This is a genomic window from Herbiconiux gentiana, from assembly GCF_024978135.1.
GTDB lineage: Bacteria > Actinomycetota > Actinomycetes > Actinomycetales > Microbacteriaceae > Herbiconiux > Herbiconiux gentiana.
The window spans coordinates 684,684-738,300 of record NZ_JANTEZ010000001.1; the positions used below are offsets into that span (position 1 = coordinate 684,684).

General features: G+C 70.5%; 59 protein-coding genes (2 of these 59 only partly in view). 22 read left to right on the forward strand and 37 right to left on the reverse strand.

Features of this window, described 5'->3' with window-relative positions:
* From NVV95_RS03100 to NVV95_RS03110, 3 genes are all read right to left on the reverse strand, one after another.
* On the reverse strand, positions 1-17 hold the beginning of the coding sequence (locus NVV95_RS03100; protein ID WP_259485068.1) for a hypothetical protein. The gene continues 142 nt to the left of window position 1, outside the view; only the first 17 of its 159 coding nucleotides appear in the window; it begins with the start codon at positions 15-17; the stop codon falls past the left edge of the window.
* A gap of 25 nt (positions 18-42) precedes the next feature.
* Positions 43-1,005 (reverse strand): virulence RhuM family protein/type II toxin-antitoxin system death-on-curing family toxin, encoded by a 963-nt coding sequence (locus NVV95_RS03105; RefSeq protein ID WP_259485069.1) that lies wholly within the window; start codon positions 1,003-1,005, stop codon positions 43-45.
* Between the two features lie 200 nt (positions 1,006-1,205).
* The gene (locus NVV95_RS03110; protein WP_259485070.1) at positions 1,206-1,937 is read right to left on the reverse strand and encodes an SDR family oxidoreductase; all 732 of its coding nucleotides are present in this window, start codon (positions 1,935-1,937) and stop codon (positions 1,206-1,208) included.
* Between the two features lie 106 nt (positions 1,938-2,043).
* On the opposite strand from NVV95_RS03110, the gene NVV95_RS03115 reads away from it, so the two are divergent.
* On the forward strand, positions 2,044-2,472 hold the full coding sequence (locus NVV95_RS03115; protein WP_259485071.1) for a MerR family transcriptional regulator: 429 nt from the start codon (positions 2,044-2,046) through the stop codon (positions 2,470-2,472).
* 25 nt (positions 2,473-2,497) lie between these two features.
* Here NVV95_RS03115 and NVV95_RS03120 read toward each other — a convergent pair whose 3' ends face one another.
* The 6 genes from NVV95_RS03120 to NVV95_RS03145 are packed head-to-tail and all read right to left on the reverse strand — an operon-like array spanning position 2,498 to position 8,357.
* The gene (locus NVV95_RS03120; RefSeq protein WP_259485072.1) at positions 2,498-3,226 is read right to left on the reverse strand and encodes a GntR family transcriptional regulator; all 729 of its coding nucleotides are present in this window, start codon (positions 3,224-3,226) and stop codon (positions 2,498-2,500) included.
* Positions 3,227-3,249: 23 nt separating this feature from the next.
* Positions 3,250-4,281 (reverse strand): SIS domain-containing protein, encoded by a 1,032-nt coding sequence (locus NVV95_RS03125; RefSeq protein ID WP_259485073.1) that lies wholly within the window; start codon positions 4,279-4,281, stop codon positions 3,250-3,252.
* 50 nt (positions 4,282-4,331) lie between these two features.
* Entirely contained in the window at positions 4,332-5,258 is a 927-nt protein-coding gene (locus NVV95_RS03130) for an N-acetylglucosamine kinase (RefSeq protein WP_259485074.1), read from the reverse strand.
* Entirely contained in the window at positions 5,255-6,106 is an 852-nt protein-coding gene (locus NVV95_RS03135; protein WP_259485075.1) for a carbohydrate ABC transporter permease, read from the reverse strand. Before NVV95_RS03135 ends, NVV95_RS03130 begins: the two co-directional genes overlap by 4 nt.
* Positions 6,103-7,065: a carbohydrate ABC transporter permease gene (locus NVV95_RS03140; RefSeq protein ID WP_259485076.1), complete on the reverse strand. Its 963-nt coding sequence runs from the start codon at positions 7,063-7,065 to the stop codon at positions 6,103-6,105. The genes NVV95_RS03135 and NVV95_RS03140 overlap by 4 nt, the downstream gene beginning before the upstream one ends.
* Positions 7,062-8,357 (reverse strand): ABC transporter substrate-binding protein, encoded by a 1,296-nt coding sequence (locus tag NVV95_RS03145; protein ID WP_259485077.1) that lies wholly within the window; start codon positions 8,355-8,357, stop codon positions 7,062-7,064. The genes NVV95_RS03140 and NVV95_RS03145 overlap by 4 nt, the downstream gene beginning before the upstream one ends.
* Before the next feature lie 186 nt (positions 8,358-8,543).
* Between NVV95_RS03145 and NVV95_RS03150 the strand changes: the two genes are divergently transcribed.
* Together NVV95_RS03150 and NVV95_RS03155 are read left to right on the forward strand one after the other, a co-directional pair.
* Positions 8,544-9,557 (forward strand): SIS domain-containing protein, encoded by a 1,014-nt coding sequence (locus NVV95_RS03150; RefSeq protein ID WP_259485078.1) that lies wholly within the window; start codon positions 8,544-8,546, stop codon positions 9,555-9,557.
* Between the two features lie 38 nt (positions 9,558-9,595).
* The gene (locus tag NVV95_RS03155) at positions 9,596-10,432 is read left to right on the forward strand and encodes a PfkB family carbohydrate kinase (RefSeq protein WP_259485079.1); all 837 of its coding nucleotides are present in this window, start codon (positions 9,596-9,598) and stop codon (positions 10,430-10,432) included.
* 108 nt (positions 10,433-10,540) lie between these two features.
* On the opposite strand, the gene NVV95_RS03160 is transcribed toward NVV95_RS03155, so the two are convergent.
* The gene (locus tag NVV95_RS03160) at positions 10,541-11,122 is read right to left on the reverse strand and encodes a TetR/AcrR family transcriptional regulator (RefSeq protein WP_259485080.1); all 582 of its coding nucleotides are present in this window, start codon (positions 11,120-11,122) and stop codon (positions 10,541-10,543) included.
* A gap of 84 nt (positions 11,123-11,206) precedes the next feature.
* Between NVV95_RS03160 and NVV95_RS03165 the strand changes: the two genes are divergently transcribed.
* Both NVV95_RS03165 and NVV95_RS03170 read left to right on the forward strand, forming a co-directional pair.
* Positions 11,207-12,088 (forward strand): SDR family oxidoreductase, encoded by an 882-nt coding sequence (locus NVV95_RS03165; RefSeq protein WP_259485081.1) that lies wholly within the window; start codon positions 11,207-11,209, stop codon positions 12,086-12,088.
* Positions 12,089-12,188: 100 nt separating this feature from the next.
* Positions 12,189-12,458 carry a hypothetical protein gene (locus NVV95_RS03170; protein ID WP_259485082.1) on the forward strand — a complete coding sequence of 90 codons (270 nt, stop codon included), beginning with the start codon at positions 12,189-12,191 and terminating at the stop codon, positions 12,456-12,458.
* A gap of 58 nt (positions 12,459-12,516) precedes the next feature.
* Here the strand turns inward: NVV95_RS03170 and NVV95_RS03175 are convergent, their stop codons facing one another.
* Entirely contained in the window at positions 12,517-13,734 is a 1,218-nt protein-coding gene (locus tag NVV95_RS03175; protein ID WP_259485083.1) for an MFS transporter, read from the reverse strand.
* A 292-nt stretch (positions 13,735-14,026) separates the two neighbouring features.
* Here NVV95_RS03175 and NVV95_RS03180 point away from each other — a divergent pair, with 292 nt between their 5' ends.
* Positions 14,027-15,412 carry a hypothetical protein gene (locus NVV95_RS03180; RefSeq protein ID WP_259485084.1) on the forward strand — a complete coding sequence of 462 codons (1,386 nt, stop codon included), beginning with the start codon at positions 14,027-14,029 and terminating at the stop codon, positions 15,410-15,412.
* A 112-nt stretch (positions 15,413-15,524) separates the two neighbouring features.
* Here NVV95_RS03180 and NVV95_RS03185 read toward each other — a convergent pair whose 3' ends face one another.
* The 5 genes from NVV95_RS03185 to NVV95_RS03205 form a co-directional block, all read right to left on the reverse strand.
* Positions 15,525-15,950, reverse strand: coding sequence for a twin-arginine translocase TatA/TatE family subunit (locus NVV95_RS03185; protein WP_259485085.1), 426 nt, complete (start codon positions 15,948-15,950; stop codon positions 15,525-15,527).
* Between the two features lie 13 nt (positions 15,951-15,963).
* Positions 15,964-16,791 carry a twin-arginine translocase subunit TatC gene (tatC, locus tag NVV95_RS03190; RefSeq protein WP_259485086.1) on the reverse strand — a complete coding sequence of 276 codons (828 nt, stop codon included), beginning with the start codon at positions 16,789-16,791 and terminating at the stop codon, positions 15,964-15,966.
* Positions 16,792-16,795: 4 nt separating this feature from the next.
* Positions 16,796-17,107 (reverse strand): twin-arginine translocase TatA/TatE family subunit, encoded by a 312-nt coding sequence (locus NVV95_RS03195; protein ID WP_375163774.1) that lies wholly within the window; start codon positions 17,105-17,107, stop codon positions 16,796-16,798.
* 101 nt (positions 17,108-17,208) lie between these two features.
* A complete protein-coding gene (locus tag NVV95_RS03200) occupies positions 17,209-18,231 on the reverse strand; it encodes an intradiol ring-cleavage dioxygenase (protein ID WP_259485087.1) in 1,023 nt (340 codons plus the stop codon).
* Positions 18,232-18,326: 95 nt separating this feature from the next.
* Positions 18,327-18,599, reverse strand: a complete 273-nt coding sequence (locus NVV95_RS03205; RefSeq protein ID WP_310796046.1) for a PIN domain-containing protein — start codon at positions 18,597-18,599, stop codon at positions 18,327-18,329.
* Here NVV95_RS03205 and NVV95_RS03210 point away from each other — a divergent pair.
* On the forward strand, positions 18,528-18,698 hold the full coding sequence (locus tag NVV95_RS03210) for a hypothetical protein (RefSeq protein ID WP_259485088.1): 171 nt from the start codon (positions 18,528-18,530) through the stop codon (positions 18,696-18,698). The genes NVV95_RS03205 and NVV95_RS03210 overlap by 72 nt on opposite strands.
* 37 nt (positions 18,699-18,735) lie before the next feature.
* On the opposite strand, the gene NVV95_RS03215 is transcribed toward NVV95_RS03210, so the two are convergent.
* On the reverse strand, positions 18,736-18,963 hold the full coding sequence (locus NVV95_RS03215; RefSeq protein WP_259485089.1) for a FitA-like ribbon-helix-helix domain-containing protein: 228 nt from the start codon (positions 18,961-18,963) through the stop codon (positions 18,736-18,738).
* Between the two features lie 111 nt (positions 18,964-19,074).
* On the opposite strand from NVV95_RS03215, the gene NVV95_RS03220 reads away from it, so the two are divergent.
* A complete protein-coding gene (locus NVV95_RS03220) occupies positions 19,075-19,857 on the forward strand; it encodes a glucose 1-dehydrogenase (protein WP_259485090.1) in 783 nt (260 codons plus the stop codon).
* 23 nt (positions 19,858-19,880) lie between these two features.
* On the opposite strand, the gene NVV95_RS03225 is transcribed toward NVV95_RS03220, so the two are convergent.
* From NVV95_RS03225 to NVV95_RS03245, 5 genes are all read right to left on the reverse strand, one after another.
* Positions 19,881-20,678, reverse strand: a complete 798-nt coding sequence (locus tag NVV95_RS03225; RefSeq protein WP_259485091.1) for an IclR family transcriptional regulator — start codon at positions 20,676-20,678, stop codon at positions 19,881-19,883.
* A gap of 43 nt (positions 20,679-20,721) precedes the next feature.
* Positions 20,722-21,657, reverse strand: a complete 936-nt coding sequence (locus NVV95_RS03230) for an ABC transporter permease (protein ID WP_259485092.1) — start codon at positions 21,655-21,657, stop codon at positions 20,722-20,724.
* A complete protein-coding gene (locus NVV95_RS03235; protein WP_259485093.1) occupies positions 21,654-22,859 on the reverse strand; it encodes a putative B6 ABC transporter permease subunit 2 in 1,206 nt (401 codons plus the stop codon). The genes NVV95_RS03230 and NVV95_RS03235 overlap by 4 nt, the downstream gene beginning before the upstream one ends.
* Complete coding sequence (locus NVV95_RS03240) at positions 22,859-24,454, reverse strand: putative B6 ABC transporter ATP-binding protein (protein WP_259485094.1); 1,596 nt, start codon at positions 24,452-24,454, stop codon at positions 22,859-22,861. The genes NVV95_RS03235 and NVV95_RS03240 overlap by 1 nt, the downstream gene beginning before the upstream one ends.
* A gap of 101 nt (positions 24,455-24,555) precedes the next feature.
* Positions 24,556-25,662, reverse strand: coding sequence for a putative B6 ABC transporter substrate-binding protein (locus NVV95_RS03245; RefSeq protein WP_259485095.1), 1,107 nt, complete (start codon positions 25,660-25,662; stop codon positions 24,556-24,558).
* 183 nt (positions 25,663-25,845) lie between these two features.
* On the opposite strand from NVV95_RS03245, the gene NVV95_RS03250 reads away from it, so the two are divergent.
* The 4 genes from NVV95_RS03250 to NVV95_RS03265 all read left to right on the forward strand — a co-directional run bounded on the left by NVV95_RS03250 (position 25,846) and on the right by NVV95_RS03265 (position 29,403).
* A complete protein-coding gene (locus NVV95_RS03250; protein ID WP_259485096.1) occupies positions 25,846-26,238 on the forward strand; it encodes a hypothetical protein in 393 nt (130 codons plus the stop codon).
* Positions 26,239-26,366: 128 nt separating this feature from the next.
* Positions 26,367-27,125: a 4-pyridoxolactonase gene (pldA, locus tag NVV95_RS03255; RefSeq protein ID WP_259485097.1), complete on the forward strand. Its 759-nt coding sequence runs from the start codon at positions 26,367-26,369 to the stop codon at positions 27,123-27,125.
* Positions 27,126-27,127: 2 nt separating this feature from the next.
* Positions 27,128-27,862, forward strand: coding sequence for a pyridoxal 4-dehydrogenase, SDR-type (pldH, locus tag NVV95_RS03260; protein ID WP_259485098.1), 735 nt, complete (start codon positions 27,128-27,130; stop codon positions 27,860-27,862).
* 2 nt (positions 27,863-27,864) lie between these two features.
* A complete protein-coding gene (locus tag NVV95_RS03265; RefSeq protein WP_259485099.1) occupies positions 27,865-29,403 on the forward strand; it encodes a GMC family oxidoreductase in 1,539 nt (512 codons plus the stop codon).
* A 10-nt stretch (positions 29,404-29,413) separates the two neighbouring features.
* On the opposite strand, the gene NVV95_RS03270 is transcribed toward NVV95_RS03265, so the two are convergent.
* The 7 genes from NVV95_RS03270 to NVV95_RS03300 form a co-directional block, all read right to left on the reverse strand.
* Positions 29,414-29,872, reverse strand: a complete 459-nt coding sequence (locus NVV95_RS03270) for a YbhB/YbcL family Raf kinase inhibitor-like protein (RefSeq protein WP_259485100.1) — start codon at positions 29,870-29,872, stop codon at positions 29,414-29,416.
* A gap of 31 nt (positions 29,873-29,903) precedes the next feature.
* Complete coding sequence (locus NVV95_RS03275) at positions 29,904-30,743, reverse strand: alpha/beta fold hydrolase (protein ID WP_259485101.1); 840 nt, start codon at positions 30,741-30,743, stop codon at positions 29,904-29,906.
* On the reverse strand, positions 30,743-31,678 hold the full coding sequence (locus NVV95_RS03280) for a 3-hydroxyacyl-CoA dehydrogenase NAD-binding domain-containing protein (protein ID WP_259485102.1): 936 nt from the start codon (positions 31,676-31,678) through the stop codon (positions 30,743-30,745). Before NVV95_RS03280 ends, NVV95_RS03275 begins: the two co-directional genes overlap by 1 nt.
* 93 nt (positions 31,679-31,771) lie before the next feature.
* Positions 31,772-32,551, reverse strand: coding sequence for a class II aldolase/adducin family protein (locus tag NVV95_RS03285; RefSeq protein ID WP_259485103.1), 780 nt, complete (start codon positions 32,549-32,551; stop codon positions 31,772-31,774).
* 56 nt (positions 32,552-32,607) lie between these two features.
* Positions 32,608-33,189 (reverse strand): amino acid synthesis family protein, encoded by a 582-nt coding sequence (locus tag NVV95_RS03290; protein ID WP_259485104.1) that lies wholly within the window; start codon positions 33,187-33,189, stop codon positions 32,608-32,610.
* Entirely contained in the window at positions 33,186-34,328 is a 1,143-nt protein-coding gene (locus NVV95_RS03295; protein WP_259485105.1) for an FAD-dependent oxidoreductase, read from the reverse strand. The genes NVV95_RS03290 and NVV95_RS03295 overlap by 4 nt, the downstream gene beginning before the upstream one ends.
* Before the next feature lie 75 nt (positions 34,329-34,403).
* Positions 34,404-35,540 carry a M20/M25/M40 family metallo-hydrolase gene (locus NVV95_RS03300; protein WP_259485106.1) on the reverse strand — a complete coding sequence of 379 codons (1,137 nt, stop codon included), beginning with the start codon at positions 35,538-35,540 and terminating at the stop codon, positions 34,404-34,406.
* A 164-nt stretch (positions 35,541-35,704) separates the two neighbouring features.
* Here NVV95_RS03300 and NVV95_RS03305 point away from each other — a divergent pair, with 164 nt between their 5' ends.
* A complete protein-coding gene (locus NVV95_RS03305; RefSeq protein WP_259485206.1) occupies positions 35,705-37,408 on the forward strand; it encodes a glycoside hydrolase family 13 protein in 1,704 nt (567 codons plus the stop codon).
* On the opposite strand, the gene NVV95_RS03310 is transcribed toward NVV95_RS03305, so the two are convergent.
* On the reverse strand, positions 37,405-38,748 hold the full coding sequence (locus NVV95_RS03310) for a low temperature requirement protein A (RefSeq protein ID WP_259485107.1): 1,344 nt from the start codon (positions 38,746-38,748) through the stop codon (positions 37,405-37,407). The two genes, NVV95_RS03305 and NVV95_RS03310, sit on opposite strands and share 4 nt — an antisense overlap.
* Before the next feature lie 136 nt (positions 38,749-38,884).
* Between NVV95_RS03310 and NVV95_RS03315 the strand changes: the two genes are divergently transcribed.
* From NVV95_RS03315 to NVV95_RS03340, 6 genes are all read left to right on the forward strand, one after another.
* Positions 38,885-40,618, forward strand: a complete 1,734-nt coding sequence (locus NVV95_RS03315) for a long-chain-fatty-acid--CoA ligase (protein WP_259485108.1) — start codon at positions 38,885-38,887, stop codon at positions 40,616-40,618.
* A 14-nt stretch (positions 40,619-40,632) separates the two neighbouring features.
* Complete coding sequence (locus NVV95_RS03320) at positions 40,633-41,868, forward strand: sensor domain-containing phosphodiesterase (protein WP_259485109.1); 1,236 nt, start codon at positions 40,633-40,635, stop codon at positions 41,866-41,868.
* A gap of 76 nt (positions 41,869-41,944) precedes the next feature.
* Positions 41,945-44,632 (forward strand): ATP-dependent Clp protease ATP-binding subunit, encoded by a 2,688-nt coding sequence (locus tag NVV95_RS03325; RefSeq protein ID WP_259485110.1) that lies wholly within the window; start codon positions 41,945-41,947, stop codon positions 44,630-44,632.
* A gap of 135 nt (positions 44,633-44,767) precedes the next feature.
* Positions 44,768-46,084, forward strand: a complete 1,317-nt coding sequence (locus NVV95_RS03330; protein WP_259485111.1) for a cell wall-binding repeat-containing protein — start codon at positions 44,768-44,770, stop codon at positions 46,082-46,084.
* A gap of 163 nt (positions 46,085-46,247) precedes the next feature.
* Positions 46,248-46,523, forward strand: a complete 276-nt coding sequence (locus NVV95_RS03335; RefSeq protein ID WP_259485112.1) for a hypothetical protein — start codon at positions 46,248-46,250, stop codon at positions 46,521-46,523.
* A gap of 169 nt (positions 46,524-46,692) precedes the next feature.
* Positions 46,693-47,127, forward strand: coding sequence for a CBS domain-containing protein (locus tag NVV95_RS03340; RefSeq protein ID WP_259485113.1), 435 nt, complete (start codon positions 46,693-46,695; stop codon positions 47,125-47,127).
* Between the two features lie 54 nt (positions 47,128-47,181).
* On the opposite strand, the gene NVV95_RS03345 is transcribed toward NVV95_RS03340, so the two are convergent.
* The 3 genes from NVV95_RS03345 to NVV95_RS03355 all read right to left on the reverse strand — a co-directional run bounded on the left by NVV95_RS03345 (position 47,182) and on the right by NVV95_RS03355 (position 48,603).
* Positions 47,182-47,670, reverse strand: coding sequence for a hypothetical protein (locus tag NVV95_RS03345; protein ID WP_259485114.1), 489 nt, complete (start codon positions 47,668-47,670; stop codon positions 47,182-47,184).
* A gap of 181 nt (positions 47,671-47,851) precedes the next feature.
* Positions 47,852-48,391, reverse strand: a complete 540-nt coding sequence (locus NVV95_RS03350; protein ID WP_259485115.1) for a CDP-alcohol phosphatidyltransferase family protein — start codon at positions 48,389-48,391, stop codon at positions 47,852-47,854.
* The gene (locus NVV95_RS03355) at positions 48,388-48,603 is read right to left on the reverse strand and encodes a hypothetical protein (RefSeq protein ID WP_194680926.1); all 216 of its coding nucleotides are present in this window, start codon (positions 48,601-48,603) and stop codon (positions 48,388-48,390) included. The genes NVV95_RS03350 and NVV95_RS03355 overlap by 4 nt, the downstream gene beginning before the upstream one ends.
* A gap of 53 nt (positions 48,604-48,656) precedes the next feature.
* Between NVV95_RS03355 and NVV95_RS03360 the strand changes: the two genes are divergently transcribed.
* Both NVV95_RS03360 and NVV95_RS03365 read left to right on the forward strand, forming a co-directional pair.
* Positions 48,657-48,989, forward strand: coding sequence for an STAS domain-containing protein (locus NVV95_RS03360; RefSeq protein ID WP_259485116.1), 333 nt, complete (start codon positions 48,657-48,659; stop codon positions 48,987-48,989).
* The gene (locus NVV95_RS03365) at positions 48,982-49,419 is read left to right on the forward strand and encodes an ATP-binding protein (protein WP_259485117.1); all 438 of its coding nucleotides are present in this window, start codon (positions 48,982-48,984) and stop codon (positions 49,417-49,419) included. The genes NVV95_RS03360 and NVV95_RS03365 overlap by 8 nt, the downstream gene beginning before the upstream one ends.
* Before the next feature lie 2 nt (positions 49,420-49,421).
* Here the strand turns inward: NVV95_RS03365 and NVV95_RS03370 are convergent, their stop codons facing one another.
* Positions 49,422-50,675 carry a PP2C family protein-serine/threonine phosphatase gene (locus NVV95_RS03370; protein WP_259485118.1) on the reverse strand — a complete coding sequence of 418 codons (1,254 nt, stop codon included), beginning with the start codon at positions 50,673-50,675 and terminating at the stop codon, positions 49,422-49,424.
* A gap of 72 nt (positions 50,676-50,747) precedes the next feature.
* Between NVV95_RS03370 and NVV95_RS03375 the strand changes: the two genes are divergently transcribed.
* Positions 50,748-52,028, forward strand: coding sequence for a hypothetical protein (locus tag NVV95_RS03375; RefSeq protein ID WP_259485119.1), 1,281 nt, complete (start codon positions 50,748-50,750; stop codon positions 52,026-52,028).
* On the opposite strand, the gene NVV95_RS03380 is transcribed toward NVV95_RS03375, so the two are convergent.
* The 3 genes in view from NVV95_RS03380 to NVV95_RS03390 are tightly spaced (each overlapping or abutting the next) and all read right to left on the reverse strand, a layout consistent with a single transcriptional unit that may run on beyond the window.
* The gene (locus NVV95_RS03380) at positions 52,018-52,554 is read right to left on the reverse strand and encodes a hypothetical protein (RefSeq protein ID WP_259485120.1); all 537 of its coding nucleotides are present in this window, start codon (positions 52,552-52,554) and stop codon (positions 52,018-52,020) included. The genes NVV95_RS03375 and NVV95_RS03380 overlap by 11 nt on opposite strands.
* Complete coding sequence (locus NVV95_RS03385) at positions 52,554-53,207, reverse strand: hypothetical protein (protein ID WP_259485121.1); 654 nt, start codon at positions 53,205-53,207, stop codon at positions 52,554-52,556. Before NVV95_RS03385 ends, NVV95_RS03380 begins: the two co-directional genes overlap by 1 nt.
* On the reverse strand, positions 53,204-53,617 hold the 3' portion of the coding sequence (locus NVV95_RS03390; RefSeq protein ID WP_259485122.1) for a hypothetical protein. The gene runs 249 nt beyond the window's last position; the window shows 414 of its 663 coding nt (coding positions 250-663); its start codon lies off the right edge, out of view; its stop codon occupies positions 53,204-53,206. Before NVV95_RS03390 ends, NVV95_RS03385 begins: the two co-directional genes overlap by 4 nt.

The window sequence follows — 53,617 nt, forward strand, 5'->3', positions numbered from 1 at the left end:
GTAATGCGGGCCCCCATCGCGCACTGTCTGAGCGGAGACAGTTCAGGCCGCGCCCTCGACTATCATTCGGATGATCAGACCGATCATGAGTTCTTTTTCTCGGGGGTCACTCATAGCGACCATGAGGGTAATTGCTGCGAGAGCGTTGCTCGTGATGCTAGGTGCGGCCCCGATACCCGTGAGTAATTCGTTGCGTGCGAGGAAGGTGACGAACAACGCAGCCGCGCTGCGCTTGTTGCCGTCCGACAGCGGGTGATCCTTCACTACAAGGTAAAGCAGATTCGCCGCCTTCTCCTCAACCGTGAGGTAGAGATCCTGCCCAGCGAACCCTTGGTAAAGTGCCCCGATCACGCCCTTCAGCGCATCCCCGCGTTCGTTGCCGAAGAATGTGTCGTCGGGAAACTCGGAGGCTACCTGCGAGATTACCGCCCGGGCTTCATCGAGGGTGAGTGCCCATCCGGGAGTCGTGTCAGGCGTCGCATCGACCCGCCCTTGGTCGTAGTCGCGAAGCAGGATGAGCCCAGGAAGGTAGCCTGCCAGCACGTCAGCCACACCTGCGACGAGCTCGTCGGTGGAGCGAGTCAATATCTGCACGATCGACCCAAGTTGCTCCAGGCGTTCGTGGTTGATTGTGTAGCCTCGAACGAGGTACTCGCGGAGGCGCTCGGTGGCCCAGATTCGGAACTGTGTTGCGGTGCTGGTTCGCACCCTGTAACCGACGGAGATGATCAGGTCGAGGTTGTAGACCGGAACCTCGCGGGCGACCTGGCGGGAGCCTTCGGTGCGAACCTGTCGGAATTTCCGACAGGTTGCCGCCTCGTCGAGTTCGCCGTCTTGATAGATGTGTCGAATGTGCTCGACGATATTGGTGCGAGACGTCTCAAACAGCTCAGCGATCTGCTGCTGACTCAACCAGACCGTCTCCGCATCGAATCGCACCTCGATAGTGGGCGCACCATCAGCGCGCTGATAGAGGATGATCTCGCCGGATGGCTGCACAGTCACTCCGTATCTCCCTCCGAGTCAGCTCGACTCAACCGGCCGCGATCGAGAGACATCATCCTTTATCGAGAATTGACGAAACTTCTGCTATCGCCGTCTAGGTTCAGTATGCCCGCACTAACGAGACCTTGAGCTGCGAATGGCCCGCGGGTCGGTCAGCGGTTGTGCTCGGCGCCTGACGGGGCGCCGAGCATCCGCTCTTCTCAGGCGGTCGCGCGGAGGGCTCCGGCGTAGAAGTCGGACGGGTCGTTCGCGAGGGAGGCCTTGACCAGGCGGGACCAGTCGTCGACCAGGACCTCGATCGCGTCGGAGGCGACACCGTCGAGGGCGACGGCCGCGACCGCGCGCGGGGCCGTCATGGGGCCGTCGTAGCCGGCCATCATGTCGGTGTCGGCGGCTCCGAGGTGGACGCCCACGACGAGGGTGTTCTGGGCGGCGAGCTCGAGGCGCACGCCGTTCGTCATCGCCCATTCGGCGGCCTTCGCGACCGAGTAGGCGTTGGCGCCGTTGATCGAGAACCACGAGAGGGCCGAGTGGAGGTCGACGATCGCTCCCCCGCCGTTGGCCGCGAGCACGGGGGCGAAGGCGCGGATCACGTTGAGGGTGCCGAAGAGGTGGGTGTCGAGCTCGCGGCGGAGGCCGGCCAGGTCGTTCTCGCCGAGGAGGTTGGCGCCCGTGGTGATGCCGGCGTTGTTGATGAGGAGGGTGAGGTCGGTGGCGTGGGTGGCGGCGTCCGTGATGGAGGTGTCGTCGAGGAGGTCTAGGCGGATGACCTCGACCCGCGGGTCGGTGAACTCGGTGTCAGGGATGCCGGCGGGGTTGCGGACGGCTGCGTAGACCTTGGCGGCGCCTCGGGCGAGGAGTTCGTCGACGAAACGGCGGCCGATGCCGCGGTTGGCGCCGGTGACTAGGGCTACGGATCCGGAGATGTTCATGGGTGGTGGTGTCCTTTCGGGGCCGCTGGGGGTGCGGCGTCGTCTTGTAGGGTAAGACTTCACGTTGACGTCAAGGGCAAGTCCTCGGGAGGTACTGATGCCGGTTGTGGATGACGCGCTCGACGAGATGCGGATCGGGGAGCTGGCGGCTCGGGCCGGAGTCAGCACGAGGGCGCTGCGGTATTACGAGGAGCAGGGCATCCTGCAGTCGTCGCGCACGGCCAGCGGGCAGCGGGTCTATGGACTCGAGGCCGTGGATCGGGTGCGGCTGATTCAGCATCTGTTCTCGGCGGGGCTGGCCAGTCGGACGATCGCGGTGATTCTGCCGTGCGTGGATACGGGGCATGCGCCGCCGGTGATGCTCGAAAGCCTGCACCGGGAGCGGGATCGGATCTCGCAGCTCATGGTGGATCTCGAGGCGGCTCGGGGGCGGTTGGATGAGGTGATCTCGATGACGGAGAACCCCGACGAGGCGCGGTGTGAGGCTGTGCGGGATTCGGCGGGGAGGACTTCGGTGATTTTGGGGGCCGGCTAGCGCGCTCAGCGCTGCGCGGGCAGCCTCATCGCCGACGCACCACGTTGAACGCGACCTCCGAGCCGCGGTGGTAGTCCTCGGCGTAGAGCACCCGCTCCCCCGTCGACGTCAGGCACTGCTCCTCGGTCAGCAGCCACGGGCCGAGGCCCGCGAGGTTGTACCGCGATTCCGTGTCATCCGCCAGCTCGACCGCGCTGATGCGGGTGGCGGCCGAGACGATGCGGTGGCCGTGCTGCTCGAGCACGACGGTGATCGAGCGGCTCCAGTCGCGGTAGGCGATCGGCCCGGGCAGCACCTCGCGCGGGATGGTGTTGACGCTGAAGACGATGGGGATGTCATCCCCGAAACGCAGCCGCTCCAGCCGGATCACGGGCGCACCCGGCTCGATGCCCAGGGCCGCAGCCCGCTTGGCGTCGACCGCCTGCTCCTGCACGTCGAGCACCGCGCTCGTCACCCGCATGCCACGGCCCTCGAGCACCTCGGAGATGCTCTCGTAGCGCGTCACCGGGCGCTCCACCTGCAGGCTGCCCAGCGCCGAGATGAATCGGCCGTGGCCCTTGATCGCGTAGACCAGGCCCTCCTGCTCGAGCCGCTTCAAGGCCTCGCGGGTCGTCGACCGGCCCACTCCGAAGTGCTCCGACAGCTCGGCCTCGGTGGGCAGCCGATCGCCCGGCTGCATGCGCCGCTCGCGGATGAGCTGCTGGAGGTCGGCGTGGAGCTGATCGGGCATGCTCGCGCGCGTCTCGATCGTCATGGACTGCATCTCCTCGATCCGGCTCAGACTTCGGCGACTTTGGTGTCAGGTTGAGAGTAGTTGAACGTCTCGGTCGACGTCCCCATTCGAGCACCGGTCGCCTCCACGATGGCCTGCACCACGACGATCTCGGCGATGGCGCGCGCGAAACCGGGCAAATCGGCGGGCAGACGCACCACACGGGCTCCGGATGCTCGGACCTCCGCCAGCGCGGCGTCGCTGGCGCCCGACACCACGATCACCGGCGCTCCGGCCCGAGCCAGGTCGGCCGCGAGTACGAGTTCGCGCGAATCGCCGAACACGATGACCGCGGTGGTCTCCCCCGCCGGCTCCGCGGGACCGTGCAGGTACTGGTAGCCCTCGAAGGACGCGGCGGGGATCGCCAGCGCCTCGCGGAACATCAGCGAGGCCTCGACCGCCGTCGCGTACGAGAAGCCGCTGCCCACCACGTCGATCGACGAGACCCCCGAGAGGTGCGCCGCCAGGGCCGGTGCGGCCTCGAACGCCACCGCGAGCATCCGCTCGACCAGCGCCGGAACGGCGTCGGCATCGGCCGACTGCTCGCCCAGGCCGACTGCACCGAGCAGCTCGGAGTAGGCGAGCAGGGTGGAGATGTAGCCGATCGAGTAGACGGCCGAGTCGTCGAAGCCGCCGAGGTCGACGACGTGGTCGACCGCGCCCGAGACGGCCTGAGCCGGGTAGTTCGTGATACCCACCCGACGGCCGGGAGTGACGGCCGCGGCGGCCGCGATGGGCTCGGGGCTGCGGCCCGACTCCGTGACCACGACGTAGTGATCGCCGGGCTCGAAGTCGGCGGGCGCAGCCGCCAGGTCGGTGGGCGTGAGGTTGACGCTGCGCACACCGGCCCGGGTCAGGGCGGCGGTGAGGGTGAAGGCCGACGCGGTCGATGCCCCCATCGCAAGCACGGCGACGGTGTCTCCGGGGCGCCACGGGTCGATCGTCGCGCCCTGAAGCGAACTACGGATGCTCGTGAGCGCCGAGCGGAGCTCGGCGGGCTGGCGGCGGATGGCGACGGAGAAGGGCAGGTAGTCCATGGTGAGTCCTCGGTAGTGGGGTGAAGGGCGATCGTCGACGCGACGATCGGCTAGCTGGGGTGCAGCAGGCGGCGGGCGAGTTCGACCGCGCCGGCCACGGGCGGCTCTCGCAGCACCGTGAAGGAATGGTCGGGCAGGGTGCGGGCCAGGCGGCGGGAAAGGGCCCGCTCGAAGCCGGGCTGGTTCGTGACGACGCCTCCGGCGGCGACCACGGCAGAACCGACCGCGCCCCGCGCCACCGCGCGCTCGACGCCGAGCGCCAGGCGCTCCGCCTCGGCGATCACGATCGCGCCGGCGTCCGAGTCCTCGGCACCGGGGCGGGCGGCGACCTCGAAGACGAGCGGGGCCAGTTCGGCCCACATCGTGATGCCGGCGCCCTGGGTGACCGCGTCGGAGAGCTGGTGCGCATCCGTGACCCCGAAGCGCTCGAAGAGCGCCCGGCCGAGATCGCCGGGATCGCCGGTGCGGTCGACGCGGTCGAAGACCGTGCGCACGGCCTCCCGGGCGATCGACGCGGCAGAGCCGGGGTCGGCGAGCATCCATCCGTAGCCACCGGTCGAGACGACCGCACCCTGGGCATCGTGACCGACCACGATCGACCCGGTGCCCGCGATGACCGCGATGCCCTGCCGCTGACCGGCCGCCGGAACGAGGAGATCGGCGTCGTTCACGACAACCACCGGGCCCTGGTGCACGGAGCGGAGCGCCGAGGAGAGCTCGGCGATCTGCCGGGGGCTGTCGCACCCGTGGGCACCGACACCGAGCGGAGACCTGCTGTCCGCTCCCACCTCCCTCAACTCGAATTCCAGCACGTCCAGACCACTCAGATCGCCCGGATCTCTGGGGTCGCGCCAGGTGGCCGTCGGGAAGACCCGGTCGATCACCGCGTCACCGCGGACGGCGCGGAGGTGGGTCTTGGTGCCGCCGACGTCCAGTCCGATCAGCGTCGGGCCGCCGGTCGCGTCCTGGCCGCTCATCCTTTCAACGCCCCGTCGGTGAGACCGCCGATGACACGCTTCTGCAGGAAGACGAACGCGATGATCAGCGGAAGGCCCGAGAGCACCACGTGTGCGAACACGAGGTTCCACCGCAGACTCTGAGCCGAACTGTTCGCGAACGAATAGAGCGACAGCGGGAGGGTCTGACTCGCGGTGCCGGTGAGCAGGAACTGCGCGAAGAAGAAGTCGCCCCACACGTTGATCACCAGCATGATCGCGCCCACCACGAGGATCGGCGTGGCCAGCGGCAGCAGGACGCGGAAGAAGGTCTGCATCCGGCTCGCCCCGTCGATCGACGCGGCCTCCTCGAGATCGATCGGCATGCTGCGGATGAAGCCGGTGGTGAGGAACACCACGATCCCGAGCCGCGTACCGATCAGCACGAGCACGTAGCCAAGCGTCGTTCCGGTCAAGCCGATCTGGCGCAGCAGGAAGATGGTCGGGATGAGGGTGGGCGGCACCAGCATCGACAGGGCGATGACGTAGAACACCGCCTGCTGCCAGCGGGCCCGGCCGCGGGCGAACACCCACGACGCGGCGGCACCGACGAGCAGCACCACGAGGACCGTCGGCACCGTGACGAGCAGGCTGTTGCCGAGCGCCCGAAGGTAGTCGCCCTCGGTAAACACCGCGCCGTAGTTATCGAGCGCGGCGAGGTCGGTGGGCAGCGCGAGATCGAGTGACGCCGCTTCGCCCGCGGGCTTCAGGGAGTTCACCACGACCATCCACACCGGCACGAGCACCCACGGGATGGCGAAGAGCGACAGGCCCGCGATGCGCAGGGCGTTCCAGGTTCGGCGTCGCCGACCCATGCTTATGGCGGTCATGCGCGGAGCTCCCGTCGTCGGAGGTACCAGACGAGCGGCACGGCGACCACCACGACGAGCAGCGTCACGACGAGGCCGAGCGCGCTGCCGGTACCGAAGTTGCCCTGGGCCCATTGCATACGCAGCTCCACGTAGAGAGCCCGGGTCGAATCGCCCGGCCCGCCACCCGTGCTGGCCTGAATCACGTCGTAGGCGCTGAAGGCGCCGACGAGCGTCGAGACCACGTTGAAGGTGAAGGCCGGGGCGAGCAGGGGGAAGGTGATGCGCCAGAAGCTGGTCCAGGCGGATGCTCCGTCCAGCCGCGCCGCTTCCAGCACGTCGCCCGGCACCGCGTTGATGCCGGCGATGTAGACGACCGTCGTGAGGCCGATCCACTTCCAGGCGTCCATGAAGGCGACGGCCGCGAGTGCCGTCGAGGGCTCACCCAGCCATGCCCAGTCGAAGCCGGGCACCACGATGCCGATGAAGTCGTTGACCGGCCCATCCGGTTTCAGCAGGCCCCGCCAGATGTACCCGACGGCGAGCGGGGAGATCAGCACGGGGATGAAGAAGATCGAGCGGAAGAAGCCGTTGACGCGGTTCGAGTCGCGGAGCGCGTAGGCCAGGCTGAGGCCGATGACGTTCTGGAACGCCATGGCGATCAGCGCGTACAGCACCGTGACGACCACCGGGTGGAGGAGGCTGCCCTGCTCCATCAGCAGTGCGATGTTGTCCCACCCGTTGAAGGTGATGGCGCTGGAGTAGGTCGTCCAGTTCGTGAAGGCGAAGTAGAGGTTGAGCACCTGGGGCAGCAAGAAGAAGACACCGACCAGCACGTAGGCCGGCACGGCGAACTTCGCCAGACCGCGGAGGGTGCCCGACCCTCCCCGGGGCCCCGGGCGGGGAGGACCGGAGATGGTCCTCCCCGCCCGGAGCGAGGGCACGGCCGCACGCCGGCCGGTGCGATTCGAGACGGTCACCAGCCCTCGAGCCCCTGTGCCTTCGCCGCGGTGCCGAGCTCGGTCTGCAGCTGGTCGGCGACATCCTGCGGCGAGGTCTGGCCCGCGATGAGCTCGGACATGAGCGGCGTGATTCCGTTCATCGCGCCGGGGAGGTCGGTCTGCAGCAGGGCGCGGACGGGACCCTCGTCGTAGGCCGCCTTGATCTGCTTCATCAGCTCGCTCGTCTCGGGGTCATCGGTGCCCTCGATCAGGGGGAAGGTGCCCGACTGCTCGATGTACGAGGGGTAGTTCTCCCCCGTCGCGAACCGGATGAAGTCGAGCGCCGCGGCCTCTCGGGTGCTGTCGCCGGTCTTCGGTGCGAAGTAGCTGCCGAGGATGCCCGGCTGGATCAGCGCCTCCTTCGATGCCGCACCGACGGTACTGAAGCCGATCGTGGCATCGACCTTCGCCGAGTCGCCGTTGGCCGCGTCGACGTACACCGGCGCGATGTTCGAGTGGATCAGCTGGTAGGCGGCTTCACCCGAGAGCACGTCGGCGACGTTGTCCTCGAAGGTCGCGGTGGAGATGTCGGGGCTCATGCACCCGTCGGTGAGCAGGGTCTCGTACTCGTCGAGCCCCGCGAGCAGCGGAGAGTCGGAGTCGCCGAGCGACGCGGAACGGTCGATGATCGTGCCCGCCCAGTCGTCGTCCGACATGGAGGTGCCGTACAGGAGCGGAAGGGATGCGGTGGGCCACCCAGAGCCGCCGGCTTCGGCGAGCGTGGTGATTCCGGCACCCGACAGCGTCGCGCACTGGGCCTGGATCTCGTCGACCGTCGTGGCCGGCTCCAGACCGTTCGCCGCGAGCACGTCCTTGTTGTAGTAGACGCCCCACACCTCGGGGAAGTTCGTGATGGCCGAGTAGACCTTGCCGTCGAGGCCCCGGCCGCTGCCGTCGTAGAGCTCGCCCGACGCGTCGACGAAGTCCTCGTCGGAGAGGTCCTGGAGGTTCTCGGTGGGGTTGAGCATGGAGATGTAGGAGGAGGTCGGTGAGAACTCCATCAGGTCGGGACGGTCTCCCGCAGCCCACTTGGTGAGCAGCGAGTCCTCGTACCCGTCGGAGCTGATGGGCACCAGATCGACCTTGTTGCCGGAGGACTTCTCGTAGGCGCTGTAGACGTCGAGCAGAGCATCCGAGTCCTGGGTGTTGTACCAGACCGTGAGCGTCGTGCTGCCCGAGTCGCCCCCGGATGATCCGGAGCAGCCGGAGAGGGCGAGGCCGGCGACGCCGATGAGGGCGACCGCCGGGAGGACGTGGGGGCTGTGGCGCATGGGATCTCCTTGTAACGGTGCTTCGGATGGGATGTCGAAGTTATGACAACATCTTTGTATGTCAGACAAGTTACTTGCCGTGTCGGCCATGTTACAAGAAAAACTTCGCAACTCCGATTTGCTGGCCTCCTGACTGGACTGTTATAAACAGACAGAACCACCAGTTGTCTGACTTCCAGGAGAATCATGCTGAACTTCGACCCCGTCCACTACATCGACGTCGAGAGCGGCGCGGCTGCGCTCGCCGCCCCGATCCGCGCCGCGATCGGCGAGCGCCTCGCTGCCGGTGCCACGAACATCTTCTTCGCCGGCTCGGGTGGTGTCGCCTTCCTCGCGCTTCCCGCCGCTCGCCTGCTCCAGACGTCGTCGACCTTCCCGACCTTCACCGAGATGGGCGCCGAGTTGATCGTCCAGGGCAACGTGAACCTCGGCGCGGGTTCCATCGTGATCGCCCCCTCGGTCTCGGGCACGACGAAAGAGGCGATCGCCACGCTTGAGTACGCACAGTCCAAGGGCGCGACCGTCATCACCCTCACCGGCACCGCGGGTACGCCGCTCGCCGAGAAGGCCGACATCAACCTGCAGAACGACTGCGCCGACGACACCTCGAGCGAGAACTACCTGCTTCAGACCCTCCTGATCGCCCTGTCGATCATGGATGCCCGCGGTGAGATCGCCGACTACGACCGCATCGTGGCGGAGCTGTCGACGCTCCCCGAACTGCTGGTCGCCGCCAAGGAGCAGTTCGACCCGCGTGCGGCCGAGCTGGCGCAGGAGATGGCGGAGGAGCAGAACCACATCATCACCTCCGCCGGCGGATCCTGGTTCGAGGCGGCCTACTACGGCATGTGCATCCTCGAGGAGATGCAGTGGATCTGGACCCGACCCGTGCACGCCTCGGACTTCTTCCACGGAACCCTGGAACTCGTCGAGGAGGACACCAGCGTCATCCTGCTCAAGGGCGAGGGCGAGACCCGCGAGCTGACCGACCGCGTCGAGGCCTTCGTGCCCACCGTGTCGAAGAAGCTGCGGATCATCGACTCGAAGAACTTCGAGCTGGCCGGCATCTCCGACGACGTGCGCGCGCTGATCTCACCGATCGTGTTCGCCGCGGTGCTCGAGCGCCTCAGCGCCCACCTCGAGGTCGTGCGCGACCACCCGTTGACGACCCGCCGCTACTACCGCCGGGTGTCGTACTGATCGGTCTAGTGTCTGACTAGCCCCACGAGAATGAATGGATGCCCGTGATCGACGCTCCCTCCCCCGACAGCCCCTCGGCGACAGCACCCCGCTTCGCCGTGGTGGGCGACAACACCATCGATCGCTACCTCGACGGCGACGGCGGTGTGCTCGTCGGCGGGAACGCGTTGAACGTCGCCGTGCAGCTCGCGCTGCACGGCGACGCGGTGCGGTACTTCGGTGCCGTGGCCGACGATCGCGACGGCCGGATCATCCGCGCGGCGCTGGACAGCGCGGGCATCGGGGACGCCGACGTGTCGACACTGCCCGGCTTCTCGGCGGTGACCGAGATCCGCACCCTCGCGAACGGTGACCGCGTGTTCGAGCGGGAGGAGTTCGGCGTCACCGCCGACTACTACCCCTCGAACGCGGAGATCGAGTCCATCGCGCAGGCGGATCGGGTGCACATCGGCATGCTGCCGAGGGCCGGCGAGCTGCGCGCCGCCCTGCGTGCCTCGAATCCGCACTGCGTCATCAGCCAGGACCTCGGTGTCTCGGCCGGCACCGACTCTCTCGACATCGCGTTCTCGTCGGGTGCCATGCTCGAGGGCACCTCCCCCGAGGAGGAGCTGGAACAGCAGCTCGCCGCGGGGGTGCGGTTCGCCGTCGTGACGCTCGGCGAGGACGGAAGCATCGGGTCGTCGCAGGCCGGGTGGGTTGTGCACTGCGCTGCGGCACCGACCACCGTGGTCGATACGACCGGGGCGGGTGACAGCTTCATCGCAGGCTTCCTGCACGCTCACGCGCAAGGGGCGGAGCTGGAGTCCTGCCTCGCCTCGGGGGCGGATTGGGCCGCCGTCACCTGTGGGCACGTGGGCGGGTGGCCGCAGGACTAGCGCTCGAGCAGGACGAAAGGCAGGACGAGCAGCGCCTCCGCCGCGGGCCCCGGGAGAAAGACGGCATTCTCTCCCCCGGGCGTCGCGGCAGGACGACCGAGGTCCAACTCACCTGAGCTCGGCAGCCGCCGCTCGGAGTTCGGCGAAGGCGGCCGCCGTGTAGGTGGTCAGCTCGCCCGGTGTGTCGTCGTGCGACGGGTCGGACCAGCGGCGGTAGCCGAGACCGAAGGCGAGCACGCCGAGCTCGGCTGCGACCTGCGCCGCCGTGTCGCTGACGCCGCGGGCTCGCAGCGCATCCGCCATCGCCGCCGCCAGGCCGATGCTCTTCATCGCGTTGCGCGCGCGCAGCTCCTCGTTCGCGTCGATCGCCGCATGCAGGCGAGGGCCGAGGCCGCGGTTGAAGTCGGTCATCGCACCGGATGCGCGGTCGAGCCCCGCGGCCACCGCCTCGAGCGGGGTCGCCTCGGCCGGCGCGGCCAGGATGCCCTCGGCCAGCAGACCGCTCAGCATCTCCTGCCCGGCCGAGAGCAGCTCGCGCTTGTCGCTGAAGTGCCGGAAGAACGTGCTGCGCGTCAGCTCGGCGCGCTCGGCGATCTGCGCGACGGTCGTCTCGTCATAGCCCTGTTCGGTGAAGAGGTCGAGGGCCGCTTCGACGAGGCGATCGCGCGCATCCGGTTTCCATCTGGGCATAGTTCATCCTACGTGATGCGACAGGTGTCTCATCAAGGTGCTACGGTGATGGGACATCAGTCGCATCACCTGTGGAGGTCGCTCATGCGCGTCTTCATCACCGGGGCAACCGGACTCATCGGCTCGGCCGTCGTGGCCGAACTGCTCGCGAACGGGCACTCCGTCACCGCTCTCGCCCGCTCGGACGCGTCGGCGGCCGCGGCCACTGCAGCCGGCGCCACCGCCGTGCGCGGATCGCTCGTCGACCTCGACGTGCTGCAGTCGGCGGCAGCGTCCGCCGACGGGGTGATCCACCTCGCGTTCGGCAATGACTTCAGCTCGGCCGAGGCGCTCACCCAGAACATCGCCGAGGAGTCGGCCGCGCTCGCCACCCTGGGCGACGCCCTCGTCGGCACGGGCAAGCCGCTCGTCACGGTCTCGGGCACGCCGTGGATCCCGGGGCGCGCGTCGACCGAGAACGACCCGTTGCCCCTCGACGGGCCGGTCGGCGGGCGCGGCGTCTCAGTAGAGCGGATGCTCGGCCTCTCGTCGCGCGGAGTGCGCGGCTCGGCCATCCGGCTGCCCCGCACCGTGCACAACGAGGGGCAGGGCGGATTCGCCGGACTGCTGACACAGTTCGCGCGGCAGGCCGGGGTCGCGGGGTACCCGGGCGACGGGGCTCAGCGCTGGCCGGCCGTGCACGCGCTGGACGCGGCGGTGCTGTTCCGGCTCGCGCTCGAGGGCTCGCCTGCCGGGCGAGCGTGGCACGCCGTCCACGACGAGGGCGACACGGTGCTCGACATCGTCTCGGTGATCGGGCGGCGCCTCGGGCTGCCGGTCGAACCGCGTCCCTTGTCGGAGTTCGGCCCGATCGGTCCAGTCTTCGCGACCGATCAGCCGGCGTCGAGCGCCCTCACGCGCGCGGAGCTCGGCTGGCAGCCGACGCACCCCCGCCTGCTCGCCGACCTCGAGCAGCTGGAGGCCTAGCGCTGCGCGCCCATCTCGAGCCGGATGTCGGTGCCTCCGTCTATGGTTACCGCAATCCCTACGATCACGCCGTTACACCGATCACGAGAGTAGGAAACCCATGCCGAAAGACGCATCTCGCAACGCTCACAAAAGCCGTCCCGATGGAAGTCAGCGAGACCCTCATCCTCTGGCGAAATCTGAGGAGGGACTCCCGTTTCCGCTTTCTTTCGACATCAGCATCGGCGAGACGGAACGGTTCAGCAAGCTGGCGACTCGCTCCCGACTATCCGGTGCGGAACTGGCCCGCCATGCGTTCGTGGCGGGGTTGGAGCAGATGGAAGAGGACATCCGGCTCGTCGACGCATTGCGGGAGGCCGCTTCCGATTGAGCTAACCATGCTGACAGATCGTGGGTGGCGCTCGACCGTGACCGGAGTCGGCTTGGGTTCAGGCCGCCGCCGGGCGGGGCTTCAGGGAGACCAGGAGGCCGCCGATGACGGCGCCGAGCGCGATCGCCACCTGGAAGGTGGCCGACTGCAGGCCGCCGACGCTCTCGAGGCGGGAGGGTTCGGCGCGGGCCATCCACGTGGTGAGGGTCGTGGGCACCGCGCCGAAGCCGAGGCCCCAGACCGCGACGGCGGTGATGAGTCCGGCCGCGGTGCCGCCCGCGATCGCGAAGGTGATCATCGCCGCGCCCAGGGCGACGGGAAAGAGGAGCACGGCGACGCGCATCCGCTTGTCTGCCAGGGGGCCCGCCACCAGGTTGCCCGCCGTGACCGCGAGACCGTAGATGACGAGGAGCAGGGAGAGCTGCGAGGGGTCGAGACCGCCGATGTCGGTGGCCGCCGGGCGGATGTAGGTGAAGCCGGTGAAGTGGCCGGCCGCGATCAGGGCGGTGGCGAGGAGGCCTAGGAGGATGAGGCGTGAGCGGAGGGTGTCGAGCAGCGGGCGGAAGCCGGGGGCGCCGGTCGAGCGCACGCTCGGCAGCACCAGCAGCTGCGCGAGAATCGCGACCACACCCACGACGGCGGCCAGCACGAAGACGGCGCGCCAGCCCCAGAGCTCGCCGAGCCAGGTTCCGAGCGGGATGGCCGCGACCGTCGCCAGCGAGACGCCGACGTTCACGACGGTGAGGCCGCGGCCGAGGCGGTCGGCGGGCACGAGGCGGGCGGTGATGGAGATGGCGAGGGCCCAGAATCCGCCGAGGGAGATGCCGAGCAGCACGCGAGCGGCCAGGAGGACGGGGTAGCCGGGCGCGATGGCGACCAGGAGGTCGGAGACGACGGCCAGCGCCGAGAGGCCGAGCATGAGGTAGCGGCGGTCGACGCGCGGGAGGACCACGGGCAACGTGAGGCCGGCGATGGCGGCGACGATCGCGGTGACGGTGACCGACTGGCCGGCGACGCCCTCGGTCACCCCGAGGTCGGTGGCGACGCGGGTGAGGAGGCTCGCGGGGAGGAACTCGGCCATCACGATGGCGAAGACGCCGAGTGAGAGGGAGACGACGCCGAGCCAGGAGGTGGGGGTGGTCGGGGTGCCGGGCGCGGTGGGGGTGGTCGGGGTGCCCGGCATGGTGGGGGTGATCGGGGTGCCCGGTGCAGTGGCCGTGCTGGCCGTGCTGGCGGGGCTGGCGGGGCTGGGCGAGGCGAGCTCGTTCGAGGTCATGAGGAGATGCAACGGGATGCGCGGCGTGGCATTCCCGAGCGGAGCGCCCGAGATCCGGAGCTCCGGAGCTCCGAGTGCCAGTGAGGCAGGGCGTCAGTGCGGCCGCGCGGCAGAGTGTCAGTGCGCCAGAGCGTCAGTGCGGCAGAGCGTCAGTGCGGCGGAGCATCAGAGCGGTAGAGCGCCCGCGCGCCAAAGCACCAGAGCGCCAAAGCGGCAGAGCGGTAGAGCGCCAGAGCCACTGAAGCGGGCCGGCCGGCGGGCGACGCGGCCCGCGGCGTGAGACGGTGGAGGCATGACGACGTCGACACGGGGTGGAACGGTGCGCATCGGGGGCAGCCCGGGGCTCCGGAGCTGGAAGCTGGTGCTCGGCGTCACGGGGTTCGGCAGCCTGGCGCTCGCGGCGCTGCCGGCGGCGGGCTACGACGCACTCGGTCTCGGCGAGTGGAGCTGGCCGCTGGGGTTCCTATCGGTGCTTGTGGTGCTCGCGGGCGGGATCCTGCTCGGCCTGCACCTCGCCTACGGGGGCATCGTCTGGCACCCCGACGAACGGGTGGCCGTGCTGCGCGGCAGGCGGGTGCCGATCGACACGATCACCGAGGCCTGGCGCTCGCTCAGCTCGAACGGCACCGCGAGCTACCTCACCTACCGCTTCGTCTCCACCGACGGCCCGTCGGTGCGGGTGCTCGTCGCCGGTAACCCGATGAAGGGGCTCGACGACACCGGCCTTCAGCAGTTGGCGCGGTTCGTGGCCGCGCTGCCGCTGGTGGTTCCGGATGCTCGGCCGGCACCCGCGGGCGACGCCTCCGCCCTGTCGGACCGGCAGCGTGCCGCGGCGGTCACCCTCACGACGGGCGGGGGGAAGTCGCGGGTCGGGCGCGAGATGCTGCTCGACGAGCTGCGTGCTGCCGTCGCGCCGACCGAAGCCGGAGACCCTGCCACCGCCGCACCGGATGACGACTCGGCCGCGTATCTGCCGCCGGCATCCGCTCGTCGTCGCCGGCCGGAGGGTGAGACGCTCTCGGCGCGCGAGGTCGAGCGGCTGGTGCGCGACTGGGATGCCGACGACCGTGACGCCGCGCGGATGCTCGCCGAGGAGCCCACCCGCGCGCGACCCCTTCGGCGGCTGTTCTTCTGGCTGATGATCGCGTCGTTGGGGGTCGCGGTCGCGGTGATCATCCTGGCGATCGCCGACGAGCAGCTGAACGGGGTGCTGCTCGACGCGAACGGAGAGGATCTGATCGTCCTGTTCATCGTGGGGCCGGGGTTGCTCGGGCTGCTGTTCTACATCGCGTGGTGCGCGGCCGCGGATGCCCACCTCCGGTCCGTGCGTCGGCTCGGGGAGCGGTGGCTCGACGAGCGGGCGCAAGAGGATCCGGAGGTGCGGCAGCGCGGGCTGGCCACTCCCCTGCTCGCGGGCTGGGCCGTCTCGGTGCAGCGGCTGCGGACCGTGCTGGCCTTCCTGATCTGCCTGGTCGGGTTCTTCGTGATGATCGCGGCGATCTTCTTCTTCACCGAAGAGGCGGTGCTGGGCGGGGTCGTCGCGCTGGGTGTCGGGCTCGTGCTCGAGGTCGTCGCGGTGCTGATGTTCCTCCGGGTGCAGCGGCAGAAGCGGGCGGATGCGGAGCAGCTCGTGCTGCTGGGCGGGTGGCGGGTGCTCCCTCCCGCGATCGAGGACTGAGGGCCGCGCCCGCGGGTGGCGGGTGCTGCCTCCCGCGATCGAGGAGTGAGGGCGGCGCCTGCGGGTGGCGCGTGCTGTCTCCCACGACCGAGGACTGAGGGCGGCGCGTCGGTCACTGCGTCTGCGCGGCCTCCGTCGGGGCATCGAGGGTGGCCACCGGTGCCGGGCGGTTGACGCGGGTGAGCAGGGCCTCCTGCCAGCCGCCGGGGGCGACGGGACGCGGGCGAGCGCCGGGACCGGGGCCGGTCGGCGCGGGCGGTGTAAGGGGTGCGGGGGCGTCGGCGGGGGCATCCGTCAGCGCGTCGCGGACGATGCGGCGGGGGTCGTACTGGCGCGGGTCGAGGCGGCGCCACTCGTCGGCGTCGAAGTCGGGGCCGAGCTCTTCGGTGACGCGAGCCTTCGCCGTCTCGGTGAGGCCGCGGATGGTGCGCACGAACGAGGCGAGCTTCTCGGCGTAGAGCGGGAGGCGCTCCGGGCCGAGGAGGAAGGCCGCCAGGACGGCGATGAGGAGGAGCTTCTCGAGGGTGAGTCCGAACATGGGGGCCTCCGGGTCAGTGTGCGGCGACGAGGTCGTCGGATACGGCGGTCGGGATGGGAGCGGGTGGGTCGTTCACGAGGGCGGCTGCGGCGTTGCGGCGGGCCACGGCCCGGTCGTGCAGCACCGCGATCAGGGCGGCGGCCGCGAAGAGGGCGCACATTGGCACGGCCAGGAGGAACATCGACATCAGGTCGGCCGACGGGGTGGCCAGGGCGCTGAAGAGCACGATGCCGATCACGACGACGCGCCAGCTGCGCACCACGGATGCTCCGGGCAGGACGCCCGCGAAATTCAGCAGCACGACGAACACGGGCAGCACGAAGGCCACCCCGACGGCGAGGACGAGCTTCATCACGAAGTCGACGTAGTACGACGCGACCAGCACCGTGCTGTCGTCCGCCGGGGTGAAGCCTGCCAGCAACTCCACCACGTGGGGGAAGAGCGCGAGGCCGGTCAGGCAGCCGGCGATGAAGAGGGGCAGCGCCGCGGCGAGGAAGCCGAGCGTGAAGCGGCGCTCCCGGCGGGTGAGGCCCGGCAGGAAGAAGCCGAACAGCTGGTGCAGCCAGACGGGGCTGGCCAGCGCCAGTCCGGCGAAGAACGCGATGCGCATCTTCAGGTCGAAGGCGGCGCTGACGCTGTCGAAGTTCAGGCTGGCGTTGCGCGACTCGGCGAGGGCCTCGATCGGGGCTCTCAGCACGTCCAGGATCTGGTCGGAGACGAGGTAGCCGACGACCACGCCCACCAGCACGGCCAGCCCCGACCGGACGGCCCGCCGACGCACCTCGCGGAGGTGGTCGGCGAGCGTCATGGTGGAGGTGTTGCGCGGTTCTCGGCCGGGCATCTCGTCACCTCCGGTCGGCGAGCGAGACGGCCTCGCGCGGGGCGAGGGCCGCATCCGGGGCCGTGTCGGCGCTCGCCGCAGCGGCGTCGGCGGGCACCGTGACCGGGGCGGTGGTCACGACGGGCGCGGTCGCGACGGGCGAGGTGGGCGCGGCTGTCTCGGCGGGCTTCGAGTCCTGCACCTCCGTCTTCAGGATGCGCGCGGATTCGCCGAGGCTCTTGGCGAGCCGGGGCAGCTTGGCCGCTCCGAAGAACAGGAGCACGACCGCCAGCACGATGAGGGCGTGCCAGCCGGTGAGGTTCTGGAGGATTCCCATGATGTCGTCTGCTTTCTGTGGTGGATGGTCGGGTTCCGAGGTGGGTGGTGGGTGGTCGGGTTCCGAGGTGGGTGGTCGGGTTCGGGTGGGGGGTGGTCGGGTCAGGACTGGGCGGCGCCGCCGGGGGCGCCTGTGGGCGGGGTGCCGCCGGGCATCCCGCCGCCGGCACCCCCGCCACCACCGCCGCCCGACGGGGCCGAGCCGGCCGTGGGGGTCGTGCTCGTGTCGACGCGCACCGTGAGGGCGACCGAGTAGCCCGAGGTCACGTCGCCCGAGACCGTCGCGAGCTGCAGGGAGCCGCCGTCGTCACCGAAGACGTTGTCGGAGTCGAGGCTGACCTGCGCCAGGTTGGCGCTGGAGCCCGCGTAGCCGGAGGTGGCGTAGACGGTGTCGCAGGCATCCTGGGGCAGGGCCACCTGGGAGGTGGCGATCGCGTTGGCCGAGTCGCCGATGTCGTCGACGCTCGGGTAGACCTCGAAGTGGATGTGGGGCCAGCGTCCGCTGTAGCAGGCGGGGAAGATCGAGGTGTACGACACCGTGCCGGAGCTGTCGGCGACCTGCACCCCGCGGAGGTAGGTCTCGTTCTCGACGCCGGAGGAGTACATCGAGTAGTTGCCGTCGGCGTCGCAGTGCCAGACGTAGACGGCGACGTTCTCGAAGGCCTTGTCGCCGTTCGCCATGTCGAGCACGGTCAGCGACAGGGCCATCGGCACGCCGGCGGCGGTCGCTCCCCCACCGATGCTGGTGCGGATGTCGCTGCGCACGACGCCCGACTCCTCGAGCACGTCGGCGCCGTTCGAGCCGTCGCCCGGGTAGGGGCCGGCGGTCTCGTCGGGGATCTCGCCGGCGGGGAGGGTGCCGGTGCCGGTGCCGGCCGAGCCGGTCGCGGTGCCGGTGCCGGCTCCTGTCGAGCTCGACGACCCGGTGGCCGTCGTGGTGCAGGCGGCGAGCGCCACCGCACCGAGCCCGAAGCCGGCCACGCCGAGCACGGCCCGTCGGCTGATCAGCGTGCGGATGTCGAACGCGACTCCCTGGTCGACCACCTCCTCGTCGGCACGGTCGAGCAGTCGCCCTTCGTAGGCAGGGCCGTCGGGGGTGTGGGTGGGTTCGGGGATTCTCGTCATGATGGCCTCTCGGGTCTATCGCGGCTGGTCACCCCACTCTCGGTGGGTTCCCTACGCGTGCCCTATGGCGCCCCTATGACGTGGCTATGGATGCATCAGGTCAGCCACGGGTCGACGACATCGATGCCGAGACCCTCGAAATCGATCACGTTCCGGGTCGCCAGGGTGGCGCCGAAGGTGAGGCAGGTGGCCGCGATCATGCCGTCCTCGATCGAGAGGGGGCGCCCGCGCCGCGATCGTAGCTCGTTCAGTTCGGCGTACGCCCGCGCCGACCGCTCGTCGAACGGGAGCACGTCGTGGCGGAACGCCCGCACCGTCGCCTCGATGCCCGCGACCAGCTCGTCGCGCCGTCGACCCTCGGGCAGCAGCCGGGCGCCGCGGAGCAGCTCACGACGGAGACCGCCGAGATGGCGGCCGGCTCACGCAGTGCCGCCAGCCAGTTCAGCACCACGGGCGACGGCCGCTGACGCAGCGGCTCGCTCAGCACGTTCGTGTCGAGGACGATCACGACAGGTCGAGGTCGCGGGGCGCCGATCGGGGTGGCAGAACCAGGTCGTCACCTCGCTGAGCGTCGCCGAGCTCGAGCCACGCCCGCACCAGCTCCGATCCCGAGACGGCCGAGGTCAGGATCGCGCGAGCCTCCGCCTCCATCGAGCGATGATTCTGCGCGGCCCGCTCCTTGAGCCGGCGCTGCACGTCGTCGTCGAGGTTGCGCACCACGATCGCTGCCATGTCCACCTCCGAAGTGATAGCAGATGCTAGCACGGGCGGCGGGACGAGCATTCAGAAGGCAGGCGTAGGGTGGTAACCGACAAACGTTGGATATCACCAGGAGGTCGTACCGTGGACCGGTTCGCTGATCGTGTCGTGCTCATCACCGGAGGAGGGTCGGGACTCGGCCGCGCCGCCGCCGTTCGGCTGGCCAAGGAGGGGGCGAGACTCGCTCTCGTCGACGTGTCGGAGCAGGGGCTCGGCGCATCCGTCGACGCCGTGAAGGAGGCGAGCCCCGAGGCGGAGGTCGTGACGATCGTCGCCGACGTCTCGAAGGAGGAGGACGTCGACCGCTACGTGGCCGCCACCCTCGAGGCCTTCGGTCGCATCGACGGCTTCTTCAACAACGCCGGCATCGAGGGCAGGCAGAACCTCACCGAGGCGTTCACCGCCGCCGAGTTCGACCGCGTGGTGGCGATAAACCTGCGCGGGGTGTTCCTCGGGCTCGAGAAGGTGCTGAAGGTGATGCGCGAGCAGGGCTCGGGCATGGTGGTGAACACGGCGAGCGTGGGCGGCATCCGCGGCATCGGCAACCAGTCGGGCTACGCGGCCGCGAAGCACGGCGTCGTCGGGCTGACGCGCAACTCGGCCGTCGAGTACGGCGAGTACGGCATCCGCATCAACGCCATCGCCCCAGGCGCCATCTGGACGCCCATGGTCGAGAACTCGATGAAGCAGCTCGACCCGGAGAACCCGCGGGGTGCGGCCGAGCAGTTCATCCAGGCCAACCCCACCAAGCGCTACGGCGAGGCGCCCGAGATCGCCTCGGTGGTCGCCTTCCTGCTGAGCGACGACGCCTCGTACGTCAACGCCACGGTCGTGCCGATCGACGGCGGGCAGTCCTACAAGTACTGAGCGACGAACGAGGGCGACGAATCTCAGGCGCGGTGCGCGATGGCCTCGCGGAAGGCCTTCGCGCCCGCCCGGACGGTCTCGGCGATCTGCGTCTTGTGCTCGTCGGAGAGCCGGTAGTCGGGTGCCACGATCGTGAGCGCGCCGACCGAGACGCCACTCGTCTGCACGCTCGCCGCCGAGGCCCAGACCCCGCGGTCGACCTCGCCGGCGCTCTCGGCGTAGCCGGTGGAGCGCATGGCGTCGAGGTCGTCTTCCAGCTTCTTGCGCGATGACTTCGACAGGACCGGCCCGAGCCGGTTGAAGTACTGCGCCAGCTTTGCCGGGGGCAGCTCGCTCAGGAGCAGCTTCGCCGCGGCCCCGCCGTACAGCGGCATCAGCGCCCCGGGCTGGAACGAGATCGAGATCGGATGATCGGACTCCGCGATCGCGAGGCACACCGCCGAGTCGTTGACCCGCCGCAGGTACAGGGCGGTCTCGCCGGTCTCCTCGGCCATCCGGTTGAGGATGGGCTGCACCTGCGCGCGGAAGTCGATCACCGACTCCGCCGCCCGCGACAAGCGCAGGATCTGGGGCGAGAGCACGAACCGGCCCTTCTCCCGCTCCTCGATCAGGTCGAGCTCGCGCAGCAGCGAGATGTAGCGATAGGCGCTCGGCACCGAGATGTCGTGCTTCTCGAGCACGTTGTCGACCGTGAGCTCGGGGGTCGATTCGCTGAACTCGAGCAGGATCTGCAGGGCGCGTCGCGCGCTGTCGACACCCTTGGTGCGCTGCGGCTCGGCCGCTGCCGCGGCCGCGGGCTCGTTCTCGTCGTTGGCAATCATGATCGGCTCCCGATCCTACCGGCGGTCTCGGCGACGGATGTCGTCATCGGGCCCCACGCGAGTAGGCCGCGCCGAGCGCCGGCGGCACGACCGAGCTCCGGGCGAACACGATCAGCATCACGATGACGATGAGGAACGGCAGCATCTTGATGATGTCGGCCGGCACCGAGACACCGCTCACCTGCAGCGCCGGGCCGATGGCGACGGCGAGCCCGTAGACGAGCGAGGTGATCATGACGATCAGGATGCGCCCGCGGGACAGCATCGTGATCACGATCGCGATGAATCCGAGGCCGTTGGTGAGCATCGGGCTGAAGGTCGACGTGGTGAGGAGCGCGAGATAGGCGCCGCCCATTCCGGCCAGGGCACCGTTCAGCACCACCGCGATCGAGCGGGTGCGCATCACGCTGCCGCCGGCGGCGTCGAGCGACGAGGGCTTCTGCCCGGCCGAACGGGTCGACAGCCCCCAGTTCGTCCTGGCCATGGCGAACGCGAGACCGAGGGTGATCAGGATGACCACCCAGAAGATGCCCGACTGCGAGAACACCGCCTGGCCGACGACCGGGATCTCCGACAGGCCCGGGATGGGCATCGACGGCTGCGATCCGAGGCTCGCCGGGGACTTCGTGTAGTTCTGCAGGTAGAGCACGCTCGTGATGCCCTCGCCGATCAGCGTGACGGCGAGGCCGATGACGATCTGATTGAGCCCGAGCCAGACGTTGAGCACCAGCATGGCGAGGTTGGCCACGACTCCGCCGACAGCGCCGGCGAGCATCCCGAACCAGAAGTTGCCGGTGGTGAGGGTGGTGACGAACGCGACGTAGGCGCCGATCAGCATGACGCCCTCGAGACCGAGGTTCAGCACGCCGGCCTGCTCGCCGATCGTCTCACCCACGGAGGCGAGCATGAGGGGCAGGGCCTGGGCGATCACCGTGGCGACGAAGACGGTGACGAAGGCGGTGGAGAGCAGGTCGCTCATGCCCTGGTCCTCTCGGTAGCGGCGGGATCGGTGGGGCCGGGGTCGGCCGGATCGGCGGGGTCGACCGGGGCCGCGAGCGGCGCGAAGGCCGAGACACGACCGGGGCGCGAGGGGCGCACGAGGCTCGTGACCGTGCGGCGGAGCCCGGCCGGCAGATAGCTCTGCCCGAGGCGGCGCCGCTCGCCGATGTATTCCGTGATGGTCATGAACAGCAGGATGAGGCCGACGATCACGAGCAGGAAGTCGACGTTCACACCCGCCTGCTGCGCCGCCAGGGTGCCGCCCGTGGCGAGCACCGCGTAGAACGCCACGAACGGCAGCGACGCGATGGGCCGGAAACGCGCGAGGAAGACCAGGGGCATCACGGCGTCGCCGTAGCGCGGATCCCAGTCGGCGCGCTGGTAGCTGAACTGGCCGAGGATGTCGATCGATCCGGCGAAGGCGATCAGGCCGCTCGACAGGGCGAACAGGAGGATGACCATCCAGGTGGAGTTGAGACCGACGTGGCGGGCCGCCTTGGGGCTCGCACCGAAGATGTCGACCCGCAGGCCGAAGGAGGTGCGGCTCAGCACGAACTGCGCCACGACGGCCAGCACGATCGCGATCACGAAGCCGATGTGGATCTCGGTGCCGGGGATGTAGGGCAGCAGCTGGTCGTCGGGGATGACGACGGTCTGCGGCGTCGTGGTCGCCGGGTCCTTGAACACGCCCTTGATGAGGAGGTTCACCACGCCGACCGCGATGAACGACATCACGAGCGAGGTGATGATCTCGTTCGTGCCGTAGCGGGCCTTCAGGATGGCGGGCACGAGCGACCAGACGGCCCCCGCGAGCACCGCGACCACGAAGACGATGAGGGTGGCGAGCGCCGCCGGCATCACGCCGAAGAGCACCGGGCCGAGTCCCGAGGCCACGACCGCGCCGAGCAGGTACTGCCCGTTGTAGCCGAGGTTCCAGAGCTGACCGCGGAAGGCGACGATGAGCCCCACCGCGACGATGACGAGCGGTGCCATCAGCACGAGGCTGCGCTGCCAGTTGTCGCCGGTGACGCCGTACTTCCAGACGCCGGCGAAGAACTCGGTGGGGCTGGCGCCGATGGCCAGCATGATCAGCGCCGAGACGATCAGGGCGAGCAGCACCGGCACGACCGACCGCACGAAGCCCTGCAGGATGCGCTGGGCGGAACTGGTCCGGGTGTCCATCAGTCGGTGCCCTCGATCGCGCCGGTCATGTAGTGCCCCACCTTCTCGGCCGTTCCCGGCCCGTCGTTCGTCACGCCGCCCACGAGGCGGCCCCGGGAGATGACCTCGATGCGGTGCGACAGCTCGATCAGTTCGTCGAGGTCGGTCGACAGCAGCAGCACCGATCCGCCGTCCGCGGCGAAGTCGATGAGCAGCTCGCGCACGAGGTGCACGGTCTTGAGGTCGAGGCCGTAGGTCGGCTTGTTCACGACCACCAGCTTCGCTCCCCCGGTGAGCTCACGGGCGAGCAGGATCTTCTGGATGTTGCCACCCGAGAGCGTTCCGGCGCGGGTCGCCGGCGATGGGGTGCGGATGCCGTACTCCGCGATCAGGCGGTCGGCCTCGATGTCGACGGCCTTCGACTGGATGCGTCCCGACTTCCAGAACGGCGCCTGGCCGATGCGCTTGATCACGAGGTTCAGCGCGACCGACATGGAGCCGACCGTGCCCTCGTGCAGGCGGTCGTCGGTGACGTAGCGCACACCGAGCTGCTGGCGGCTGCGCACGCCGGTGCGGGTGATGTCCTCGCCGTCGAAGACGACGGTGCCGGAAGCGGCGGGGCGCTGACCGGCGACCACCTCGGACAGGGCCTGCTGCCCGTGTCCGTCGATGCCCGCGATGCCGAGGATCTCGCCGGCGCGGACGGTGAGCGTGACATCCTCGGTCTCGACGTCGTGGCCCGGGCCACGGCTGGTCACGCCCGAGAGCTGGAGGCGCACCGGGCGGCTCGAGAGGTCGAGGGCCGCGGTTTCGCGCTGCGCCTCACCCGCTCCGGCCAGGTCGACGGCGTCGGAGCCGGCTGCCGCCAGGTCGTCGCCGAACATGGCGGCGAGGATGGCGTCCTGCGCCTGCTCCTCACTGTAGGAGGCGAGCTCGTCGACGCCGATGTGGCCGACGTTGCGGCCGCCGCGGAGCACGGTGACGCAGTCGCCCATCGCGTAGGCCTCGCGCAGCTTGTGCGTGATCAGCACGACGGCGAGGCCCTGGGCCTTGACCCGGGCGATGCTCTCGCCGAGGTGCTCGATCGCCTGCGGCGTCAGCATCGACGTGGGCTCGTCGAGCACCAGCAGGCGGCTGCCCTTCCACATCGCCTTCGCGATCTCGACCTGCTGCTGCTGGCCGAGCCCGAGGTCGGAGGTGAGGGCGTGCGGGTCGATCTCGACGCCGAGCAGCTCGGCGAGCTCGCCGAGGCGCTGGGTGGCGCGCTTGGTGTCGCGCATCACGCCCGAGTCGCCGAGCATCAGGTTCTCGAGCACCGTGAACGCCGGCACGAGGGTGGAGTGCTGGTGCACGACGCCGATGCCGAGGTCGACGGCGACCTTGGGCGAGCTGATGTCGACCGGCTGCCCGCCGATCGAGACCGTTCCGGAGTCGGGCTGCTGCATGCCGGCGAGGATGCTGATGAGGGTCGACTTGCCGGCCCCGTTCTCACCGAGCAGGCAGTGCACCTGGCCGCTGACGATGTCGAGCGAGATGTCGTCGTTGGCGACGACCCCGGGGAACGCCTTGGTGATGCCCCGGAGGGAGATCACCTCGGAGGTGGTCGTTGTCGTCACTGCTGCTCCTTGGGTATCAGGGGCCGGGAGGCGGACTTCGGGGTGAGAAAGGGGGCCGGTGCCGGAGACTGCACGCTCCGGCACCGGCGGGGCGCCTCGGGTCAGGCGCCCTTCTTGGCCGCGATGACCGCGGCGACCTCGTCGGCCGAGGTGGCGATCGTCGGCGTGATGGAGCCGTCGATGATGCCCTGGGAGGCCTTCTCCACGGCGGCCGTGATCTCCGGCGTCATCGCGTCGGTCTCCTGCAGGTACATGCCGCCGTTCTCGACGTCGACCGGGTAGGTGACGGTGCCGAACGTCCCGGCCTCGACGTCCTTGATCGCGGCGACGTAGGCCGGCTCGTAGTTCCAGCGCACCGAGGTGAGCAGCTTGCTCGCGTCGCTGAGGCCGGGGGTGACGTCACCGATGTCGGCGATGTACTTGACGTTCGACGCGGCGTCGATGGCCTGCAGGTAACCCTGCGTCGCACCGTCGCCCATGCCGAACACGACGTCGGCGCCCGAGGCGATGATCTGCTCGGTGGCGGTCTTGCCGCCGGCGGCGTCGGCGTAGGCCGCCGGGCCGACCGAGGTGTAGAGCACCTGGATGCTCGGGTCGACGCTGTAGACGCCCTCCGCGAAGCCCGACGACATGGCGAACCAGTTCGCGTTGTCGGCCGAGAGCACGAGGCCCACCTTCTTCGAGGTGGTCGACATCGCCGCGGCGATACCGGCGAGGTAGCCGCCCTCCTGGCCCTCGGGCTTGGCCGAGGCGATCTGGTTCGGCACGTTCTGCTCGGAGCCGGCGTCCTGGATCAGGATCGGCACCTTGGTGGCGGCGGCGACGCTGGCCGCACCGACGCCGTAGCCCGAGGCGTGCGCGACGATGAACTGCGCTCCCCCGTCGGCCACCTGCGTGAGCACGGTCTCGATGTTGTCGTAGCCGGCGTCGGGGACGACGGTGACCTCGATGCCGAGCTCCTTGGCGGCCTCATTGGCCGCCTCGATGCCCGCCTGGTTGTAGCCGAAGTCGCTCTCGTTCTCGGGAGCGACCAGGGCGAACTGGGTGACCTCCGTGCCGCCGGCCGCGGCCGTCGAGGTGGAGTCGGAGTCGTCGCCGCCACGGCCGGACGAGCAGGCCGCCAGGCTCACGGCGAGGGCGCCGGTGACGGTCAGGACGGCGAGGCGGGTTGCTGTGCGGTGGCGGCCACCGCGAGTGAAACTGTTCATTGCCGAGATCTTCCTCTCAGGGTGATGGGCCCCTGGTCGTTGTGGTGTCGGTGCGGTGGATCCTCTTACATTGTGCAGGGGTAGCGATACGATATGAGAAGAATCCGTGAATGCCAAGCACGACTTCCAGTTGTTACACGTCCGAAACACGCTCCGTCGACGATGACAGGAGGAGGCTTCACCATGAACCGCAGAGCTCTGCCACTCGTTCTCGCCGTCGCTGCACTGACCCTCACCGCGTGCGCATCCACTCCGACCATCTCGGAGCAGGACGCATCGGCGCTGGCCGATCTCGCCGCGGTCGCGGGCCCGACGTCGAACGTCGATCCCGCCACGATCACGAGCACCGAGTGCTGGCTGCCCTCGGATCACCTGATCGACGACGACAGCGTCAGCAGCACGACCTTCAAGGTGCTCTGCCGAGCGCACTACACCGATGCGAGCGGAGATCGATACCAGGATGCCACCTGCGTGGGCGACCTGGCCGCGCATCCGGCCCTCGACCACTGCTACCGCTGGGCCCCCTACACGGGAGAGCCCGCGTTCGACGACTTCCCCGCCGTACCGGCAGGCTGAGGGCCGTGCACTGAGACCGGGTGTTTCGGGATTGTGAACTCCGGCCCGATTGCTTGACACCGGAGAAATCTCTCTCATAACGTGATCCTCACTTAGCGAGATATGAGAATCACGGAAGCGAGACGTCGATGACCGACCCGAAGGTGTATCTGCTCGACGGAGGGACGCTCGTCATCGACGAGTCGGATGTGCACTGGCACATCAACGCCGGCAACCCCGTGCGCTTCCCCGTGTACAGCGTGCTGATCGAGCATCCCGACGCCCTGATCCTCTACGACACGGGGTTCGACCTCGGCCACGTCAACGCCGTGCTGCCATTCGAGCTGCCGCTGCAGACGCCGGAGCAGACGATCCCGGCCCAGCTGGCGGCCTGCGGCTTCAGCCCCGACGACGTCGACATCGTCGTGAACTCGCACTTCCATTTCGACCACGTCGGCGGCAACAAGCACCTCAGGAAGGCCACCACCCTGGTGCACAAGGAGGAGCTGCGGCACGCGAAGGTGCCGGAGCCGTTCGAGCGTCTGGGCTACTCCGACCTGAGCTTCGACCACGCCGATGTGACCTACAAGCCCATCTCAGGCGACTACGAGATCGTGCCGGGCGTCTGGCTGTTCGAGACCCCGGGCCACACCATCGGCCACTACTCGCTGCTCGTCGAGCTCGAGAACGAGCGCAGCATGCTGTTCTGCGGCGACGCCGCGTACACCCGCACCACCCTCGAGAAGGAGTGGATCGCGGGCTTCCACCTCGACCCCACCAAGTCGGTCGAGGCCATCCGCCGGCTCAACTATCTCGCCCGCACCAAGGACGCCGACATCTACCCCTCGCACGAGCTCGCTCCGTTCGAGACCTGGAAGCTCGCACCCGAGTACTACGGAGGAAACTGACCATGCCCGAGACCACACAGCGCGTTGCCCTCGTCACCGGAGCGGCCCAGGGCATCGGGGCCGCGATCGCCGACGAGCTCGCCGCCGAGGGCCTGAAGGTCGTCGTCGCCGACGTGAACGAGGAGGGCGCCCGCGCGGTCGCCGCCCGCAACGACGGCGTCGCCAAGGTGCTCGACGTCAGCGACCCCGAGCGCGTGGCCGTCGTCATCGACGAGATCGTCGCCGAGTTCGGCCGCATCGATGTGCTCGTCAACAACGCCGCCCTCGTACCTCTTACTCCGTGGGCCGACATCACCTTCGAGGAGTGGCGCCGCGTGATGAGCGTCAACCTCGACGGCATCTACCTCGTCACCCACGCCGTGACCGAGGTGATGGGTCGCGGCGGTTACGGCCGCATCGTGAACATCGCCTCGAACACCTTCGTCGCGGGGACACCCGACTGCGCGCACTACGTCGCCACCAAGGGTGCGTCCATCGGTCTCGTGCGCGCGCTGGCCGGTGAGCTCGGCCGGCTCGGCATCACGATCAACGCGGTGGCGCCCGGCATCATCGCGAGCGAGGGTGTGCTGAACGGTCCGCACCAGGCGGGCTTCGACTACGTCGTGCCGATGCAGGCGTTCGACCGTCGGGGGCTCCCCCAGGACGTCGCGCCCGCCGTGGCCTTCCTCGCCTCGGAGAAGGCCGGCTGGATCACCGGGCAGACCCTCGTGGTCGACGCCGGCCACACGCGCAACTGACGATGGGCACGAGCAGCACCAACACCCGCACCGATGTCCTGATCATCGGCGCGGGGTCGGCGGGCAGCGTCGTCGCGAACCGGCTGAGCGCCGACCCGTCGCGGAGCGTGACCGTGCTCGAGGCCGGCACGCGCGTGACCGATCCCGAGATGCGACGGCCCGAGCTCTGGCCGTTCATCCACGGCCGCTCCTATGACTGGGCGTACCGCACCACCCCGCAGCCCGGTCTCGCCGGCCGTTCGCTCGACTGGGCGCGCGGCCGCGGCCCCGGCGGCTCGAGCCTCGTGCATGCCATGGCGCACATGCGCGGCTGCCGGGCCGACTTCGACCGCTGGGTCGAGGCCACCGGCGACGAGCGGTGGGGGTGGGATGCTCTGCTGCCCTACTTCGACCGCACCGAGTCGGTGCTTCCCGTGCTCCGGCCGGGCCCCGAGCTCTCGAGCCCGCTGGTGCAGGACTACCTCGCCGCGTGGGAGTCGCTGGGAGTGCCGAGCATTCCCGACCACAACCACAACGGCGGCGAGATGCTGGGCGCGACCCCGAACTCGGTGACCATCCGCGACGGCGAGCGGGTGACCGTCTCCGACGTCTACCTCGACCCCGTGCTGGAGCGGCCGAACCTCACCCTCCACACCGGCGTCACGGTGCACCGGCTGCTGATCGACGGCGGCCGGGTGACGGGCGTCACCGTGACGATCGACGGTCGCGACGGGGTGCTGACGGCCGACGAGGTGATCCTCTGCGGCGGCTCGATCGGTGACCCGCTGCTGCTCATGCGCTCGGGCATCGGCGACCCCGCCGTGCTCGAGGCCGCGGGTGTCGAGGTGCTGCTGCCGTCGGAGCAGGTCGGCAAGAACCTGCACGACCACCTCCTGGGGGCCGGCAACGTCTACACCTCGCGCCGCGACGTGCCCCCGACGCGGCTGCAGCTGTCGGAGTCGATGACGTACCAGTCGCGGCTCGGGCTCACCGAGACCGCCGGGCCGATCGACCTCGTGGTCGGCTGTGTCGTCGGGCCGAGCGCGTCCGAGGCGCTGGCAGCCGAGGCCGCCGACGCCGTCCCGGGGCACGCGTACACGCTGCTGTTCGGGGTGACCAACCCCACCAGCCGAGGATCGCTCCGGATCTCGGGGCCCGACCTCGACGACGAGCCGGTGATCGACCCGAACTACCTCGACACCGAGCACGACCGGGAGCTGTTCCGCCTGGCGCTCGAGCGCGCGCGCCTCGTGGGCGCCTCGGCGGGCCTGTCGGCCTGGCGCGACCGCGAGGTGCTGCCGGGGCGCTCGCTCGCCGCCGGCGACGACGCCGCGGCCGACGCGTTCATCGCTCGGGCGGCCATCACGCACCACCACCCCGTGGGCACCCTGCGCATGGGTGACGGCGACGAGGCCCCGGTCACGCCGGAACTGCGCGTGCGGGGCCTCGACAACCTGTTCGTGGTGGACGCCGCGGTGATCCCCTCGATCACCGCGGGCCCGGTGCACGCCTCCGTGCTCGCGATCGCGGAGGCGTTCAGCGCGCGTTACACGGCGCTGTAGAGCCGGTTCGCTACTCGGTGCTGAAGGTGCCGACGTAGCGGGCCGTCTCGATCACCGAGTCGGCGTACTTCTGCAGGAACTCCTCGCGCGAGGGGTCGCCCTCGACGGGCGTCTTCAGCGCGTAGAGGTGGAAGAAGTAGTGGTGGTCGCCGTGACCGGCCGGCGGCTGCGGGCCGTAGTACTGCGTGGCGCCCGCGCCGTTCGGGGCGACGTGCACCCCGGGGGCCGAGAGGTCGAGCGTTCCGTCGATGGGCGGGATGCCGTAGGCGACCCAGTGGGTGAAGCCGTTGGGCAGCGGCGCGTCGGGGTCGTTCAGGATGAGCGCGAACTCGACGGTGCCCTCGGGAGCGCCCGAGACCTCGATGGTCGGGGTGTCGTTGCCGCCGTCGGCGCTGTAGTTCGCCGGGATGCGGCCGCCGTTCGGGAAGTCGGGGCTCGAGACGGCGAGCTTGTCGATTAAGAGGGCCATGGGTGGTTCCTTTCGGTGGGTGGTGCGGGTGTCAGACCCCGAGGGCGAGCGCGATCTCTGCGGCCACCAGCTCGGGATGCTCTTCGGGGATGTAGTGGTCGGCCTCGGCCACGACGACGAAACGGTCGTCGGGCCGCTCGGTCATGGCGCTCGCCCAGGAGGGCTCGCTGACGATCCTGCTCGCCTCGCCGCGGAGGTGCACCATCGGCACGGCGACTTCACGGAACTCGTCGAGGTACGGGGTGCGGAAGCCCTCGATCAGCTGCCGCATGGCGGCCGGGTCGGCGCGGGGCACCCAGCTGTCGGCGGCATCCTGCCGGTAGCCCCAGCGGGCGCGGCGCTCGACGGCGCCGGGCAGGATGGCCGGGTAGCGCTCGCGCAGATACTGCTCGATGGCGGCCCGGTCGGGGAACGAGCGGAAGCCGGCGGCGACCCGCACGTCGAGCTCGTCGAGCACCTCCGGTTCGACGAAGGGGGTGTAGTCGACGACCACCGCGCCCGTGACCCGGCCCGGCTGACGGGCGGCCGCGAGCCAAGCGTTGCGCCCGCCGAGCGAGTGCCCGGCGACGAGCGCCCGCTCGAGGCCGAGGGCGTCGAGCACGGTGACGACGTCGGAGACGAAGTCGTCGCCGGTGTAGCCGCTGGCGGGTTTGTCGCTCCGGCCGTGTCCGCGCTGGTCGAGCGCGATCACGGTGGCCCGGGAGGCGAGGGCGTCGCCCACCGGCTCCCAGACCGCGTGGTTGGCGGAGGTGCCGTGCAGCAGCACCACCGCCGGGCCCGAGCCGCGCATCCGGAACGCCAGGTCGACGCCGGCGCCGCGGGTGCGCAGGAGCCCGTCGCCGATCTCGACGACGGGCACGCTGCGGGACATCAGACGTTCGGGATGGTCGACAGGGTCTTCCGCGCCGCGATGAGACCGGTGATGATCTCCTTGCGCTTGGCGTCGACGTCGCCCTCGCCGTACTCGTACATGCCGGCGCCCGACTTGAAGCCGAGCTCGCCCGCGGCGATCTTGTCCTTGATGAACTGAGGGGTGTCGGTGGAGTTGTCGAGGTCCTTGTTCAGGTAGCTCGAGACGGCCTGGTAGATGTCGAGGCCGGCCATGTCGAGCAGACGGGTCGGGCCGACGACGGAGAGCTTGTAGCCGATCCCCCACTTCACGGCGGCGTCGAGGCCCTCGGGGGTGACGATGCCCTCCTCGAGCAGCGCCATGCACTCGCGCAGGATCGCGTAGAGCACGCGGTTCTCGACGAAGCCGGGGATCTCCTTCTCGATCACGGGCACGTAGTTGAAGGCCTTGACGATCTCGGCGAGCTTGTCGACCAGGGTGGGGTCGGTGGCCTCGCCCGGGATGATCTCGATCATCGGGATGAGGTGCGGCGGGTTCGACCAGTGCATGCCGATCAGGCGGCCGGGCACGGTGAGGCTCTTCGCCATGGTGCTGATCGGGATGCCCGAGGTGTTCGTCGCGATGATGACGTCGTCACCCACCCGCGCCTCGAGGTCGGCGAAGACCTTCTGCTTGAGCTCGAGCTTCTCGGGCACGGCCTCGATGATCAGCTCGGTGCCGGCGAGGGCGGCGTCGAGGTCGGTGCCGAAGGTGACGGATCCGCCGGGGGCCGACGGGGAGTCGACGGCCTCGAGCACGCCCTGCACGACGCCGTAGGCGGCCTCGGCGCGGGCGATCGCGTCCTCGGAGATGTCGTAGAGGCGCACGGTGCTGCCGGCGCGGGCCAGGGTGGCGGCGATGCCGGGGCCCATGGTTCCCGAGCCGATGACGGTGGCGACGGTGGGGAGACTGCTCATCGTGGTGCTCACTTTCGCGGGGTGGAGTGGTGTGGGGTGGTCGGAGGTGGGGGTGGGGCGTCGGGCGTCGGGTGCGGGCCGTCGGCCCGCGGGTCAGATGCCCGGCGGCAGGGCGATCGGCGAGATGCCGATGCCGAACGCCGACTCGACGCGGTCGAGGCGGCGGTTGAAGAAGGTCCAGAAGTTGTGCTGGGCCTTCGCCGGGTAGATGCGGTCGAACTTCTCCTTGGTCTCCTCGGCGTCGGGCTCGATCGGGGCGAAGCCCGAGGCCTTGAGGTCGACCTGGAAGCGCGCGGCCTTCTCGAGGAAGATGCCGGTGAGGGTCACCTCGGCCACGGTCGAGCCGACGAAGGCGACACCGTGATTGGCGAGGAGGATCGCCTGCGCGTCGCCGAGCGCCTTCGCCGCCGCGACGCCGAGCGGCACCGTGGTGATGATGTGGCTCGTCTCGGTGAAGCGCGGCACACCCTCGTAGGCGAACCAGACGCCGTGGTTGTTGTACGGCTTCAGCGGCTCCTCCGAGGCGCCGAGCACCGTGGAGTAGTGGGCGTGCGAGTGACCGACGAAGTTCACGTCGGGGCGCGCCTTCATGATCTCGGCATGCAGCGGCCACTCGAGGTGACGGAGGCCCGAGCCCTCGAGCACGTTCCCGTCGAAGTCGATCAGGATGAAGTCGTCGCCCTCGACCTCGCTGAGGGCGAGGTTGCCGCGCTTGAGCCAGAGGCCCCGGCCGAACGGGTCGCGGAACGACAGGTGCCCCATCGACATGTCGCCGTGCCCCTCGAGTTCGAGGATGCGGTGGGCCCGCGCGACGTCGGCGAGGATGCTCGCGATGGACTGGTCTTCGTAGTACTGGGTGTGCGAGTAGCTCATGGATGCTCCTTCGAGACGGGTCGGGTGGGGCGGGTCGTGCCGGTCGGGACGTTCGGTTACTTCGAGGCGAGCACGTCGGCGACGGTCATGCCGCCGACCCGGGCGTTGACCCGGCCACCGGTGGCCACCGCCGCGATGATGACGATCTCGTCGGGCCGCGGTGCATCCGGAAGCGTCAGCGTGATCGCGTCGTAGTGCGACCGAACGTAGACCTCGTCCTTGTACGCCAGCGGGATGTCGATCGGAGCGCCGGTGGGCGCGACCTTCGTGGCCGAGGAGATCCAGGCCTCGCCGCCGCCGACCGCGTCGCGGAGGGCGTTGCCGAAGACGGTGGTCACGCAGGCCACGATGTGCTCCTGCTCGCCGTTCACGCCGACCATCCCGCCCTTGCCGTAGCTCTCGACGGGGCGCCCGCCGAGCAGGGCGGCCGCTCGGCGGCCGAGCTCCGTGCCGAGGCTCGCGCTGGCGTCGGTGAGGGGCGAGAGGTCGTCGACCCAGCGGCCCGTGAACGGGTTCTCGAACACGACGGCGACTGCGGCCTTCACCAGCGGCTGCTCGGGCGCGGGGCCGAGCTCGTGCACGGTCTCCTGCACGAACGAGTGCCAGGCCCTGACCTTGTAGATGGAGTCGATGCTCATGCTGCGTGTACCTCGTGTCGCTTGGGGTCGGTCGGGTTGTAGAGGGCGGTCTCGACGCTCTCGCCGGTGAACTGGTTGCCGTTCGCCATCTCGCGGGTATCGGCGTACCACTGCGAGCGGTCCTGGGCGCGGTCGGTGTAGGGGCGCTCGAGGCGCTCCCACTCCTGCAGCGCTCCGGGCAGCTCGTCGTCCGCGGCCTCGGTGGCCGCGACGGCGAGCGTCCAGGCGTTCTGCATCGCGGTTCCGGCGCCCTGGGCGAGGGCCGGGCACATGGCGTGCGCCGAGTCGCCGATCAGAGCGACGCGTCCCTCGGTCCACCGGTCGAGACGGGTGGTCTGGTAGCCGTAGTAGCGGCCCTGCACTCCCGCCGCCTCCTCGAGCACGGGGGCGAGCTGCGGGAAGATCGACGTCCACAGCTCGAGGTCGATCGGCACGCGCGAGCCGTCGGCGTCGGCCGAGGGCGACATCAGCGCGATGTACAGCTCCTCGTCGTTGGCCGGCGTGTAGAGCACGCGCAGCACGCGGGGGTCGAGGTTCCAGAAGTCGATCACGTTGTCCCACTCGGTGTCGGGCTCGAGCGCCTGCAGCTCGGCCTTCTTGCGGGGCACGAGGAAGCGGGTGATGCCGTCGCGCGAGCGCTCGCGCTTCAGCGGGATCTTCAGCGAGTCGCGCACCGCCGAGCCCACGCCGTCGGCGCCGATCACCAGGTCGGCCTGGGCGGTCTCGCCGTTCGCGAAGGTCACCGTACCCTCGGGGGTCGCACCGGTCACCGCGGAGTCGGCCACGATCTCGACACCCGACTCCCGCGCCGCGGTGAGCAGCGTCTGGTGCAGGTGCGGCCGCGTCATCGTGCGCCAGCGGATGCCCTCCAGGGTCTCCTGCGACTGGATGACGTTGTTCATGCGGGTCTCGTACGCCGGCGGGGTCATCGACCGCGCGTCGAGGTCGGGCGTGGCGCCGATGGCGTCGAGCACCTGGAGGCTGTTGTTCCAGAGCACGATGCCCGCTCCCTCGGCGCGGAGCTCCGAGGCGCGCTCGTGGAGCCGGACGCTCCATCCGCGCTGGGCGAGTGCGGTGGCCGCGGTCAGTCCCGCGAACCCTCCGCCCGAGATCTCGGCGTGACGGCGGCTGTCGGTCATGTCTGTCCTGTCTGTCTGGTCGTGGTGTGCGTGTCTGTTCGCGTCGCGCGCGGTCGGGTCAGGGCCGATGGCCCGTCAGAGTCCCGTGGCGGCGCCGATCCTGATGGCGGAGAGGCCGATCACCTCGGCGATGCCGACGGCGTTCTCGACGCCGGCCGCTCCGGCGAACTCCTCGGCCCCGGTCGGCGTGTGATAGCGCCAGCCCTCGGCGCGGCCGACGCCCACGAGGGCGGCGCGGGCCACGCGGGTGACGTTGCCGAAGTCGGTGGCGAAGCCGAGCGCGGGCGGGTCGGCGATGAACTCGCGACCGGCGGCGGCGAAGGCGTCGCCCACGAGGGCGATCACCTCGGGGTCGGGGCGCACGGGCGCGATCGGCGCCGAGCTGGTCCAGACGGCCTCGCCGACGATGCCGTGCACCGTGTCGGCGAGCGCGTCGAGCCCCTCGTCGTCGTCGGCGAAGAGCAGGAAGGAGGCCTCGAAGACCATCCCCGCCCCTTCCTCGACGTCGCCGTCGACGGAGACCGACTCGATGATCAGGCGGGCCGGGTCGACGGCCCCGGCGAGCGCCGTGACGTTCGCCAGGGCCACGAGCGGCGTGCAGACGACGTCGCGGCGCAGGGTGCGCACCCCCACCACGCGGGCGGTCTCCCGGCGCATGGCGAGCGAGGCGGGCCAGACGGTGTCGATGAACTCCGGATGCGGGTAGAGCACGACGTCCACGTCGTCCCAGACACCGGCCGCGGCCGTGAGGGCCTTGCCGCTGCCGCGCTCGCGGGTGAGCGGGGAGTGGATCTCGTCGGCCGGGCATCCGACGACCACGACCCGACCGGTGAGCTGCTCGCGCACGGCGGCGAGCGCCAGAGCGGCACCGATCACGCCGGCGGACTGCGGACCGTGGCCGCAGGAGTGCACCGGAGCGACGTGGCCCTCGGCGTCGTAGGAGGCGGGGGCGTCGTAGACGGCGATGACGCCGACGGTCGCGCCCGGGGCGCCGAGGTCGAGCTCGGCTCGGAAGGCCGTGGCCATGCCCGCGACACCCTCGGTGACCGTGTAGCCTGCGCCGCGCAACAGGCCCACCAGGTGCGCAGCGGTCTCGGTCTCCTGGTGCGCCAGTTCGGGATGCGCGGTGACGAAGTCGACCGTCTCGCCGATCACCGGGGCGAGCCCCGCGACGGCCTCGCGGTACTGTTCATCGAGCTGCTGCTCGGTCATGCTGCGCCCCCTCGTCGGTGTCCATCCGCGGTCACAATTCTTATTATGTGGATCGCAGTGTCAGCATATGACGCGACCTCCTCGAATTATTCATGACCGGGCAAGATGTAACAAGGCCTTAACACGGCCCGGACGACAGGAGCCGCATCATCGACGATCACGACATCGCCCCCGACTGGTGGAAGAGCGCGGTGGTGTACCAGGTGTACCCGCGCAGCTTCCAGGACTCCGACGGCGACGGGATCGGCGACCTGCCGGGCATCCGGCGCCGCCTCGACCATCTCGAGCGCCTGGGCGTCGACGTGGTGTGGCTGTCGCCCGTGTACCGGTCGCCGCACGCCGACAACGGCTACGACATCAGCGACTACCGCGACATCGATCCGCAGTTCGGCACCCTCGACGACCTCGACGCCCTGCTCGCCGATCTGCACGCCCGGGGCATGAAGCTCGTGATGGACCTCGTGGTGAACCACAGCTCAGACGAGCATCCGTGGTTCGTCGAGTCGCGCTCGAGCCGAGACAGCCCCAAGCGCGACTGGTACTGGTGGCGGCCGGCCCGGCCGGGCCGCGAGCCGGGCACCCCGGGCGCCGAGCCCACCAACTGGGAGTCGTTCTTCTCAGGGCCGACGTGGGCGTACGACGAGGCGACGGGCGAGTACTACCTGCATCTGTTCGACCGCAAGCAGCCCGACCTCAACTGGGAGAACCCCGAGGTGCGCGAGGCCGTCTACGAGATGATGCGCTGGTGGTTCGACCGGGGCGTCGACGGGTTCCGGATGGACGTGATCAACCTCATCTCGAAGGACCTCGCCCTGCTCGACGGCGTCATCGCGCCGGGGCGGACGCTCGGCGACGGGTCGCCGCACGACATCGGCGGGCCGCGCCTGCACGAGTTCCTGCAGGAGATGCACCGCGAGGTCTTCGCCGGCCGCACGGGGCTGATCACGGTCGGCGAGACGCCCGGGGTCACGCTCGAGGAGGCGGTGCTGTTCACCGACCCGGCGCGGCGCGAGGTCGACATGGTGTTCCAGTTCGAGCACGTCGGGCTCGATCACGGCCCCGACACGAAGTTCCGGTCGCGGCGCCTCCAGCCCGGCGAGCTGGCCGAGTCGCTCACCCGGTGGCAGGATGCGCTCGCCGACGTCGGCTGGAACAGCCTGTACTTCGCCAACCACGACCAGCCCCGCTCGGTCTCGCGTTTCGGTGACGACAGCCCCGTGCACCGGCGTTCCTCCGCGACGGCGCTCGCGACCGTGCTGCACCTGCAGCGGGGAACGCCCTACGTCTACCAGGGCGAGGAGCTCGGGATGACGAACTCCCCCTTCGCCGCAATTGACGACTACCGCGACCTGGAGTCGCTCAACTGGTACGCCGAGAGCCTCGCCGCGGGTGCCGTGGCCGAGGACTCCCTCTGGGGGCTCGCGGCCGTCAGTCGCGACAACGCCCGCACGCCGGTGCAGTGGGACGACTCCCCCGAGGCCGGCTTCACCTCCGGCACCCCGTGGATCGCGGTCAATCCGAACAGCGCCGAGATCAACGCGGCTGCGCAGTACGACGACCCCTCCTCGGTGTTCTCGATGCACCGCGCCCTGATCGCGCTGCGGCACGAGCTGCCCGTGGTCGCGCACGGGACGTTCCGGCGGGTCGATGCCGGAGACCCGGCGGTCTTCGCCTTCGAGCGCGCGCTCGACGACGACCGGTTGCTCGTCGTGGTGAACCTCTCCTCGGAGCCGCGCGCGGTGCGGCTCGAGGCGTCCGAAACGGAGCGCTGGTCGAGCGCCTCGGTGCTGCTCGCCAATCTCGCTGACGCGTCGGCGTCGGCGTGGGCGGATCTCCGCCCGTGGGAGGCCAAGGTGCTGCGCGCCTAGTCGCCGCCCGCCGCCTGGGCGCGTTCCCGCGCATCCGCCTGTTCGTACGTGCGCAGGACTGCGGCGAGGGTGTGCGTGTAGCCCACGGCCTCGTGGCCGACGACCTCGACCACCGGGCAGAGCGCGACCAGCACGATCACCGAGACCAGGGCCGCGACACTACCCGGATCGGCGAGATCGAGCGTCCCGCGGCCGGCCGTGGCACCCACCGCGAGCGCGGCGACCAGCGGAACGCAGGCCGCGATCAGCAGCGGCAGATGGGTCAGGTCGTAGGAGCGCAGCAGCACGCTCCAGGTGATGAAGATCATCGCGATCATCACCGCCACGGGAACGGCGAGCGCCAGCGCGATCTGGAACACGGTCAGGCTCTCGCCTTCGATGGCCGCTGCGGCGATGCGGAGGCCGGCGCCCACCGCGGCGATCGAGCCGAACATCGGCAGGTGGGCGTAGCGCCAGGCGAAGGTGCGCGAGGGCCAGCGCTCCAGCACGATCCGGGACGGGATGAGGAAGTAGGCCCACCAGAACCCGGCTGCGATCACGAGCCCCGACGCGACGAGGGCCGCCGCCTCGAGCGACCAGCCGCGCTCCTGGGTGAGCGCCCCCACCGCGGCCACCGTCGCTGCGATCACCTCGCCGAGGGCGATCAGGGTCAGCAGACCGAACCGCTCGGCGAGGTGGCCGGCGTTCCACGGTGTGCGTCCGATCCGGCGTTCGAGCAGCACGGGCGCCACCATCTCCGCCGATGCCAGCACGACGATCGCGACGACCGTGACGGGCACCGCCAGCGGAACGACGGCGGTGAGCAGCCAGAGCAGCTGGGCGACGGTGATCGTCACGGCGTAGGCGACGTCGATGCGCCGGTGCCGGGCATCCTGAGCAGCCGCCCGCAGCCAGAGCGCGATCAGCGGTACGCGCATCACGATGTAGCCGACCACCATCAGCAGGTTGTTCGGGCTCTCCCCCCCGGCCGCCGACTCGAAGCTCACCGGCAGACCGAACATCAGCACCACCGCGCCCACCATCTGCACGATGGTCAGCACCCGGAACAGCGCGTCGTCGTTGCCGTAGGCCGAGGCGAACCAGCTGAAGTTCATCCACGCCCAGCTGATCGCCCAGATGGCGAAGAGGTAGGCCCCCACCGCCGACCAGACGTGGCCTTCGCCGACCTGGTGCGCGAGCTGCTCGGCCGCCGCGGCGAACGCGATCACGTACACGAGGTCGTAGAGCAGTTCGAGGGGCGTCACCGCGCGGCCGGGCCCGCCGGAGCGCTGTCCGCGGAGCGGCCGCAGACGATGCCGCAGCTCGTCCTCGAGTCGCGACCTGAACCTCTCGTCGACCATGCCCGCCGCCCTTCGCCCGACCCCCGACCAGCTGGGGCCCAGTCCAGCAGATCCGCGCCCCGGCGTCCAGGGCAGCGCACCTGAGGGTCGGCCGCGCATGCCCCCTCCCGCATGGACGTCGGGTCAGGATGGAGGCATGACCGACGCGGATGCGCCCCGAGACCGTTCCTCTGACGAGAGCAACCCCTACGCCGCCAGGCCCTGGCTCGCCGCCTACGCCGACGGGGTGCCTGACCAGATCGACGCGCCGAGCGAGACGCTGCCGCAGATGATCGACGCGAGCGTCACGCGCTATGGCCGCACGCCCGCTCTGGAGTTCTTCGGCGCCGTCACGAGCTACCGCGAGCTCGGCGAGCAGATCGAGCGGGCGGCCGAGGGGCTACGGCGGCTCGGCGTGAAGAAGGGCGACCGCGTCGCGATCGTGCTGCCGAACTGCCCGCAGCACGTCGTCGCCTTCTACGCGGCCCTGCGGCTCGGGGCGATCGTGATCGAGCACAACCCCCTCTACACCGCTCGCGAGCTGCGCCACCAGTTCGAGGACCACGGCGCCCGCGTCGCCATCGCGTGGGACAAGACCTTCGACACCCTCGCCGGCTTCCCCGACGACCTGAAGCTCGACCGCATCGTGAGCGTCGACATCACCGAGGCCCTGCCGTTCGGCAAGCGACTCGCCCTGAAGCTGCCGGTGAAGAAGGCGCGGGAGTCACGGGCGCAGCTGACCGCGACACCGCGGTCCGCGCATCCGCTCACCTGGGCGAAGCTGCTCGACCACCGTCGTGTGTCGCGCAAGGTCGCGGGGCCCGCGCTCGACGACGTCGCGCTGCTGCAGTACACCAGCGGCACCACCGGCACGCCGAAGGGCGCCGTCCTCACGCACGCGAACCTCCGGGCGAACGCCGCCCAGGGGCGCGCGTGGGTGCCCGGCCTGCTCGACGGCGAGGAGACGTTCTACGGGGTGCTGCCGCTCTTCCACGCCTACGGCATGACGCTCTGCCTCACCTTCGCGATGAGCATCGGGGCGAAGCTCGTGCTGTTCCCGAAGTTCGACCTGGGGTTGGTGACGGATGCTGCGCGAACCTCTCCCCCGACGTTCCTGCCCGCCGTCCCGCCCATCTACGACCAGCTCGCCCGGGCGGCCTCGCGCGGCACGATCGATCTCTCGAGCGTGCGCTTCGCGATCTCGGGGGCGATGAGCCTGCCGGTCGCCACGGTCACGCGCTGGGAGGAGGCCACGGGCGGCCTGCTGGTCGAGGGGTACGGGATGACCGAGTCCTCCCCCGTGGCGCTCGGCAACCCGATCGGGCCGTCGCGGCGGCCGGGCACCGTGGGGGTGCCGTTCCCGTCGACGGAGATCCGCGTGGTCGACCCGGCGACGCTCGAGGACCTGCCGATCGGCGAGCCCGGCGAACTGCTGATCCGCGGGCCGCAGGTGTTCCAGGGCTACTGGGGGCGGCCGGGCGACACTGCCGCGACGCTGCTCGCCGGCGGCTGGCTGCGCTCGGGCGACATCGCCACCGTCTCGTCCGATGGCTTCGTGACCATCGTCGACCGGCTGAAGGAGATCATCATCACGGGCGGCTTCAACGTCTCGCCGACCGAGGTCGAGGACGCGCTGGGCTCGCACCCCGACGTCGAGAGCGCGGCCGTGGTCGCCCTGCCGCGCGACAGCGGCGGCGAGGAGGTGGCGGCGGCCGTCGTGCTGCGCTCCGGCGCGACGCTCGACGTCGAGGCGCTGCGCGACTACTGCCGCACCCGGCTCGCCGCCTACAAGGTGCCGCGCCGCATCGTGGCGGTCGACGACCTGCCCCGCTCGCTGATCGGCAAGGTGCTGCGCCGCGAGGTGCGGGAGCGGCTGCTCGCGGCGCAGTAGTCGATACTGGAGCCATGGGGGCTGGGGACGTGGGAGCCAGGGGCATCGGGCTCGTCGGGACGGCGTTCCAGCCGATCGTCGAGATCGCGTCGGGGCGGGTCGTCGCCCATGAGGCGCTGTCCCGGTTCGCCGACGGCGGCGGTGCGGTGGCGCCCGACGTCGCGTTCGCGGAGGCGTACGCGAGCGGGCGGATCGAGCGCGTCGACGCCGACTGCCTCGAGCGAGCCGTCGACGCCGCGGGTGGGTTGGGCGGGCGCGACGCGCACGAGCTGTTCCTGAACGTCGAGCCGCCGACCCTCTGGCGCAGCGAGCTGCCCGCCGCCCTGCGGCACGGCCTGCCCGTGACCATCGAGATCACCGAGCGCGCGCTCGCCCGGGACACGGGGCGGCTGCTCGGCGCCATCCGTCGGCTGCGCGAGCTCGGCCACGCGATCGCCGTCGACGACCTCGGTGCCGAGCCCGCGACCCTGGCGCTCCTGCCCCTGATCGCCCCCGACGTGATCAAGCTCGACATGGCACTGATCCGGGAGCGGCCCGACCGGAACGCGGCGCGGATCATGACCGCGATCGCCGACTACGCCGGGCACAGCGAAGCCCTCGTGCTCGCCGAGGGAATCGAGAATGAGCGGCAGGAGCTGATGGCCCGCGCGCTCGGCGCCACCCTCGGGCAGGGCTGGCACTACGGCCGCCCCCGCCCCGCCGACGAGGCCGCCCGCGTGGCGACGAGCCCCGAGGAGCGCACCGAGTGGCGGGCGCAGGTCTCGCGTTCGGCCCGCGCGTCCGCGCGGGTGGACGGTTCGGCGACGCCGTTCGAGCTCGTCGGCGCTTCCGTCGAGCCCCGCCGGGCCGACCGGGCGCTGCTGCTGCAGGTGAGCCGCTTCCTCGAGGAGCGGGCCGCGGCCGGCGGGGACAGCGCGGTGATGCTCGCCACCTTCCAGCGCGACTCGAACGTCACCCCCGCCACCCGGCGGCGCTACGAGTGGCTCGTCGATCGCGGCTGTCTGCTCACCGTCTTCACGGTCGGCGAGCCCGCCGGCCTCCCGGCGCCTGCGCACAGCAGGGTGATCGCTCCCGACGACCGGCTGGCCGCCGAGTGGGACGTGATCGTGCTGACCGCCGACCACGCCGCCGCGTTGACCGCGCGCGAGGTCGATCCGGGCGGGCATCCGGGCAGCGACTACGACTTCGTGCTCACGACCGACCGCGACCTCGTCACCCGAGCGGCTCTGGCCCTGTTCACGAGCGACTGACCGGGTCGGGAATAACCCGGGCCCCTCGGCGTTGAACTTGAGCGTAAGGCACTCAAGTTTCAAACCAGGAGGTTTCGTGCCCGAGAACTTCACCCCCGCCGACGGCAACGCCGACGGCACCAACTCGTTCGACGAGTTCCTCGCCCGCTACCTCGAGGGCGAGCGCGCCGCCCGCGCCGGTCGCTCGATCGACCTCAGCAAGCTGATCAGCCGTCGCACCCAGGAGCTCCTCTCCGAGGCGGGCAGCTACGCCGTCGAGCACGGTCACCGCGAGCTCGACGCGCTGCACATCCTGCGCACGATCGCGCCGCAGCAGCCCGCCGCCGAGGCCATCCGCAACGTCGGAGCCGACCCCGCGGCGATCGCCCGCGCCGCCGAGCTCCGCCTCCCCGCCGCGAGCAGCGACCGCGTCACCGCGCCCGCGCTCACCCAGTCGGCCCAGCGCGCGCTGTTCCATGCCTACCAGGTGGCCCGCGCATCCGGATCGACCTACATCGACCCCGAGCACCTCTTCTTCGCGCTCGTGATCAACCAGGACTCCCCCGCCGGGCAGGTGCTGGCCCAGGCCGGCGTCACCCCCGACGCCCTGCAGGAGGGCATGCGTCAGAACCTCGGTGCCCCGGGTGCCGAGGCGACGGATGCCCGCACGGCGGCCGGAGCGGACGGCGACGGCCGCGCATCCGAGACCCCGACCCTCGACAAGTTCGGCACCGACCTGACCGAGCTCGCCCGCGAGGGCTCGCTCGACCCGGTGATCGGCCGGCTCGACGAGATCGAGCAGACCATCGAGATCCTCTCCCGCCGCACCAAGAACAACCCGGTGCTCGTGGGTGAGGCGGGCGTCGGCAAGACCGCGATCGTCGACGGCATCGCCCAGGCGATCGTCGACGGCGGCGTGCCCGAGCAGCTGCGCGACAAGCGTGTCGTCTCGCTCGACCTGCCCGCCATGCTCGCCGGAACCAAGTTCCGCGGCGACTTCGAAGAGCGCCTGACCAGCCTGATGGACGAGATCTCGGCCCACAAGGACGAACTGATCGTGTTCATCGACGAGCTGCACACCGTGGTCGGTGCGGGCGGCTCGGGCGAGGGCGGGATGGATGCGGGGAACATCCTGAAGCCCCGCCTCGCCCGCGGCGACCTGCACCTGCTGGGCGCCACCACGCTCAAGGAGTACCGCGCGATCGAGAAGGACCCGGCGCTGGAGCGCCGCTTCTCGCCCGTGACGGTCGGCGAGCCCTCCCAGGCCGACGCCGTGCAGATCCTGCAGGGTCTTCGCCCCGCCTACGAGGAGCACCACGGCGTCTCGTACACCGACGCCGCCCTCTCGGCCGCGGTCGAGCTCTCGGCCCGCTACGTCAGCGACCGCTTCCTGCCCGACAAGGCGATCGACCTGATCGACCAGGCCGGCGCACGGCTGCGGCTCTCGCTCGGCAAGGTGGCGTCGGTGGTCGACACCGGCGCGCTGATGGCCGATCTGGCCGCGCTCGAGGCCGCCAAGAACTCGGCGGTGTCGCTCGAGCACTATGAGGAGGCGTCGCGCATCCGCGACGAGATCGAGGACGTGCAGCACCAGCTGGCCGAGGCCTCGTCGGTGAACCGGCGGGTGGCGGCCGAGCGCGCGTCGTTCGCGTCGTCGGCCGGCAACGACTCGGATGCGGTGGTCGACGAGGCGGAGATCGCCGCGGTGATCTCGCGTGCGACAGGCATCCCCGTCTCGCGGCTCGGCGACGTCGACCGTGCCCGGCTGGCCGCCCTCGAGGGCGAGCTGCACGAGCACGTGATCGGACAGGACGACGCCGTGACCGTGGTGGCCAAGGCCGTGCGCCGCAACCGCACGGGTATGGGTGACGCGAACCGGCCGATCGGCTCGTTCCTCTTCCTCGGCCCGACCGGTGTGGGCAAGACCGAGCTGGCGAAGACGCTCGCGTCGTCGCTGTTCGGGTCGTCGGATGCGATGCTGCGCTTCGACATGTCGGAGTTCGGTGAGCGCCACACCGTGTCGCGTCTCGTCGGTGCCCCTCCCGGCTACGTGGGCTACGACGAGGCCGGCCAGCTGACCGAGCGCGTTCGCCGGAACCCGTACTCGGTGGTGCTGTTCGACGAGATCGAGAAGGCCCACCCCGACGTGTTCAACCTGCTGCTGCAGGTGCTCGACGACGGGCGCCTGACCGACGGTCAGGGTCGCACGGTCGACTTCCGCAACACGGTGGTCATCATGACCTCGAACCTGGGGTCGGAGTTCCTGGCCTCGCGGTCGGGGGCCATGGGGTTCGTGGCCCGCTCTGCTGCTGGTTCCTCGGACGGCGACGGGAACGGTTTCGGCTCGGACAAGGCGCTGCGTGACCGCGTGATGGGCAAGCTGCGCGAGGCCATGCGGCCGGAGTTCCTCAACCGGATCGACGAGATCGTGCTGTTCCGCAAGCTCGAGAAGGCACAGCTGGAGCAGATCGTGTCGCTGCTGCTGGAGTCGACCCGGGTTCGGCTGTCGGCGCTGTCGGTCTCGCTGACCGTGACGCCGGCCGCCGTCGCGTGGCTCGCAGCGAACGGCTACGAGCCGGAGTACGGGGCGCGGCCGCTGCGTCGGCTGATCCAGCGGAAGGTCGACGACGCGATCGCCGAGCTGCTGGTCGACGGGTCGATCGTCGACGGCGGGGACGTGGCCGTGGACGCGGTGGACGGGGAGTTGGCCGTGCGGTCGGGGTCGGGCTCGTCGGGCTCGGTCGCGTCGTCGTCGTCGGAGGCCGGGTTCGCCTTCGCGGCGTGATCCTGAACTGACGGCGTCGGGCCGGGGACTTCGGTTCCCGGCCCTTCGTCGTTCGCGGTTCTCCACAGGGGGCTGACGGCTTGTCGAGGATATGTCACACTGTCCTGAGCAAATCTCACACTCAGGAGGGTGATCATGACGATCCCGACGAAGAACAGTTCCCCCGGCCGACGCGCGCGCCGCGCCGCCTCGACCCTCGGCGTCCTCGCGGTGGCCGCCGGCGCGGTGCTCGTGCCGACCGCCGCCCACGCCGAGGACGTGCCGCCGACCGCCACGGCCGACACCTACACCGTGGGCTCGGGCGTGCTCTTCCGCGTGGCGGCCGCACAGGGGCTGCTCGCGAACGACCTCAACCTGGGGCTCGGCCAGTTCGCCGCCCCGGCCACCGATCCCGGCCACGGAACGCTCGACGTCGAGCTCGACGGCAGCTTCACCTACCTGCCCGCGGCCGGATTCACGGGCGCCGACAGCTTCACCTACTGCATCAAGATCGCCGACACGCTCCCGTGCCTGTCCGCCGAGGTGAAGGTCTCGCTCACCGTCGATCCGTCGATGGAGCGCATCGGGGGCGCCGATCGCTTCGCCGTGTCGGCCGCCGTCTCGCAGGAGACGTTCGACCCCGAGGTCGGCACCGCCTACATCGCCTCCGGCGAGACCTTCCCCGACGCCCTGTCGGCGTCGGCCGCGGCGGGCGCCGAGGGCGGGCCGGTGCTGCTGGTGCGCAAGAACGCCATCTCCACCGAGGTCGACGCCGAGCTGCGCCGACTGCAGCCGCAGCGCATCGTCGTCGTGGGCGGCGAGCAGGCCATCGCTGCGACGGTCGAGACGGCGCTCGGCACCTACACCGACGTCGTGGAGCGCATCGGCGGGGCCGACCGCTTCGTGGTGTCGGCCGCGATCTCGAAGTCGAGCTTCGGCGCCGACCGCCCTGTGGCCTACGTCGCTTCCGGTGAGGACTTCCCCGACGCCCTAGCGGGCTCGGCGGCCGCCGGCGTGAAGGGCGGCCCCGTGCTGCTCGTGCGCCACGACGGCGTGCCGACGGCCGTGGCAGACGAGCTGCGCCGGCTGAATCCGGCGAAGATCGTGCTGCTGGGTGGCCCGACCGCGGTCTCCGACGCCACGAAGGCCGCCCTCGAGGCGATCAAGCCCGTCACCCGCATCGGCGGCGCCGACCGTTTCGTGGTGGCATCGGCCGTCTCGGCCGACGCGTTCTCGACCACCGACACCCACACGGTGTACGTGGCCTCGGGCGAGAAGTTCCCCGACGCGCTCGCGGGCTCGGCGGCGGCCATCGCCGGCCACGCGCCCGTGCTGCTCGTCACCCGCGACGGCCTGCCGGCCGCCACCGCGACCGAGCTCGACCGCCTGAACCCGACGCGCATCGTCGTGCTCGGCGGCGAGCAGGCGATCTCGGCGGCGACCTACACGGCGCTGAAGTCGCACCTGGGCTGACGCCCGGCCGTGGTGCGGCCCCCGCGACGCTCGCGTCGGCCGCACCACGGCACCACCACCGCACCGGCCGCATCAGCGCGACGCCCGACCGCGCCGGCCGCATCACCGCGACGCCCGACCGCGCCTCCGTGCTGCGGGCGCCTCCCACCCCTAGGATCTGCGCATGAGCATGCTGCACCTCGACCCCGACCGGATGATCGGCGAGTCCCGGCTCCTCGATACGGTGACGCCCCGGCCCCCGTCGGAGCGCGTGAGGCTGGCCCGCGCCGAGGTCATCCGCGTGCTCACCACCACGGCGAACGACCGCGCCGACGCCGAGCAGGACTACCTCGACGCCCTCGACGCCCACCACCGCGCCTACGCCGCCGCCCTCGCCGCCGACTTCACGCCCGCCGACCTCGAGCGCCTCGGTCTCGCGCCGTCGACGCCAGAGCGCTAGGCCCGCTGGCTGACGGCTGATCGCTGACGCCCGGTCGCACAGGCCCGAGCGCTGACACCGGGTCAAGCCCTCGGCGGCGGACGCACTCGGTCGTAGGGTCGCCGCTACGAGTGATCGGACGTCGGAGAGACCTCCTCGACGGAACCGATCCCGAAGCGAGGAGACCTCAATGACCACCGCACGCGACATCATGACGCCCGACCCCCAGTGCGTGAAGGAGGGCGAGACCCTCGTCGACGCCGCCCGCCTGATGCGGGCGCACGACACCGGCGCCCTGCCGATCTGCGGTGACGACGGCCGCCTGGTGGGCATGCTGACCGACCGCGACATCGTCGTGAAGTGCCTCGCCGACGGCGGCGACCCGGCCACCGTGACCGCGGGCAGCCTGGCCGAGGGGGCGCCCGTGACCATCGGCGCCGACGACGACGTGCGGGAGGCGCTCGAGACCATGAAGGCGCACCAGGTGCGCCGCCTGCCGGTGATCGACGGGCACGACCTCGTCGGCATCATCAGCCAGGCCGACATCGCCCTGTCGCTCAGCGCCATAGAGACCGGAGAGACCGTCGAGGAGATCTCCGAGGGCCCGGAGAACGGCAGCGTCTGACGGCAGTCGCCGGCGCGGCACCCGGGCGCGGGCGCCCGGCGCTATCGGCGGCAGTCAGCGGTGCAGCGCCTCGTGCCGCCGCGCGGTGAACCAGGTCGGGTTCGACGAGATCTTCGGCAGCCGCCGCCCGATCCACACCGACCGCGCCGCGAAGAACCCCCCGGCGCCGCCCGACACGACGGCGACCACGATCGTGATCGTCGTCGCCTGCCACGATCCCAGCACGAGCGCCAGCACGATCCACGGCACCGCCGTGCCGATCGCCACGATGTGCAACGCCGCGAACCCGCGCTCGCGCACCGTCAGCGGGCGGCGGTTGAGCAGCGGCCAGGCGACGAGCCCCACCAGCAGCGCCCAGCCCCCGGCCCCGAGCGCCGAGAGCAGGCTCGACAGTGCTGCGGCGCTCCACGAGAAGACGTTGTTGCCGGCCGCGACGAGCAGGAGCGTTTGACTCGAGGCGAGGGCCGCGACCGCGGCGGCGAAGGCTCCTTCGACGGCGAACCAGCCGGTGCGGTTGGCCGGCTGGTGCTCTGATCCGATCATCGATCGTCCTTTCCCGGCCACGCTGCCGGAGTGGTGCGGCGAGCCCCCGTCGTCGTCGACCGGTGCCCGCGGTGTTCCTGCTCCTACTGTGTTCCGGAGCAGCGGTCGCCGCAAGGCACCACACCGGGGGCCATCTCGTCCTGTGCCGACTGTTCGGAGCCGGTGACGAGATCGACGGGTGTCACACCCGATCCCGCGCCTCCCGCGCCGTCACGATCGAGTACTGCACGTTCGCCAGTGCGTGCAGCACGACCCCGACTCCGACGAGCCCCAGCGCCAGGGCGGCGGGCAGCGAGGGAGCCGGCGCCATCCACTCGGCGAGGAGCAGCAGCGGGAACCCCACCATCAGCAGCACCGTGCGCAGCTTGCCGAACCAGCGCACCCGCACGGTGCCGGGCCGCGCCACCAGGATCACGACGCCCAGCAGCAGGTCGCTCGCGAGCAGCACGATCGCCATCCAGAGCGGCACGAGCCCCGCGATCACGAGCGTGATGCACACCGTGAGCTGGCTCACCCGGTCGGCGAGCGGGTCGAGCCGCTGCCCGAGCTCGGTCACCAGGTCGAAGCGCCGCGCGATGAACCCGTCGGCCCAGTCGGTGACCCCCAGCACGATCAGCAGCACCAGTGCCAGAAGCGGATCATCGAGCACGAGCAGCGCGACCACGAACAGCGGCGTCAGGACGAGCAGCCGCCCGATCGAGATCGCGTTGGGCAGGTTCACTGCTCCGGCAGCGCCTCTGAGGTGATGATCGAGCCCGTCCAGCCCTTCTGGGCGGCGATGATCGCCGTGAGCTCGGCGTTGATGTAGAGGGTTCCCCCGTCGGGCCCGGCGGAGTGGAAGTAGGAGTCGTTGAAGACGCTGTCGCTCAGCACGACCTTGACGTTGGGATACGTCTGGACGATGCGCGCGATGGCCTTCTCCGGGTCAGACACCACCCCTCCTTTCGATAGCCTGGGTCCAGCTTACTTCTAGGGGGTACCAGTCGATGGAGTTCCAGACCGAAACACTCGGCGACGGCGTCGTCGTGATCCGGGGTGAGGGCCGGCTCAACATGGTGTCCGGCCCGGCCCTCCGGGAGACGGTGCTGCGGGAGCTCGAGGCGGGCAACCCCCGGGTGGTCGTCGAGCTCGACCGCATCGCGTTCATGGACTCCTCCGGCCTCGGGGCCCTGATCAGCTGCCTCAAGGCAGCCCGCGAGAAGGGCGGCGACCTCCGCATCGTCGGCCCGTCGACCCAGGTGTCGATGGTGCTCCGGCTGTCGAACGTCGACACGATCCTCCCGCCTTTCGAGAGCGTCGAGGCGGCCTATCGTGACTGAGTCGGTGACCAGCCTGCTGTTCAACTCGCCGCCCGACGACGTCGACGCGGTGCACGAGTTCCTCGAACAGGTCTGGCAGGCGAACCCCGGCATCGGCGAGTTCGACCGCATGGCCTTCGAGACGGCGCTGATCGAGCTGTCGGCGAACGTCATCCAGCACGCCTCCGGCGAGGGCGGCGTGACCTGCGTGCTGTCGGTCACGAGCGACGCCGACGGCCTGCACGCCTCCCTCTCCGACACGGCGGATGCGGGCGGGATCGTGCTCGTCGACCGCGCCATGCCCGACGAGCTCAGCGAGTCCGGCCGGGGCATCGCGCTGATCCAGGCGCTCGTCGACGAGCTCCGTTACGAGCGCATCGACGAGCGCAACGTCTGGACCATCCGCAAGGCACCTCAGGCGATCGAGCCACCCGCTGCGGCCGAGGCCTAGGCCTAGCCCGCCGCCCTGGCCCGCCGCGCCAGCACGACGACGCTGACGTCGTCGTCGGCACCGCGTGCGGCCACCAATGCGGCGAAGCGATCTACCGCGTCCTGGGGCCCGGATGCGCCCGCCACGATCGCGGCGACCTCGTCGAGCGCCTCCAGGGTTCCGCCGAACAGGTCGAGCACCCCGTCGGTGACGACCACCAGGCTCTCGCCCGGATCAAGCGACACTTCACCGACCCCCCAGCGCCCGCCGGCGACGATGCCGATCGGCAGCCCGGTGGCGTCGAGGCGCTTGATCGAGCCGTCGCGACGCACGATCGCCGAGAGCCCGTGCCCCGCATCCGCGTACCGGATGCGGCCGCTCTCGGTGTCGACGACCCCGTGCACCAGGGTGGCGAAGCTCGAGGTCTGACCGAGGTCGCCGAATAGCTGCTCGTTCACCGCCGACACGGTCTCGGCGACGTCGTCCCCGGAGCGCGACAGGAAGGCGGCGCGCACCGTCGCGGCCATGATGGCCCCGCCCGTGCCCTTGCCCATCACGTCGGCGAGGGTGAACTCGAGCCCCTCGGCCGTGGCGTGCCAGGAGTAGAAGTCGCCGCCCACGACGCGCTTCGGGATGCTCGTGCCCGCCACGTCGCAGTCGGGCGCGGCCGGCTGCTCGCGCGGCAGCAGGCTCTGCTGCACGAGAGCGGCGCGGTCCTGGTCCTTGCTGTCCTCGAGCTCGCGTTCGACCCAGGAGCTCAGCTCCTGCAGCAGCCGCACCTCGTCCGGTCCGAACTCGCGCGGGCTGGAGTCGACGAGGCAGAGGGTGCCGAGGTTGTAATCGTCGCCGAGGTTCAGCGGCGCCCCGGCGTAGAAGCGGATGTGGCGCTCACCGGTCACCGTGGACCGCCAGCTGAAGCGGTCGTCCTTCGTCGCATCCGGCACCACGAGCACGTCGGGCCGCTGGATCGTGATGTCGCAGAACGACTGGGCGCGGTCGCTGACCGGGGAGGTGCCCGGCAGCTGCGGCGACTTGGTGAACTGCCGCGTCTCGTCGAGCAGGTTGATCTCGGCGACCGGGACGCCGAACAGCTCGCGGGCCAGGCGGGTGATGCGGTCGAAGCGCTCCTCGGGCGGGGTGTCGAGCAGCTCCAGCTTCTCGACCGCGGCGACCCGCAGCTGCTCGAACCGGTCGGCGCCGAGCCCGGCGAACCGCGCGTCGTCGGCGCTGCCCGGGCCGGAGCCGGTGGCCGTCTGGTCGTCGGTGCTCGTCCCCATGTCCTCCAGCGTAGCCAACGACGTGACCGACCCCGGACGCGCGGGACCGGCCGCACCCGCTACCCTGGGGCCGTGCTCACGATTCCGGCGCGCACCCTCCGCCTCGTCGCCGCCCACTGGCCGGCGCTCCTGGCGTGGTATCTCGCGGGCTGGCTGGCGCGCTACCTGATCATCGAGCTCGCCTCGTACTTCGGCGCCACGAGCGCCCTGATCGGTCTGCTCATCCTCCCGCTCGCGGCGCTCGCGCGGCTCGGCAGCTTCATCGCGATGTTCCTCGTGCTGCGTCCGAGCATGCCCTCCTTCCAGGAGCTGCGCCGATCGGGCCGGGGCACCGAGGAGCCGGGCGCGCCCGAGACCGGACGACGACGGGTGACCGAGATCGTGCTGACGAGCATCCTGCCGTTCTTCACCTTCTATGCGGCCTGGCAGTTCCTCAGCGTCGACGTGCAGCAGTACGCCACCGGGTCGCTCGAGAACATCGACCCGTTCCAGAGCGGGGTCGACCGCTCGGCGGCGGTGCTGAACGTGCGGCTCGACGTCTGGTCGATCGGCGTGATCGTGGTCGCCTTCGCCGGGCGCACCCTGCTGAAGCGCTACCGGGTTAAGCTGCCGGCCTGGTCGAGCGTGATCGCCGTCTACTGCGAGGCCGTCTGGATCTACGTCGCCCTCTACTTCATCAACAGCTACCTGGGCCAGTTCAGCTCCTGGGTCTCGAGCCGGGCCGCCGTGCAGTGGTACGAGACGGTCAAGGCCGCCGCGTTCGAGGCGGTGCACCCGATCGGTGTCGCCTGGGCGGCCGTGGAGTGGGCGATCGGCCGCACCGGCGGTCTGGTGCTGCTCCCCCTGGCCTGGCTGACCCTCGCCGGAATCGTCTACGGCCGCGCCCTCGCGGCGCCGAAGATCACCTACCGACCGAAGAACGCCTACTACACCAGCGCCCGCAAACGCATCGACGGGCTGCCCGGCCAGCTGCGACGGCGACTGGCGGAGCTGGGCGACGGCGTCACCGGGCGGTTCAAGCCGACCGTCTCGGCCTTCCTGCTGATCTGGCGGGCCGGGGCCGCCCCGATGGGGCTGTTCGTGCTCGGCTACACGGTGATCGAGGCCGGCTCGTCGTGGCTGCTGCTCGCCGGGGTGCGACTGATCGGGCCGCACGACCTGCACGCGTGGTGGATGAACTTCGACGACATGCTCGTGTTCGTGGTCGGGGTGATCGTCGAGCCGCTGCGGCTGTGCCTGATCGCGGCGGCCTACGACTTCTGCCTGCGCCGGCTCGAGGAGCGGCGGGAGGCCGCCGAGGGCACCGGGCGGTCGGACGCCACGGAGCAGGCCGGGACCGTCGCTACAGCGTGAGACTGAGGTAGCGCGGCAGCTCGTCGACGACCTCGACGTTCAACCGCAGCTGGTCGCCCGCGTCGGCGGGCACCACGAAGACCGCCTCCAGCGTGTAGTCGCCCGTCTGCTCCGAGTCGCAGTAGAGCGGCACGTCGAGATCGAAGCCGAGGTCGACCCCCGTGCCGGTGTCGGGGCTCCAGGTGCGTGACGGCGCCCCGCTCCGGGTCTCCTCCAGGTCCATCAGGCAGCTCGGTGCCGTCGCACCCTCGGGCGACACCGCGACCGAGACGACCACGACATCCGTTCCGGGCGGGGCCCCCGCGTCGGCCGGCAGCTCGGTCGAGCGGATGCGCTGCACCTCCGTGACCCGCCACTCGGCTCCCCCGAAGCCGACGTCGGCGCCGCGCTCGACCGTGACCGGGCTGCTCGCCCGCTGGCTCCAGTAGCTGAGCCAGTCCGACGAGAAGGTCACGAACAGCGACGCCGGCACCAGCACGACGACCGCGACGAGTGCGATCGCGTTGCGCTTCAGCCAGCCGCCCATCACTCGGCGCCTGCCGCGGGGTCGCCGAGCAGCGGCGCCTCCGTCTCGATGCTCGGCTCCGTGGTGAGGGCGGTGAGGTCGACCGGCACGACGAGCAGGGAGTCGGTGCGCGGGTCGGAGTCGATGCCGAGCTCGAGTCGGGCGCCCCGTCCGTCGGCGCTGTCGAGGTCGGCGCGCGGCACCTCGAACAGCAGGGGGCCGGTCAGCGGCACCCCGACGCTGAGCGGCAGCCCGGCGAGCGCCGACAGGCCCGGGCGGTCGGAGGCGCTGTAGCGGCGGTCACCCAGGCGCAGCGACGCGTTGCCGAGCAGGGCGGCGCGGTCGTCGACCACGGCCGAGACGCTCAGGTCGACGACGATCCACACCCCGGTGGTGGCTCCCTGCCAACCGTTGGCGGTCTGCACGCTGTCGGCCGCACGCACCCCGTGCACGGTGGCCTCGATGTTGCGGCCGACGAGGGTGTCGCCCACGCGGCCCTCGACGGGGATCGCCGCCTGCCAGCCGCCGCCGCGCGGCGCCGTGTCGGACACGACGGCCGCGATCGCGAGCAGCGCGACGAGCACCAGGGCGCTGAGGGCGTGCCGCCACCACGGTACAGCCGCGGGCGCGGACGGGGCGACGGGGGCGTCCGCCGGGTCGGCCGGGACGGTCATCCGCCGACCCCTGCCCCGACGTCGTCGACCTCGAGCTCGGCGCGCGCGGTCACGAAGGGATCGATGAAGCGGTGGCCGTAGGTGACGAAGCCGTCGGCCTGGTAGACCTTGTCGTAGACGTCGACGACCAGCGTGTCGCCCGCGGCGAGGGCGCCGTCGGCGACCTGCCAGATGTAGGCCAGCTCGACCGGCACCCGGGGCTGCAGCTCGGCCAGCTCGGTGGCGTCGTCGAGGACGACCACGGTGAACGGCGCGGAGTCGGCGTCGAGCCCCGGGACCTCGACCGGGCGGAGGTTGTCGGCGGCCCCGATGCCGTTCCCGGCGCTGACCGGCTCGTCGCTGAGGTTCTCGGCCTCGGTGACGAGCACGAGCAGGCGCTTGCCCGGCTCGGGTTCGATGTCCTGCTCGGG

What these genes read in the sequence shown, in the direction of transcription:
- NVV95_RS03110 (WP_259485070.1), bottom strand. Translation starts at nt 1,937, where the DNA reads ATGAACATCTCCGGATCCGTAGCCCTAGTCACCGGCGCCAACCGCGGC.
- NVV95_RS03120 (WP_259485072.1), bottom strand. Translation starts at nt 3,226, where the DNA reads ATGACGATCGAGACGCGCGCGAGCATGCCCGATCAGCTCCACGCCGAC.
- NVV95_RS03125 (WP_259485073.1), bottom strand. Translation starts at nt 4,281, where the DNA reads ATGGACTACCTGCCCTTCTCCGTCGCCATCCGCCGCCAGCCCGCCGAG.
- NVV95_RS03130 (WP_259485074.1), bottom strand. Translation starts at nt 5,258, where the DNA reads ATGAGCGGCCAGGACGCGACCGGCGGCCCGACGCTGATCGGACTGGAC.
- NVV95_RS03135 (WP_259485075.1), bottom strand. Translation starts at nt 6,106, where the DNA reads ATGACCGCCATAAGCATGGGTCGGCGACGCCGAACCTGGAACGCCCTG.
- NVV95_RS03145 (WP_259485077.1), bottom strand. Translation starts at nt 8,357, where the DNA reads ATGCGCCACAGCCCCCACGTCCTCCCGGCGGTCGCCCTCATCGGCGTC.
- NVV95_RS03150 (WP_259485078.1), top strand. Translation starts at nt 8,544, where the DNA reads ATGCTGAACTTCGACCCCGTCCACTACATCGACGTCGAGAGCGGCGCG.
- NVV95_RS03155 (WP_259485079.1), top strand. Translation starts at nt 9,596, where the DNA reads ATGCCCGTGATCGACGCTCCCTCCCCCGACAGCCCCTCGGCGACAGCA.
- NVV95_RS03160 (WP_259485080.1), bottom strand. Translation starts at nt 11,122, where the DNA reads ATGCCCAGATGGAAACCGGATGCGCGCGATCGCCTCGTCGAAGCGGCC.
- NVV95_RS03165 (WP_259485081.1), top strand. Translation starts at nt 11,207, where the DNA reads ATGCGCGTCTTCATCACCGGGGCAACCGGACTCATCGGCTCGGCCGTC.
- NVV95_RS03170 (WP_259485082.1), top strand. Translation starts at nt 12,189, where the DNA reads ATGCCGAAAGACGCATCTCGCAACGCTCACAAAAGCCGTCCCGATGGA.
- NVV95_RS03175 (WP_259485083.1), bottom strand. Translation starts at nt 13,734, where the DNA reads ATGACCTCGAACGAGCTCGCCTCGCCCAGCCCCGCCAGCCCCGCCAGC.
- NVV95_RS03180 (WP_259485084.1), top strand. Translation starts at nt 14,027, where the DNA reads ATGACGACGTCGACACGGGGTGGAACGGTGCGCATCGGGGGCAGCCCG.
- NVV95_RS03185 (WP_259485085.1), bottom strand. Translation starts at nt 15,950, where the DNA reads ATGTTCGGACTCACCCTCGAGAAGCTCCTCCTCATCGCCGTCCTGGCG.
- tatC (WP_259485086.1), bottom strand. Translation starts at nt 16,791, where the DNA reads ATGCCCGGCCGAGAACCGCGCAACACCTCCACCATGACGCTCGCCGAC.
- NVV95_RS03195 (WP_375163774.1), bottom strand. Translation starts at nt 17,107, where the DNA reads ATGGGAATCCTCCAGAACCTCACCGGCTGGCACGCCCTCATCGTGCTG.
- NVV95_RS03200 (WP_259485087.1), bottom strand. Translation starts at nt 18,231, where the DNA reads ATGACGAGAATCCCCGAACCCACCCACACCCCCGACGGCCCTGCCTAC.
- NVV95_RS03215 (WP_259485089.1), bottom strand. Translation starts at nt 18,963, where the DNA reads ATGGCAGCGATCGTGGTGCGCAACCTCGACGACGACGTGCAGCGCCGG.
- NVV95_RS03225 (WP_259485091.1), bottom strand. Translation starts at nt 20,678, where the DNA reads ATGATTGCCAACGACGAGAACGAGCCCGCGGCCGCGGCAGCGGCCGAG.
- NVV95_RS03230 (WP_259485092.1), bottom strand. Translation starts at nt 21,657, where the DNA reads ATGAGCGACCTGCTCTCCACCGCCTTCGTCACCGTCTTCGTCGCCACG.
- NVV95_RS03235 (WP_259485093.1), bottom strand. Translation starts at nt 22,859, where the DNA reads ATGGACACCCGGACCAGTTCCGCCCAGCGCATCCTGCAGGGCTTCGTG.
- NVV95_RS03245 (WP_259485095.1), bottom strand. Translation starts at nt 25,662, where the DNA reads ATGAACAGTTTCACTCGCGGTGGCCGCCACCGCACAGCAACCCGCCTC.
- NVV95_RS03250 (WP_259485096.1), top strand. Translation starts at nt 25,846, where the DNA reads ATGAACCGCAGAGCTCTGCCACTCGTTCTCGCCGTCGCTGCACTGACC.
- pldA (WP_259485097.1), top strand. Translation starts at nt 26,367, where the DNA reads ATGACCGACCCGAAGGTGTATCTGCTCGACGGAGGGACGCTCGTCATC.
- pldH (WP_259485098.1), top strand. Translation starts at nt 27,128, where the DNA reads ATGCCCGAGACCACACAGCGCGTTGCCCTCGTCACCGGAGCGGCCCAG.
- NVV95_RS03265 (WP_259485099.1), top strand. Translation starts at nt 27,865, where the DNA reads ATGGGCACGAGCAGCACCAACACCCGCACCGATGTCCTGATCATCGGC.
- NVV95_RS03270 (WP_259485100.1), bottom strand. Translation starts at nt 29,872, where the DNA reads ATGGCCCTCTTAATCGACAAGCTCGCCGTCTCGAGCCCCGACTTCCCG.
- NVV95_RS03275 (WP_259485101.1), bottom strand. Translation starts at nt 30,743, where the DNA reads ATGTCCCGCAGCGTGCCCGTCGTCGAGATCGGCGACGGGCTCCTGCGC.
- NVV95_RS03280 (WP_259485102.1), bottom strand. Translation starts at nt 31,678, where the DNA reads ATGAGCAGTCTCCCCACCGTCGCCACCGTCATCGGCTCGGGAACCATG.
- NVV95_RS03285 (WP_259485103.1), bottom strand. Translation starts at nt 32,551, where the DNA reads ATGAGCTACTCGCACACCCAGTACTACGAAGACCAGTCCATCGCGAGC.
- NVV95_RS03290 (WP_259485104.1), bottom strand. Translation starts at nt 33,189, where the DNA reads ATGAGCATCGACTCCATCTACAAGGTCAGGGCCTGGCACTCGTTCGTG.
- NVV95_RS03295 (WP_259485105.1), bottom strand. Translation starts at nt 34,328, where the DNA reads ATGACCGACAGCCGCCGTCACGCCGAGATCTCGGGCGGAGGGTTCGCG.
- NVV95_RS03300 (WP_259485106.1), bottom strand. Translation starts at nt 35,540, where the DNA reads ATGACCGAGCAGCAGCTCGATGAACAGTACCGCGAGGCCGTCGCGGGG.
- NVV95_RS03310 (WP_259485107.1), bottom strand. Translation starts at nt 38,748, where the DNA reads ATGGTCGACGAGAGGTTCAGGTCGCGACTCGAGGACGAGCTGCGGCAT.
- NVV95_RS03315 (WP_259485108.1), top strand. Translation starts at nt 38,885, where the DNA reads ATGACCGACGCGGATGCGCCCCGAGACCGTTCCTCTGACGAGAGCAAC.
- NVV95_RS03320 (WP_259485109.1), top strand. Translation starts at nt 40,633, where the DNA reads ATGGGGGCTGGGGACGTGGGAGCCAGGGGCATCGGGCTCGTCGGGACG.
- NVV95_RS03330 (WP_259485111.1), top strand. Translation starts at nt 44,768, where the DNA reads ATGACGATCCCGACGAAGAACAGTTCCCCCGGCCGACGCGCGCGCCGC.
- NVV95_RS03335 (WP_259485112.1), top strand. Translation starts at nt 46,248, where the DNA reads ATGAGCATGCTGCACCTCGACCCCGACCGGATGATCGGCGAGTCCCGG.
- NVV95_RS03340 (WP_259485113.1), top strand. Translation starts at nt 46,693, where the DNA reads ATGACCACCGCACGCGACATCATGACGCCCGACCCCCAGTGCGTGAAG.
- NVV95_RS03345 (WP_259485114.1), bottom strand. Translation starts at nt 47,670, where the DNA reads ATGATCGGATCAGAGCACCAGCCGGCCAACCGCACCGGCTGGTTCGCC.
- NVV95_RS03360 (WP_259485116.1), top strand. Translation starts at nt 48,657, where the DNA reads ATGGAGTTCCAGACCGAAACACTCGGCGACGGCGTCGTCGTGATCCGG.
- NVV95_RS03370 (WP_259485118.1), bottom strand. Translation starts at nt 50,675, where the DNA reads ATGGGGACGAGCACCGACGACCAGACGGCCACCGGCTCCGGCCCGGGC.
- NVV95_RS03380 (WP_259485120.1), bottom strand. Translation starts at nt 52,554, where the DNA reads ATGGGCGGCTGGCTGAAGCGCAACGCGATCGCACTCGTCGCGGTCGTC.
- NVV95_RS03385 (WP_259485121.1), bottom strand. Translation starts at nt 53,207, where the DNA reads ATGACCGTCCCGGCCGACCCGGCGGACGCCCCCGTCGCCCCGTCCGCG.